Source organism: Halomonas sp. SIMBA_159 (assembly GCF_046536035.1).
GTDB classification, from domain to species: domain Bacteria; phylum Pseudomonadota; class Gammaproteobacteria; order Pseudomonadales; family Halomonadaceae; genus Vreelandella; species Vreelandella venusta_A.
Genome location: NZ_JAWJBT010000024.1, coordinates 1 through 57,671, shown reverse-complemented (window position 1 = coordinate 57,671; position 57,671 = coordinate 1). Strand labels below are relative to the sequence as shown.

Below are 57,671 nucleotides of genomic sequence, written 5' to 3'. Positions count from 1 at the left end.
GAGGCAAAGGCCCAGGCATTTGAGTAGTTTTGCTGCTCGTTGGTAATTTCGTTACCTTGGCTACCGATGATTGAGATCTCTTCAAACTGGCTCCAACGCACCCATGATGCGCCGAACATCAGCTTCAGGCGGTCGGTCATTTGTTGAGTTAGCGAGAAGTTAACCGTTTCAGGAGTGGTCAGATCCAGGTTAGCGGTATCCGCACGTACCACGTTGCCCAGCGGGTCTGTGGCTTGGAAGGTGCCTTCCAGTTCGTAATCAACCGCAGAACGATAGGTCAGGCCAAGCGTTGTTTCTGGCACCGGCTGATAAATGACGCCCAGGTTATAGCCCCAGCCATCGTCATCACCCTCTACCCGTGAATCGATGTCACCCGCCGCATTAAAGGCAGCGCTAGTGGGCAGTTGACGACGCAGCTCGCCTTCTACTTGGTTGTACGTGATACCGATACCGGCCGACCACTGATCGTTAAAGCGGTAAGAGACGGTCGGCTGCGCACTCACTACACGAAGCTCGGTGTAATCGCCAAAATAACGGCCCTGGAACGTATCCTCGTACTCGGTTTTAGAACCGAACGGTGCGTAAACGCCAAAACCAAACGCCAGCTGTTCATTGACGGGATGAGCATAGAACGCGAAGGGCACTAAAGTGCCTGGCACCATATCGCCATCGTTCGTTCCAGGAATCGCACCGATAGGCACCTGAGTACCGACGGGGGCACCGCCTTGAGCAACACCGGCATCCAACGTGCGGTTCGCCGTGACATTACTAATATCCGTATCGACGCTTAGGAAAGTACCGCCCGCCGTAATCTGCGCGCGATCGAGGAACGACATACCCGCCGGGTTACCGTACACAATGGTGGCATCGTGCACGTTGGAGCTCCGCCCTGCATGGCCATAGCCTTGCCCACTCACGCTCTGCTCGTTGATTTGATATCCGCCTGCGTTGGCTTGGCTAGCAAAAGCTACTGCTGCTACCGCGGCCACTAGGGTTAGTTTTTTAAAGTTATTATGCATTGTGGGCCTCTCTCCCGATGATCCGGCGGACTGTGCCATCCACCCGCGTTGTTCCTACACTTCAGTTTTCGCCCAATGTAGGGTTTGGTTCAAGGGTAAACGAGCGTTTTATTTTGTTTTTTACTTATACATTAGTCGCACGGCCGTTTTAAATCAGTGTTTTAGTCATTCCGACTGATACTGTCACGCACGCTTGACCTATGGGTAACCCAAGGGTTTTACACTATTTTAAACAACATAAATGGCGGCCCAGGAGAAAAACAGTGCTGAACGACTTAAAAGTGGGCGAACTTGCCAAACGTGGCAACGTGACTGCTGAGACTGTTCGCCACTACACAAGAGAAGGACTGCTCTCGCCCACACGCCACCCTGATAATGGCTACCAACTTTTTTCATCCACCGACCTGGAGCGGCTGCACTTTATTCAGCGGGCGCGAAAGCTGGGGTTTAGCGTGGCGGAAATCCGCGACATTCTCGCCCATGCCGACCAAGGCGATTCCCCCTGCCCGCTAGTGCGCGACCTGCTCGCTCATCGGCTGCCGCAAATACGCGCACGCATTGCCGAACTCGAAGCGCTTGCCCAGCGAATGGAGCAAGCACTGGAGAGTTGGCAAGACATGCCCGATGGCACCCCCGATGGCCACAGCCTGTGCCGCTTAATCGAAAGTTTTCCTGAGGAGGCCCCATGCAGCGCAACACCGAGCAAGCCCTCATGCTAAAACGCACCGTGCCGGGCATGAACTGCCAGGGCTGCGTCAAGCGCATGCGTGAGGCCATTCAAGCCCAGGACCCGGCCGCCCAAGTGGAAGGGTTTCCTGCAGAAAAGCGTCTGGAAGTGACCAGTTTCCTCGACGATCAAGCGCTGGATAGTGCGCTCAACGAAGCGGGCTACCCGCCCAGCAACGACGCGAGTGACGCAGCATACACAGACGCACCTGAACCCGCTGAATTGCAGAGCGCTCCCGTGGATGCGCCCCAACTGCGTCTGCTGATTAGCGGCATGACCTGCGCGGGCTGTGTAAAAAGCGTCGAAAAAGCGCTGTCCCATACCCCTGGTGTGAACAGTGCCTCGGTGAATTTTGGCACCCACACCGCACAAGTCACTGGCAGTGCTACTCAGGAAGCGCTAATGGCGGCCGTTGCTGAGGCGGGCTATCGCGCCGAACCGATTGTGGATATGCGCGAAGCCGAGCGCACGCGCGAGGCGCAAGAGGCCGTTACCTACCGCCAGCGCCTCAAGGGCAGCGTGCTGTCGCTCTCCCTCGCCATTCCGCTGATGCTGAGTATGTTCTTCTATCACCCACACCCTATGGGCGTCGGCCGCCTGTACTGGCTGGTGATTGGCCTGTTGACGCTCGCTATTTTGGCCTTTCCCGGGCGGCACTTTTTCACCAACGCCTGGAAACAGCTCAAACATCATCAGGCCAATATGGACACCCTGGTGGCGATGGGCACCGGCACCGCCTGGCTCTACTCGATGATGGTGGTGCTCTTCGCCCCCTGGCTGCCGGAGGTGGCTCAGGGCATCTATTTTGAAGCGTCGGCCATGGTGGTGGGGCTTATTTTGCTGGGCAACGCCATGGAGCTACGCGCCCGAGGCCGCACCAGCAGCGCCCTTAAACGCCTGCTCGACCTACAAGAAAAAACTGCCCGAGTGATACGCAACGGGGTTGAGCAAGAGATTGCGGTGGACGAGGTAGCGCTGGATGACCATATCCGCGTACGCCCCGGTGAACGGCTGCCGGTGGATGGCGTAGTGCTCGACGGCCAGAGCTATATCGATGAGTCGATGCTCACCGGCGAACCCGTGCCGGTGCACAAAACAGCGGATGAAGAGGTAAGCGCAGGCACGGTGAATGGCAGCGGCAGCTTGGTGTACCGCGCCACCCGCATCGGCCGCGATACCCGTTTGGGGCGCATTACCGAGCAGGTGGCCAGCGCACAAAACTCCCGCCCGCCAATTGGCGAGCTGGCCGATAAAATCTCCGGCGTGTTCGTGCCCGCCGTGATGATCATTGCAGTGCTGACGGCGCTGGCCTGGTACAACCTGGGGCCTGCTCCGGTGGTCATTCACATGCTGGTGACCGCGACCACCGTGCTGATTATCGCCTGCCCCTGCGCGCTGGGCTTGGCCACCCCGATCTCTACCATGATTGGTGTGGGCAAAGCCGCCGAGCATGGCGTGCTGGTGCGCAGCGGCGAAGCGCTGCAAACCGCGAGCCGTCTGACCACCCTGGTGGTGGACAAGACCGGCACGCTGACCGAAGGAAAGCCGCGTGTCACTGAGGCAACGGTGCTGCATAACGATAGCACCCAAGTACTGGCCTGGGTGGCCGCCCTAGAGAGCCGCTCGGAGCATCCGCTGGCCAAAGCGCTGACGGCCTACGCTGAGGAGCACAACGCTCAACCAAGCGCACTCAGCACCTTTGAAAGCGTGACCGGTGGCGGGGTGAAAGGCACTAGCGCCGACAATGTGCTGCTGCTAGGTAATGCACGGCTACTGGATGAGTCTGGCGTCGACCTTTCCCCAGCAAACGAGAGCATTCGCCAGCTGGAAGCCAAGGCGCGCTCGCTGGTTTATTTAGCGGTGAATGGCCAGCTGGCCGCCCTCTTCGGCGTTAGCGACCCGCTGCGCAAAGATGCCGCCGCCGCCGTGAAGCGCTTGCAGGATGACGGATTAACCGTGGTGATGTTGACGGGCGATAACGAACATACCGCCGCTGCGGTGGCCCGTGAGGTCGGCATTAGCGAGTTCAAGGCAGGTATGACGCCCGACGACAAGCACGCCGAGATTGAGCGCCGCCAAGCGGCAGGCGAAGTGGTCGGCATGGTGGGCGACGGTATTAACGACGCCCCCGCACTGGCCCGGGCCAACGTGGGTTTTGCCATCGGACAGGGCACCGATATCGCCATGGAGAGCGCCGGTATGACGCTGATGCGCGGCTCGCTGCACGGCGTGGCCACAGCGATTGAGCTTAGCCGGGCCACGCTGACCAACATTAAACAGAACCTGATCGGCGCGTTTGGTTATAACGTGCTGTGCATCCCAATTGCCGCTGGCGTGCTCTACCCCCTTACCGGCATGCTGTTGTCACCCATTATTGCGGGCGCTGCCATGTCGCTCTCTTCGATTACCGTGGTCAGCAACGCCAACCGCCTGCGGTTATGGAAGCCCAGCCAACAGGAGGCCGTATGAGCGTAGTGATTAACTTGGCGGGTATCGGTGTGATTGGCGTTATCGTTTGGTGGTTTTGGCTCAGTTAGGTGATGGTATAAGACAAGGAGCCATAAAATTAAAACTCATTAAATATACAGTTTGACGTCTTTTAACCAATACCAGTCTGTTGGAGATTGACGCACCCACGTCTCAAACAAATTATCCATCCCCTCTGCATAACATAGCGCCTGCTCTCTTGGAGTTAGTTTAGCGTCTATTGGCAAAGGCGGATGGACTGTCAAAGACATGTTCGCACCCTCAAGCCGAGTCACACACACTGGCACTACCCGTGCTCCATGATTCGCCGCTAGCTTTGCTGCAAGCCATCGATTTCCTTGGGTTAACGGGGACTTACCAAATGCAGGTATCAGGCCTTTTGAGCCTGGTGCGTCAGGCACCATCAGCACTCCTCCACCCTGCTCTAACGTCTTAGACAGTGCACGCATAGGCTGGGCTTGCGACGTTGACACAAACTTCGCCAATGGCATCAGCGTTTGCCTCGATCTCATAGCAAGTTTCATTCTGGTTTCAGTTTCTCGAGGCTCGTATAAAACACACTGAGGTTTTGCCAAACGCCTTAATAAAATAAACACGGTTTCCCAGTTAGCCAAATGAGGCATGACCGTCAAAAAAGGGCCCTCAACGGCATCTAAAATATCTTGATTAATAATGTTCAATGCCGGGTGATCAACCAACTTGGGCAATACTGATATCTCAGCATATACACGCCCCAGCTGCTCTGCATAAGCCTTTAGCAAAAGCCAGCGCTCACTTTCATCTAAACTACGCTCATAGAGAAACTCTAAATTGTGATAAAGCCTCTCTACCCAGAGTGCTCGGCGCTTTAAGGCTTTCTGGGCATAACGCCTTCCTTGGTATGCCCCTAAATCAGATACCAGAGAAACCGGCAGCCCTTGCATGATACCGGCTAACAGACGATCGCTGTCCATAATAGCTTTCATCGATCATCCCCGAGACTTTAGCAGCATTGGGAGTCCACCTTTAGGACGTAGCGTGAGCCGGCATTCGATATCCACGCGGTGCCCTGGTAGTAGCTGTGGTGTGTATTTCTGAGCTAACGCTGCTAAACATAGTACCCCTTCATATAGACCGAAACGCTTGCCTAAACAAACACGATGACCAACACTAAACGGCAGGTATGTAAACTTATCGGGTCGCGGCACTTTAGGTAAAAAGCGTTCCGGTACAAAATGTTCTGGAGCGTCCCATAACTTACGATGCCGATGTAAAAGCCATGGTGAAATCAATAAAACAGCTCCTGTTGTTACTTCCCTATTACGCACTTGACCTTGACCTCGCGCCTGACGGCTCAACATAGGCACGGGGGGATAAAGTCGCATAGCTTCCTCGAACACCGCCATTGTATAGGGGAGCTTTTCAACATCTTCATAACAGGGCTCCCTACCTCCCAGCACTTCGTCCAGCTCAGCCTGGAGCGTTTCCATCACCCGAGGATCATAATCCAAGAGATACCAACACCAAGCGAGTGCATTCGCCGTGGTTTCGTGTCCAGCCATAAACATAACAATGGCTTCATTTCTGACGGCCTTTCGGCCCATAGGACAGCCATCTGCACCGTCCAAGGTTGACATGAAACTGTTAACCAAGCTGTGACGATGCTGTTCAGGAGCGCTTATGGATCGCTCAATAATCCGATCGATCACTTCATGCACCTGATCCGCTGAGTAACGGATGCGTCTTTTTCTTAATGGATTACCCATCAAATTCAAAAAGGGAAGACCTACCATATCAGCAAGTTCTAAATGCTCTGAATGGCGCTGATACTCAGTAAACCCGGCAACCACCTGCTCAGCTTCTTCATCGGTCGTATCATCACCAAAAATAGTACGTCCAATAATTCGTGCTGTTAGATGTGCCATTTCCGTAAGCATATCGATGGGCTCATCTTGTGGATGCTCGGCCCATTGCTCGGCAGTTTCCATAGCGGCATCTGTCATAATAGAACAGAAACCAGGCAACAAATTGTTACTTAAAGAAGGCGCACACTGTTTTCTTCTCTCACGCCATAACTCTCCATCGCTGATAAACAACCCGTCATCAAGCAAAGGGTTTAATGCTTTACGCATTTGCGGGCTTTTTCGATCATAATTATCATGCTCTTCGAGAAAGACTTTGCGAACCGAATCGGGGCTGTTACATAAAACATAATCTTGATTTACAAGTTTCATGTTGGATGTATAAACAGAGTAGTCTCGCTCTCGCCATACTGAGAGCAAGTTATTCTGCGCGCGACGCATTCTTCCTAAAATACCTTGATGTGCCGGAGCCGGCGTCACGGTCACCGGTGGTGGCTGACTTTGAGTCAACTCTAACGCTTCAGCAAGGCGCTGAGAGTCGCATAATAAACTTGCCTTGCTCGGCGCTTTCACAGAGGCTTTCATCAGGGACACGTTCGATTCCTCATTGTAATGATTTGACGTGTAGGCACGCGTATTGGCACTGTTTCTATACTGCTCGAGGCCGTTCAACTCAACCATGCGTTACCCCACCCCTTAACTCACGCCAATATAGCGCCCCGGCTTATGGTTCAGGGCGATAATCAGGTTTAGCGTCAGCGCGCCGAGCACCGAGTAGCCTACGCGGTCTAGGGGTAGCTGGGTTAGGGCGATCAGCAGAATCACGCCATCGATGCCGAGCTGCACATAGCCCGCCCGCAGGCCGTGTTTGTCCTGCAGGTAGAGGGCGAGAATGTTGATACCGCCGAGGCTGGTGCGGTGGCGAAACAGCATCAGCATGCCAATCCCCATTAATGCGCCGCCCATCAGCGCCGCGTAGAGCGAAGGCACGTTGGCAAACTCGACCCACCCTTGCGTGAGTTCGGAGAACAGCGATACCAAGCCGATGGCCGCAAAGGTGCGCAGCGTAAAGCTCCACCCCATGCGTTTGATCGCCAGATAGTAAAAAGGCAGGTTGATAGCGAAAAACCAGATGCCAAACCCCCACCCCGTGACATAGTTCAGCAACAGCGCAAGCCCTGCAGTACTGCCGGTGAGCAGCACCGCGTGGGTGTAAAACGTCACCCCTAGCGCCACAAACAGCGTGCCCAACAGCATAGCCATGATGTCTTCATAGGGCTTGTGGGGGTCTTTAGGCAGGTCTTCCATGCGCATAGGTGCGTCCTTTTTTAGGATTATTAGAGCGGCCGCTTAAACGGCCAAGGACGCGAGGATAGCGGAGAGTATTAAACGGGGCTAGCGTGCTCCACCATCAGTTGTAGTGACTCGCGGCCGCGCCAGCGGTTGCGATTGAGCTTGTAAGCGCAGTGCAGCGTATCGCCCACGCTAAACGAGGGCAGTTCCCCCGGTGTGAGCGCGCGAAACCAAATCGCTTTGCTGGTCACGGCCCCCATGGAGAGCTCCATCATCAGGTGCGAACCTTCTGCACCCACCGGGCGCAGCGCTTCCACAATAAAGCGCCCTTCAAATAACGGCGGGTCGAACTCTCGCCCGTAGGGGCCTAACGTCTCGATTTCCACCAGCGTCGTCAGCGAGAGCTGAGCGGTCGAGAGCTCGCCATCGGTCCACAGACGCGGGTAGAGCGGTGTGTCGCCAAGTTGCTCGCCTACCGCTTGCAAAAACGCGGCTTTGAAAGCCGCTAGCTGCTCCCGTGGCACGCCTACACCTGCGGCACCACTATGCCCCCCAAAGCGCGGCAGCGACTCAGGAGCAAGCTCAAAGGTGCGCTGCAGGGCATCTCTTAGGTGCAGCCCCTCAATGGAGCGGCCGGAGCCGGTGAGCATATTGGGCGCGGCTGCCCGCGTGAGCACCACGGCTGGGCGTCCGTAGGCCTGCACCAGCCGCGAGGCGACGATGCCCTGCACGCCGGGGTGGCCATCTTCCAACAGCACCACGACGGCAGGCTCATTGGCCTCCAAGGCGGGAACGGCGAGCGCCCTCGCCTCCTCGGCCATATCCGCCTCAATCGCCTTGCGGGACTGGTTATCCCGGTCCAGCACTTCGAGTTGACGGTTCGCGACACCGTCGCTCTCTGCCAGCATAAAGTGCAGCGCCGCGTATGGGTCATCTAGCCGCGAACGGGCGTTGATCCTGGGGCCCATCTGAAACGCCAAGGTTTCAGCGTTGAAGGGCACGCTGTCGGCCCCTAACCGCGCTGCCATAGCCCGCCAGCAGGCGGCATCCATACGGTTGATCAGCGTCAAGCCGTAGTTCACCACCGCACGGTTGGCGGGGCTTCCACCCAGCGAGACGCAGTCCGCCACGGTGCCTAACGCCACGAAGGAGAGCCACGGTGAGAGCTTGGGCGTGGCCTCCGGCAGCGCACCCCACTCCACCAAGACGCCGCGGGCGAGCGACATCAGCAGCCACGCCACCATGCAACCTGCAATGGTTTTATCCGGGTAGTGGCAGTCGCTGCGGGTCGGGTTCACGCAGGCATACGCAGAGGGCGGTGGGCCTTCTAACGGCAGCGCGTGGTGGTCGCTGACCACCACATCAATACCCGCCGCCTTTAGGCGCGCAATGCGCGGCTCATCTGAGCTGCCGCAGTCGGCGGTAATCACCAGTGTGGGCAGCGGCTTTAAACTGAGCGTTCGCTCCACCAGCGGCAGGCTGATGCCGTAGCCGTCGTGAATGCGGTGACCAATTAAGCTGTGTAGCTTGTGCTCGGGCACGCCAAATAGCTCGACCAGCGTACGCCGAATGACCACGTGGGAGGTGATGCCGTCCACATCGTAGTCAGTCAGAATACCAATGGACTCGCCTTCAGCGACCGCCTGGGCAATCCGCTCGGCGGCACGGCGACCATCGGCGAGTTGTTCAGGATGCACAAGATAGCGAAGGCTTGGCGACACCAGCGGCGCAAGCTCTCCGGTATAGCCGGGCAGCCGCGATGCCAAGAGCCGCGCCTGTAGCTCGCTCAACCCTTCAGACTGCGCACGCAAATAAACAGCCTCGTCCAGGGGACGAGGCTCTAGGCGGGGCTGGCTACTCTGCTGAGAAAGTGCTGACACCTGGGTCATATCACCTCAGCGGCGGTTGTCAGCAACGAACTGCTGTACCGCGCTCAATTCTGCGGGCAACACCGTGTAGCGCTCTTCACGCTCCAACAGGTCGTCCATGTGGGTCGGCAGCGGCACACCCTGGAAGCCCGCTTTCACTACCGCCTCGGCGAATTTCGCCGGGTGGGCGGTGGCCAGGGTGATCATCGGCGTGGAGGTGTCTACACGCGCCCGCTCGGCCGCTCGATAGCCGGTAGCCGTATGCGGATCAAGAATCTCGCCGGTGCGGTGGTGGGCTTCACGAATCACTTCCAGAATCGTCTCGTCATCGACGCTGTAGCTGGCGAATTTTTCGCGCAGCTTGGCCAGCGGCGCATCGGCAAGTGCGGTGGGCTCTTGCTGGAAGCGCTCCAGCAGTGCTGCCACGGCGGCACCATCACGCTCGTAGGCATCGAACAGCAGGCGCTCAAAGTTGGACGACACGACGATATCCATCGAGGGCGCTAACGTGGCCGCCAGCTCTTTCTTGGAGAAGTCGTTGGCCGCTAGGGTGCGGTGCAGGATGTCGTTGGCATTAGTGGCGATGATGAACTGCTTCACCGGCAGGCCCATCTTGTAGGCCATATAGCCTGCAAACACGTTACCAAAGTTAGCCGACGGAACGCAGAAGCTCACTTCCCGCTGGGGCGCACCGAGAGCAACACCTGAAGCGATGTAGTAAACAATCTGAGCCATGATGCGTGCCCAGTTGATCGAGTTCACCGCCACAAGCCGTGTGCCGTTCAAGAAGTCTTGATTGGCAAAGCTGGCTTTCACCATCGCCTGGGCATCGTCAAAGTTACCTTCAATGGCGATGTTAAAGACGTTATTGGCCAGCACCGAAGTCATCTGGCGGCGCTGCACTTCGGACACCCGGTTATGGGGGTGTAGAATAAAGATATCCAGGTTGTCGCAGTGGCGGCAGCCTTCAATCGCCGCCGAGCCGGTATCCCCGGAGGTTGCCCCCATGATCACCGCGCGCTCGTTGCGCTTCTTCAGGAAGTGATCCAGCAGCCGTCCCAGCAGTTGCAGCGCCACGTCTTTAAACGCCAGCGTCGGGCCGTGGAACTGCTCTAGCAGGAAGTGGCTGGCATCTAACTGCTTAAGCGGCAACACCGCGTCGTGGTTGAACGTGGCGTACGCCTCGGTCACCAAACGGCGGAAGGTCTCGTCGTCGATCTCACCGTTCACGAACGGCTTCATCACCCGAAAGGCGATCTCGGCGTAGGAGAGCCCGGCCATGTCGGCCAGCTCCTCTTTGGAGAACTCAGGCAGCGTTTCCGGCACATAGAGGCCGCCGTCGCTGGCCATACCGGTGAGCACCACCTCTTCGAAAGAGAGCGCGGGCGCTTGCCCACGCGTGCTGATATAGCGCATCGGTTACTCTCCTTCGTCCAGGCTTTCCACGCGAATACGCGTGACGGGGCCTGCGATATCCGCCATGGCTTCGATCTCGCGGATGGCTTCGTTCATCTGCTTCTCTTTGGTGCGGTGCGTCAGCAGAATGATCGGCACCAGCTCGCCTTCAGTGGCTTCTTTTTGGATCAGCGCTTCAATGGAGATGCCCTGCTCGGCCAGAATGGTGGCCACACGGGCCAGCACGCCGGGGCGATCTACTGCCAGCAGGCGCAGGTAGTAGGCCGTGGTGATATCTTCCATCGGCATAATCGGCAGTTGGCTGACGTCTTCGTCAATGCCGCTAAACGCCAGGTAAGGCACACGGTAGTGGTGGTCAGTGGTGATATCGCGCGCCACGTCTAACAGGTCAGCGACCACCGCAGATGCCGTTGGCTCAGCACCCGCACCCGCGCCGTAATACAGCGTCGGGCCGACGGCGTCGCCCATCACCGCAATGGCGTTTTTCACGCCGTGTACATTGGCCAGCAGGCGCTCTTTCGGAATCAGCGTGGGGTGAACGCGCAGCTCAAGGCCTTGATCGGTACGCTTGGAAATACCCAGATGCTTGATGACGTAACCGAGGTTGTCGGCCTGCTCCACGTCTTCGGCGGTGATGCGCGAAATGCCTTCGGTGAAGGCTTTTTCAAACTGCAGCGGCACGCCGTAAGCAATGGAGGCAAGAATGGTCAGCTTGTGGGCCGCATCAATACCTTCCACGTCGAAGGTAGGGTCAGATTCGGCGTAACCCAGCGCCTGCGCTTCAGCCAATACGTCTTCAAAGGCACGGCCTTCGTCACGCATGTGGGTCAGAATATAGTTGCCGGTGCCGTTGATGATGCCAGCCACCCACTCAATGCGGTTGGCACCCAGGCCTTCGCGCAGCGACTTAATCACCGGAATACCGCCAGCGACCGCCGCTTCAAACGCCACGATGACGCCCTTTTCGTGGGCCGCACGGAAAATCTCGTTACCGTGAACGGCGATCAGCGCCTTGTTGGCGGTAACCACGTGCTTGCCGTTGGCAATCGCGGTGAGCACCAGCTCGCGAGCAATGTCGTAACCGCCAATCAGCTCAACCAGCACATCCACATCGGGGTTGTTAGCGACTTCAAACACATCGGTCGTCGCGTTAATGCCGGTAATATCGCAGTCGGGATGAATACTGCGGTGGGCAACCTGCTCAATCACAATCGGGCGGCCTGCGCGGCGGCTAATATCGTCCGCGTTGCGCGTCAATACGTTAAAGGTGCCGCCACCGACAGTGCCTAACCCACAAATGCCTACTCTTACCGGTTTCAAAATACTTCCCCTTTCGTGTTGGGCACCCGCAGGTGCCGCCTCTTAATTCAGTGTCTCAGCGTAATCGTTCGTCACTCAGGTGACGTTATTCATCTTCCAAGCCTAACATGGCAACGAGCCGGTCGGGGGGTACAAACCCAGGCACCATTTGCCCGTCAGGCAGAAGGATGGCGGGGGTACCCTGCACGCCCAGCGCTTGCCCCAGGGCGTACTGGTCAGCCACTGGGTTATCACAGCTTGCGCTCGCGGCAATCGCCTGCCCTTCTTTGGCCTGATTCATCGCCTCGCTGCGATTATCAGAGCACCATACCTGCTGCAAAGTAGTGGCAGCGCCGCTATCCATGCCCGCTCGAGGGAAGGCTAGATAGTGTACCGCAATCCCACGCTCGTTGAGCTCGGGGATGGTTTCATGCAGGCGCTCGCAGTAGGGGCAGGTGGGGTCGGTAAACACCACCACCGTGGCTTTAGGTTCATCGACACCCCGAAAGACCACACGCTCGCTCTCTGGAATCGCCGCCAGCGCCTCTGCACGCTCTTGGTTGCGGGACTGCTCGGTTAAATTCACCAGCCCATTATCCGCATTTTGGTAGAGGTCCCCTACCAAAAAGTGGCTGCCGTCCGCATTCGAATAGAACGACTCACCGCTCTCCAGACGAACGTGATACACCCCTTCCATGGGCGTGACACTTACCTGCTCAACTGGCATTGCCTGACCATTGACCTGTAAATTCTCAGCCAAGCGCTCGGCTACATCATCGGCGTAGGCAAAAGTAGGCAATAAACTGCCTGCTAGTACTAACAAAGGGGCGCAGGATTTCGCAACTGAGGGCATACGTTGACGCATTCTTTGATTAACCTCGCGGATGGTGTTCAGCGTGCAGTTGCTCCAGGCGCGCCTGGGCAACGTGTGTATAAATTTGCGTAGTGGATAGGTCGCTATGACCTAGCAGCAGCTGTACGACCCGCAAATTAGCCCCATGATTCAATAAATGAGTCGCGAAGGCGTGTCGCAGTGTATGTGGCGACAGCGGCCGCGATATGCCTGCGGTGATGGCGTGGGCTTTAATACGGTGCCAAAACGTCTGGCGTGTCATGGCGTTATCGCCTCGCCCAGGGAACAGCGCCGGGCGCGTGGGGTCTTGCATCAACGCCGGGCGCGCTGTTTTTAAGTATTGCGCCAGCCACTCGGCGGCCTCCTCCCCCATGGGCACTAGGCGGTCTTTATCCCCTTTGCCACGCACGCGCACCACCCCCTGGCGCAAGTTGACTGCATCGCCGGTCAGGCCAACAAGCTCAGACACCCGCAGCCCGCAGGCGTAGAGCAGCTCCAGCATAGTGCGGTCACGCACACCCAGCGGCGTGCCCACATCCGGAGCTAGCAGCAGGCGCTCAACCTCCTCTTCCTCCAGCGTATTGGGCAGACTGGGGCGCACTTTGGGTAGCGTCACATTCGCCAGAGGGTCGCTGTCGATATGCCCATAGAGCCGCGCCCAGCGATAAAAACTGCGCAGCGATGATAATACTCTGGCATTGCTGCGCAGCTGATAGCCTTGCTCGCGACGCTGCTCCATCCAAGTGCCAAAACGCTCTGGCGAGGCGGTGAGCAACGTTTCACTGTCGCGCTCAAGCTGCTGCTGCCAGGCGGTTAAATCGCGCCGATAGGCCGCTAGCGTATGGTCGCTGGCCCCTTGCTCTAGCCAAAGAGCATCCAGATAGGCATCAATCACGCTCATAGGCTAACGGTCTCACTAGAAGGCAACAAACAAAAACCCCGCCCCGCAAAGCGGTGACGGGGTTTTCCGTATCCGAGCGCTACGCGCCCGTGAAAAGCGGCTATTAACCCAGCTTTTCTTTGATACGCGCCGACTTACCGCTACGCTCACGCAGGTAGTAAAGTTTGGCTTGACGAACATCACCGCGACGCTTGACTTCGATAGAGTCAACCAGCGGGCTGTAGGTCTGGAAGGTACGCTCAACGCCAACACCGTGGGAGATTTTACGTACGGTGAAAGCGGAGTTCAGGCCGCGGTTACGCTTGCCGATTACCACACCTTCAAATGCCTGCAGACGCTCACGAGTACCTTCTTTTACTTTAACCTGAACGACAATGGTGTCGCCCGGTGCAAAAGCAGGAATCTCTTTGCTCATTTGCTCGGATTCGATCGCCTGGATCACCTTATTCTTGCTGCTCATCTTCATGCTCCTAAATAACGTAATGGCTTGCCACGCAGTTGTGGAAGGGGCAAACCGTGATCCCGGCGCTCGAAGCGAGCCACGCGGGAGTCGTTATGGGTGACACAGGTGCGCAAGCTGCTGCTGTCGCCCTGCACCGCCGCCCTGGTCTACTTTGTCTCTGCTAACTTTGTCTCTGTCAACAAAGCGGACGAGGCGTGTTCCTCGATAAACTCGTCTAACAGCCGCTGCTGATCAGCGGTTAATGTACGTCCTGCCAACAAATCAGGACGACGCTGCCAAGTGCGGCCCAAAGACTGCTTCAACCGCCAGCGCTTGATGGCTGCATGATTACCGCTTAGCAGCACGTCAGGCACATGACGCCCGTCGATCACTTCAGGACGGGTATAGTGCGGACAGTCTAACAAGCCGTCGTTGAACGAGTCTTCGATAGCGGAATCCTGATGGCCCAGCACGCCGGGTATCAGCCTTGCCGCTGCGTCAATCAGCACCATCGCGGGCAGCTCGCCGCCGCTCAGCACATAGTCGCCAATTGACCACTCTTCATCGATGTCACCTTCTACCACCCGCTCGTCGATCCCTTCATAGCGCCCTGCAACCACCACTAAAGGGCCGGCTGAGGCGAGCGCTTGAACCCCTTGCTGATCTAACTTACGCCCTTGGGGCGACAGGTAGATCACTGTTGGCGTTAGCCCAGTTGCCTGCTCGGCACGTTGGCGAGCATCAAAGATAGCAGCCCTCAGGGTGTCTACCTTCATTAGCATTCCGGGGCCGCCGCCATAGGGGCGATCGTCCACGCTGCGGTGGCGGTCAGTGGCGTAATCGCGCGGATTCCAAAACTCTAGCGCAATTCGCTGCTTCTCTATTGAGCGACTAATGACACCCTGCTGGGTAATCGCGTCAAACATTTCGGGAAACAGCGACACTACGCCAATCCACATCGCCGGGGCGTCTGTCGGCTGACTCGCTTGCGCGTCTGTTGCTACCGTTGCATCTGTATCCATCAGTTTATTCAAAGCAGGCTGGCTCATTAAAACTCAGGATCCCAGTCGACTACCATGCGGCGGTCTTCCAGGTTGATATCAACGATCACATCATTGGGCAAGAAAGGTAACAGTCGCTCGCGCTTGTCGATTGCGTCATTGTCACCACGCACCACCATGACATCGTTCGCGCCGGTTTCAAACAGGTAGCTGACCTGCCCTAACCGCTCGCCTGACTGAGTAAAGACACTCATGCCTTCAAGCTCATGCCAGTAGTACTCATCGTCGGAAAGCTCAGGCAGTGACTCTTTCGGCATTAGGATATCCGCTTGCGCCAGCGCTTCGGCTGCCGTTCGGTCATCCACACCTTTTAACTGCACCACCAACCCTTTACCTTGCCGACTCCCCTGAATCACGGTCATGCGCGTGAGGGTTTCCCCTTGGCGCACCCACCATTCGGGGTACTCTAGAATGCTGTCCATGGGGCTGGTATAGGAGTACACCTTTAGCCAACCTTTAATCCCGTGAGGGCTGGTTAGCTTACCAAGCACCACGTGTGTGTCGTCAGTATGGCTAGTTTCAAAACGCGTCATTGACGACCACTCCTGCTACCACAGCATCTATTCTTACGCGATCAACAGGCTTAGGCCTGCTTGCGCGCTTCTTTAACCAGCTCAGCAACACGACCAGACAGCTGGGCGCCTTGGCTCTGCCAGTGAGTTACACGCTCAAGATCAACGCGCAGACGTTCTTCTTGACCACGGGCAACCGGGTTGAAAAAGCCGATACGCTCGATGAAACGACCGTCACGGGCGTTGCGAGAATCGGTAACAGTCAGGTGATAAAAGGGACGCTTTTTGGCGCCACCACGTGCCAAACGAATGGTAACCATACGATAACTATCCTTCGGTTGAGGTTACGAGAGTGTGAAATAACAGATCGTTATCAGAACACTCGTCATACTGTTTTCTTGGCGCGCCGCCTGCTTAAATAAGCCATTGCAGCGCACTATCAGGACCTTCATTTACAGGAATCAGTGGGCGTGCTAACGCACGTTTTGCCAACACCTGAACATGAAGAGGCCGCATTCTACGCAAATGCGCTCGGCTTGGAAAGCCTGACAGCCAGAAAACTCACAGGCCGTCAACCTCACCAAGCGTCTCCAAACGCGATGAACGGTAGCGCTTAACGCCAGGGCAGACCGCCACCGCCGCCCATACCGCCCATGCCACCGGGGCCGCCAGGACCACCGCCGCCGCCCATCATGCCCGACATACCGCGCATCATTTTTTGCATGCCGCCTTTTTGGCCCGCCTTCTTCATCATCTTCTGCATCTGCTTGTGCTGCTTTAACAGACGGTTTAGATCAGGCACCTGCAGACCTGCACCCGCCGCGATACGGCGCTTGCGTGAGCCGTTGATGATATCCGGTTTGCGGCGCTCTTTCGGCGTCATGGAGTTAATCAACGCCTCCAGCTTGCCCAGCTCTTTTTCAGGGCCAGGGCCTTGAGCCATTTCAGCCATTTGGCCCATGCCAGGCAGTTTGCCCAGCAAGCCGCCCATGCCGCCCATTTTCTTGAGCTGCTGAAGCTGGTCGCGGAAGTCTTCAAGATCAAAGCCATCGCCCTTCTTCACCTTACTGGCAAGCTTGGCGGCCTTGTCTTTATCCACCGTGCGCTCGGCTTCTTCGATCAGCGACAGCATGTCGCCCATGCCAAGAATCCGCGACGCGACGCGATCCGGGTGGAACGGCTCCAGGGCGTCGACTTTCTCACCGACCCCCATGAACTTGATCGGCTTACCGGTGACATGGCGAACGGACAGCGCAGCACCGCCTCGGGCATCACCGTCGGCCTTGGTGAGGATCACACCGGTCAGGGGCAGCGCTTCATTAAACGCCTTGGCGGTATTCACCGCGTCCTGGCCGGTCATGGCGTCGACAACAAACAGCGTTTCCTGGGGCGCAATGGCTTTATGCAGCGCCTGGATTTCCGCCATCATCGCTTCATCGATGGCTAGGCGGCCTGCGGTATCCACCAGCACCACATCGTGAAACTGAATCTTGGCGTGCTTGATGGCCGCATTGGCGATATCAACCGGCTTTTGATCAGAGCGGGAGGGGAAAAAGTCGACCTGGACTTCTTTCGCCAAGGTTTCGAGCTGGTCAATCGCTGCCGGGCGATAAACGTCTGCCGAGACCACCAGCACTTTTTTCTTTTCGCGCTCGCGCAGGTAACGGGCCAGCTTGGCCACCGAGGTGGTTTTACCCGCGCCCTGCAAACCCGCCATCAGCACAACGGCAGGAGAGCCTTTTAGGCTCAGGCCTTCATTGGCCTCGCCCATAATCGCTTCCAGCTCTTGCTGGACGATTTTGACGAACTGCTGGCCTGGCGAGAGACTTTTAGAAACCTCTTGCCCCACCGCCCGCTCGCGCACCCGCTCAATAAACGCTTTGACCACTGGCAGCGCTACGTCGGCTTCCAGCAGCGCTTTGCGGACTTCGCGCAGGGTGTCTTTGATATTGTCGTCGGTTAGCCGTGCTTGGCCTTTGATCGACTTCAGCGTCTGGGAAAGACGCTCGCTCAGATTCTGAAACATGGGGCCTCTGCCTCCGTCGCTGTCGCCGGGCGTATTCACCGGACGAATGTGGACGCGATTATACGCGCTCGCGGCGCGAGTCTCCATGGGCGCAAGCGTTGGCGCTCGATGGCTGTGCGACGCCGCCCTGATTGGTTATAGTAGGCAGGCTGCTCTAGAGTGAGCGGAGAATATGCTTAGGTGTCTGACTTCGAGTATCACTACTGGAATGCAAAAGACGCTGTTTTAGCTCTGTTTTTTCTCAACAACGCGCTGCAAGGCGCATGGATAGCATCATGCAGGCGCTCCCGTTCGCCACGATCGCTTTTATTCTCTATGTCGCCGCTGCCATTTGGCAGGGCATGACGCTGTTTCGCCGGGTGCCTCCCCGCCAGGGCATGGTACGGTTGCTGGGTGCACTTGGCCTGCTGCTGCATATTCCGGTGGTCGTACAACTGGTTGGCGCCTCTCCCGGCCTGCTGCCCGGCTTTACGACCAGCGCCACGTTATTAATGGCGGTGGCGGTCAACGTTGTACTGGTGGCGAGCTTATTTAAGCCCATTCTGAACGCAGGCATCGCGCTTTTCCCGCTAGCGGGCATCGCTCTGATTGTCGCTACTTGGCTACCGAGCCAAGGCAGCCACAGCGGCCTAACACCGGGAATTTTGCTACATGCGGTCAGCTCTGCCCTGGCGTTTGCTGTGCTCGCCATTGCTGCCGTGCAAGCGGTGCTGGTGGGATTGCAAAACCAGGCGCTACGCCACCACCATATTCGCGGTATTGTCCAGTCGCTGCCACCGCTGACCACCATGGAGCGAGTGCTGTTTGAGCTGGTATGGGCAGGCATTGTGCTGCTGACACTATCAATTATCAGCGGCTTAATCTTCCTCGATAACCTGTTTGCTCAGCACTTGGTGCACAAGACCGTGCTCTCGCTAGGCGCTTGGATTATTTTCACCACGCTATTGGTCGGGCGCTACCGCTTTGGCTGGCGCGGCATGCGGGCGGTGCGCTGGACGCTAGGTGGCTGCGCGCTTCTGCTGCTGGCCTACTTTGGTAGTAAATTCGTGCTGGAAATTTTGCTTAACCGCTAAGCCTGCGCGCTTGGCAGTTAATGCGTTAGTACGCGCACGCTTGACACACCACTGCCATACTTCTACAAAACGAGCTTAATACGCCATAAAGGAACTTTCGACTTGAGCGACGACTTCCCCCTGGGGTTACTGTTCGGCCTGCTAGCCTTACTCATTTTGCTGTCTGCCTTCTTCTCTAGTTCTGAAACGGGCATGATGTCGATCAACCGCTATCGGTTAAGCCACCAAGCCAACAGCGGCGACCGCCGCGCCAAACGCGTGATGCGACTGCTCACCCGCCCAGACCGCCTGATTGGCGTCATCCTCATCGGCAACAACTTCGTCAATAACCTAGCGGCCTCTATTGCCACGATTATTGCTATTCACTTTTTTGGCGATGTCTCAGGCCCTGCGATCTCCACTGCGCTGCTAACCATTACCATTCTGATTTTTGCGGAAGTGACGCCCAAAACGTACGCCGCGATCAAACCTGAGCGCATCGCCTACCCGACCTCCGTGGCGCTGGAGCCGCTGCTCAAGCTGCTCTACCCCTTGGTGTGGCTGGTTAATGTGATGTCGAACGGACTGCTGCGGCTGGTGGGCGTTAAAAGCGTGGATAACGGCGGCGATAGCCTGACCCGTGACGAGCTGCGCACCGTAGTGCATGAAGCGGGCACGCTGATCCCTTACCGCCACCGGGCCATGCTGCTGTCGATTCTGGATCTTGAGAACGTGACGGTGAACGACATCATGGTGCCCCGCCATGAAGTATTAGGTATCGACCTAGACGACTCGCTGGAAGATATTCTGACCCAGATCCGGACCAGCCAGCACACGCGCTTGCCGGTCTATAAAGGCGATATCAACAATATTATCGGCATGCTGCACCTGCGCAACGCAGCGCGCTTTTTATCACGCAGCGAAGTCACTAAAGCGGCGATTGTTCAAGAGGCACGCGAGCCCTACTTCATCCCAGAATCCACACCGCTGCATACCCAGCTGTTGAATTTTCAAAAGCAGAAGCGCCGCATCGGCATCGTGGTGGATGAGTATGGTGATGTAGAGGGGTTGGTGACGCTGGAAGATATTCTGGAAGAGATTGTGGGTGAGTTCACCACCGACGTTTCCGAAGATGACGAGATTCACCAGCAGGATGACGGCAGCCATGTCATTGAAGGCACGGCGAACATCCGCGAGATCAACAAGATGCTGGGATGGCAGCTGCCCACCGACGGCCCTAAGACGCTGAACGGGTTAATCCTGGAGCACTTGGAAGCCTTCCCAGAAGGCCCTGCCTGCCTGCAAATCGGCAATACGCGAATGGAAATTCTGGAGATTCGCGACAACCTGATTACCTCTGCACGCTGCTGGCAAAAGCTACGCCTGACCCGCCGCTAACGTTTACGGCGCTCTTGGCGGCGGGCGACCTCACTATCGCCCGCTGCTTTTAGCGTCCGCACGCGGCTTTCCAAATAACGCCGCAGCGCCACACCTTCCACTTCATGCACCGCTACCGGCGGGCCAAAGTGCAGGCTGACCGGCGCTCTAAAACGCGAAGGCCACTTCTTGAGCGCTTTGCCGCCGTAGTGGGAAGTCCATGAGCCCCAAAGCCCCGCTAAACCTGCCGGTATGACCGGTACGTTATCCCGGGCAAGAATGGTTTCTAAACCGCGGCGAAAGGTATGGATATCGCCATCGGGCGTTAAACGCCCTTCTGGGAACACCATCACGATATCCCCCTGACGCAGCGCTTTGCTGACTTCATCCAGCGTGCGCCGAAGCGCCCCGGGGCTATGGCGCTCCGACTCAATGGGGATCGCGCCGACTAACTGGAACCACCACTTCAGCCAGCGGGACTCAAAGATGGGTTGATCCATCACAAAGCGCAGCGGCCGTGGGCTTCCACCGCCCAGCACTAGTGCATCCATAAAGCTAACGTGGTTACAGACGACCAGCGCAGCGCCGTGTGCAGGCACATGCTCCTGGCCATGTACCGACAGCCGATAGCAGCCACGCATGGCGACGTAAATAACACGGCGCAGCAAACAGCGCGTTGTGTTGAGACCCCATGTCACGTCACCGCCCCCCGGTGCCGCAACCCGGCCAGTACTGTGCTCATTAGTTGGTCAAGCAGCTCATCCACTTTTAGCTGCTGCCCTTGCCAATAGCCTAGGCGCTCGTTCAACCCCAACTGCACCAAGCCATGCACGCTGCCCCACAGGGTACGGCCAAGACGGCGTGCCTCTAGGTCATCCAGTGCGGGCTGATACTGCTTTAACGAGGTTTCCACCTGCGTGAACAGGGCTTCAATCAGGTCGCTCTGGCGCTGATCTAGCTCCCCTTCCTGGGCGAGGGGATAATCAAATAGCAGCTGCCAGCGGTAGCAATCCTGTTCAGCAAAGTGCCAATAGGCGTTCGCCAAAGAACGCAGCCACGGCTCGGGGTCGTCTGCAGCCAAGCTAGTGATGGTATGCTGCAAACGTGCGAGGGTGTCTACGTTGACGTGCTGCAATAAATTGTTAAAGCTGCCGTAAAGTTTTAGCAGCGTACTGGGCGCGCAGCCCACCTCTCTGGCCAGGGCACGTAGTGATAAACCATGGACTGGCTGCTTAGCCAACCACTCATCACAAGCGTTCATGACCTGCGCGTGGAGGGCATCGGGCGCATGCTGTCTAGGACGGGCCATGGCGATCTCTTCAGGTCAACGGCAAACAGGGAAGAATGCCTCATCGCGCTTTAGCGTGAGCAAGGTATACGATAGGATACCTTACATCGAACACTGTTTTCGACACTAAAACGCGACATTTAACGTATTACTCTTCCCCTCTGCCATTTTGTACCCGTGCCATAGGCATCGCGCATTTAAGGAGACCGGCATGACGGGACGCCTACACGTACAGCGCCTATCGCTCGCCCGCCTTGCGCCCAACCTTGCGAGCACCGAGCCGCTCATCGAATCACCTAATTTAGCACCGCGCCAGCCCGTCTCCGCCTTGCGCCTTGAGCAGGGGCGCATCACGCATAGGCCTCTTTTTTGGGGCCTCACGCCGCCGTGGCTAAAAGTGCTCGATCACGCCCCTCACTGCGCCCGCGCAGAAACGCTCAGTAAAAGGGCAATGTTCAACGAGGCTTTCAGCGCACGGCGCTGCGTGATCCCGGTTACCGGTTTCTATGTATGGAAGCCTCAGGCCCGCAGCAAGCAGCCGTTTCTTGTCACCCAGGTGGAGCGCGCGCCGCTGCTGTTGGGAGCGCTGTGGTGCCGTTACCACACCACGCTCACGACGTTCACTGACTCGACGGCGCTGATCAGCGTGCCCGCCAATGCCTGTTTATCGTCACTGACCGACCGCTTGCCGGTGATCATTCCGCCCGATGCGCTGCCGCACTGGCTAGATCCCCATACCGAGATAGAGACACTCTCACCGCTATTGATGCCTGCCCCATTGGAACTGTTAGGCGCTTTTCCGGTATCAAAGCATGTGAATAACCCTGCCTTTCAGTCCCCTTCTTGCGCGCACCCCGTTGGGCCAATGCTGCGCTGGACCGTGCCACAGGAGTTTTAATGTTGCGAACTACTGACGCCATTCCACCTCGCCTCACGGCGCGGCGTGCCGTTCTTGCCCTCACCATTAGCCTGCTTTGGGTGACCGCCCCCCAAAGCTGGGCAGAGGAGAACCCGATCGCAGACGTGACCACTCCGAAAGTGAGCCCGTTTGATGATCGTGATTACCGCGTTTTAACGCTGGAGAACGGGCTTCAAGCACTGCTGGTCAGCGACCCGGAAGCTGACAAAGCCGCCGCCTCTATGAACGTTCGCGTCGGCAGCGCCCAAGACCCAGACGACCTGCAGGGGCTAGCGCACTTCCTGGAACACATGCTGTTTTTAGGTACCGAGCCCTACCCGCAATCGGATGCCTATCAGCAATATATTTCCGACAACGCAGGCTCTCATAACGCCTTTACGGCCCAGCAGGACACCAACTACTTTTTTGATATTGAGCCTTCAGCGCTGCCCGGCGCACTGGACCGTTTCAGCGAGTTTTTTCTCTCGCCGCTGTTTAACGCCGATCACTTAGAGAGCGAGCGCAACATCGTCCACTCCGAGTACATGGCGCGTATTCGCGATGAATCTCGCCGCGAGAACGATGTGCTAAACCAGTTGCTCAACCCTGACAATCCCACCACAGGGTTTGCGGTGGGCAGCCGAGACACGCTGGCCAACCCGCCTGAAGGCGAGGCAACGCTACGCGAGCGCGTGATCGAGTTTTATCAGCAGCACTACGACGCTAATGTGATGAACCTCGCCATGGTCGCGCCTCAGCCGCTGGACGAACTGGAAGCAATGGTAGTGGAGCGCTTTGCTGCGATTCCCGACCATGATCTGAGCGTACCCACCGTTGACGCACCGCTCATCGACCCAGACACGTTGCCGCGCTACGTTGAGCGCCAATCGCTGCAGGACCGTCGCCAGCTGCGCTTCTATTTCCCGATTCCCGACCCTACCGACGAGTATCGCACCAAGCCCACCCAGCTGATTGCCCACCTATTGGGCGATGAAGGTGACGGCAGCCTGTTGGCGGCACTGCGCAAAGCGGGCTTGGCAGATGGCCTCTCTGCGGGTGCCGGACGCGGCGATGGCAACGAGGCGCTGTTTACGGTCTCTATCAGCCTGACCCCAGCGGGTGCCGAGCGCCTGGACGATATCGAAGCCACGCTGTTTGCCGCTATCGAACAGATTCGCGACGCAGGACTGGCGCAATGGCGCTATGACGAGCAAAAAAGCCTCAGCGAACAGGCCTTTCGTTTCCAGCAGCACGGTGCGCCCCAGCAAGAAGCTACTCGGCTAGCCATGAGCCTCTCCCGTTACCCGGTTGAAGATGTGCAGTACGCCGCGTACCGGATGGACGACATGGATAGCGAGCGCCAGCAGCGCTATTTAGACGCGCTAACGCCCGACAATATGCTTCGCTTTTACTCGGCACCGGATGTCGAGAGTGACACCGTATCGCCATGGTTTCACACCCAGTGGAAAGAGCAGCCGCCCACGGCCGTTGGTCAAGTGCTAAGTGGCTTGGCGCTCCCAGAGCCCAACCCCTTTATTGCCAGCGACTTGACCCTTCAGGCAGGCCAGGATGAGCAGCCTTCCGCACTCATTGAGGCCCCTACCTTCACAGCGTGGCACATGCAGGACAGCCGCTTTAACACCCCAAGCGTTGAGTGGCGGGTGAGCCTGCAGCACCCCAGCTCCAGCTACTCTGCCGAGGAAGCCGTCCTGACTCGCCTGCTGGCCGGCTGGCTCAATGACAGCTTAAACGAGTCGCTCTATCCCGCCTGGATCGCCGGGCAGTCGTTTAGTGCTTATGCTCACGCACGCGGTATGACGTTCTCGTTCTCCGGCTGGCGCGATGGTCAAACGCCACTGATTGAGCAAGCCCTGGAGCAGCTTCAGCAAGCGGATATTTCTTCTGGGGCGTTTGAGCGCGTGCGCTATCAGCTCCAGCGGGAGTGGCGTAATGCGCCTCAGGCTTCACTGACCGGACAAGCCAGCCGCACCCTGGGCGAAGCCCTGCTGACGCCACAGTGGTCGACCACGGAGCTACTGGAAGCCAGTCAGCGGCTTGAGAAAGAACACTTGGAGAACTTCCGTCAGCGTTTCTTAAGCGGGCTCTATGTCGATGCGATGGCTGTGGGCAACCTGACGGCTGAACAGGCACGCGACCAGGCAAACCTCATCCGTGGCACGCTCACGCCGCGTTTGACCCGTGACGATATCCCGGCTCTTGAGCCGCTGGAAGTGAGCGAAGAGCCTACCGTACTGCATCCGCATAGCACCCGCGAAGAGTCGCTGGTGCTGCGCTACTTGCAGGGCCGCGACACCAGCGCTGAAGAGCAAGCGCGCTTAAGCGTGCTGGCTCAGTGGTTGGACACGCCGTTCTACCAGCAGCTACGCACTGAAGAGCAGCTTGGCTATATCGTCAACGCGGGTTACTCACCGCTACTAGAAGCCCCAGGCATCGGTTTAATTGTGCAGTCGCCGGACGTGGACAGTAGCACCATTGCCGAGCGGATGGATGCCTTTATGGATGCTGCTCAAGAGCGCCTGAGTGCGCTGACGGATGACGAGCTCGCAGCACACCGTCAGGCAGTGTATGAGCGTTTACGCCAGCGAGACACCAGCCTGCAGGGCATGGCAAACCGCTACTGGCAAGCCACCGCCCTGGATGAAGTACGCTTTGACCGTCGTGAACAGATCGCAAACCTTGCGCTTGAGGTAAGCGCTGAAGAGCTACAGGCGCTGTGGCCTACGCTCCTGTCACACCAGCTAGATATTCGCTTTAACCCCGGTGACTCGCCCAGCGATATCGCTACCTACCGGGAAGCGCGCACGCCCTTTGACGCGCGCTAGTCCCACCGCCCGCTCAGGCGTCAAACGCCTGGGCGGGCATCATCGCTTCAACAAACATCACCAGCTCTTCAAGAATTTGTCGCTCACGATCTGAAAGCGACGCCTGATTATAGCGCTCGATTTCCCGTGCAAATGCCTTGAGCGTAAAACCCGATAGCGCCGGGTCATTAATGCGCATCCAGCGAAACGCCTCCCACTGCTCTCGCTCTTCGCCCTCTAACGTGTCGGGATAGCTGCGGGCACGGAAACGAAACAGCATCTCCTCCAAACGCGGGTCTTGGAAGGCGAAGCGCTGGCCCACTAAGTCCCAAGGCTCCATCGCCAATACGCGCTCCATCTGCTGGCGATCAGCAGCGGAGAAAAAGCTGCCGGAATAGAGCATTAAATCCGGGTCTTGAGGCGACTCTTCGTAGCCGCCGTTAAATACTTCAGCCACCTTCTGCGCCACACCGCTGGCCTCGCGCAGCGTTTTCCAGTGCCCACGGCACGCCGCAATATCGATATCTAGCCGCGCTACCAAGGCGCCGTACTCGCCCTTATGTTCGCCCTCCACGTCCTTCAACACCGTCGCGGGAAACACCACCGGACAGCGGTTGATATGAATCACTTTGAGCGGAATCCGCGTTTCGCCTTCCGCCAAATCCTGATGGCTCACAAATACCCGCTCACGGATCTGCTCGGCGCTGAGCGAGAGCAAGTCGCTTGGGTCGACGCTTAAATCATAAACAATCACCCCATTGGGGTTGGTGGGGTGTTCTGCCAGCGGCATGACTAAGGCACTGCAGCCACGGCTTGCAGGGTAGCGGCGAGAAATATGCAGTAACGGCTTGGCACTGGGCAGATCTAACTGGTTAGACACCGCTCGTTTACCGCGAAGGCCCAGCAGGTAATCGAACAGTTTGGGGTTACGCGCTTTGAGCAGCCGCGCCAGCGCAATCGTTGCGCGTACATCCGCTACGGCGTCGTGTGCGCCTTCATGGGCAATGCCGTTGGCGGCGGTCAGGTGCTCCAGTTTAAAGCTGGGGGCTCCGTCCTCCCGCAGTGGCCACTCGATGCCCTCAGGGCGCAGCGCATAAAACGCCCGTACCACGTCAATTAAATCCCAGCGGGAGTTGCCGTTTTGCCATTCGCGGGCATAGGGGTCGAGCAGGTTGCGGTAAAACAGATGGCGGGAGACTTCATCATCAAAACGCAGGCTGTTGTAGCCTGCCACGCAGGTACCGGGCTCACTCATGGCACGCTGCACTTGGCGGGCGAACTCCGCTTCCGGCAACCCTTTACGCTGTGCTTTTTGCGGCGTAATACCGGTAATCAAACACGCCGCTGGGTGCGGCAAGTAGTCGTCAGCAGGTTTGCAATAAAGCTCAATGGGGTCGCCGATTTCGTTCAGGTCGGCATCGGTGCGTAATGCAGCAAACTGAGCGGGCCGATCGCGACGCGGATCGGCACCAAAGGTCTCATAATCGTGCCAGAGAAAACTGGCAGGGGCGGCATTCGGTGGCGCCATGGATGCAAACTCCCTTGAGCGTGGCCCACCCATGTGCCGAGGCATCATCCGCTGGATGGGAACAAAAGCTCAAGACTAGCACACCCGTAGCGCTTCCCGCCGCCCCTCTAAGCGCTCGTGAACGTTTAGCTTTTGGGCAGCGTGACGTTCAGTTCTAACACCGAGCAGTTATCTTCGCTATCCAGCGAAATTTGAATGGCGTCGTCATCCACGTGCACATAACGACGGATCACTTCGAGCAGTTCGCGCTCAAGCAGCGGCATGTAGTCAGGCTGACCACGCTGGCTTCGCTGATGCGCCACGATGATTTGTAACCGTTCTTTGGCCACCGAGGCGGATTTCTTGCGCTCACGCTTCAAGAACTCCAGCAGTTTCATCGACGACTACCCCCAAACATCCTGCTCAGCAACCCTTTACGCTGCATTTCATGGAAGCGCAGCGGCATCTCTTCGCCCAGCAGGCGAGATACTGTATCGGTATAGGCTTGGCCTGCATCGCTGGAGCCATCATGCGTGACCGGCACCCCTTGGTTCGACGCACGCAACACCGCTTCGGACTCAGGGATCAAGCCCAGCAGGTCGATCGCCAAGATCTCACGGATATCGTCCAAGGTCAGCATATCGCCTGACGTAACGCGGGCTGGGTTATAGCGGGTAATCAGCAGGTGCTCTTTCACCGGCTCTAAGCCCTGCTCGGCACGCTGCGTTTTCGAGCCTAAGAGCCCCAAAATACGGTCAGAGTCACGTACGGAAGAGACTTCCGGGTTGGTGACCACAATCGCTTCATCGGCGTAATACATGGCCAACTGCGCGCCACGCTCAATCCCGGCTGGGGAATCACATAAGATGTAGTCAAAGTCGCCTTTCAGCTGTTCCAGGATCTTTTCTACGCCCTCTTGGGTGAGTGCGTCTTTGTCCCGGGTCTGCGAAGCAGGCAAAATGAACAGGTTTTCAACGCGCTTGTCGCGGATGAGCGCTTGGTTCAGGCCAGCCTCACCCTGAATAACGTTAACAAGGTCGTACACCACTCGACGCTCGCAGCCCATAATCAAATCTAGGTTGCGCAGCCCCACGTCGAAATCAATGACAACCGTTTTTTTGCCACGCAACGCAAGTCCTGTCGAAATCGCTGCGGCGCTAGTGGTTTTACCGACCCCCCCTTTACCTGAGGTCACAACTATAATTTTGGCCAAGAGTCACTTCCTTCTTGAAGTCGTTCATTACGGGCGCGATCGCGTTGCGCTGCCCGCATAACGGGAACATCAATGTCATAAAAACAGCATACTGTAACGGATCGCAGCCTTGGCGTCGCTAGGCATGAAGCACTAACTGTTACTCAGTCGTGTGGCTTATCCAAGCGGCTTAATGTCTAACTGCTCTTTGATAAAATGAACCTCTGCAGCTCGCCCCAAAAGCTGCGAGTCGATATCTTCCAGACGCTTGTAATTACCCGCAACAGAAAGAAGCTCGGCTTCTAATTCGCGGCAATAAATCCCAGCGTTGGTATTGCCGTGAATACCCGCGAGCGCGCGCCCGCGCAGCGCGCCGTAAACATGAATGCTGCCTGCCGCAAGCACTTCAGCCCCTGCGTTCACCGCGCCAATCACAATTAAGTCACCTTCTGCCGCGCTCACCTGCTGGCCTGAACGCACGGTCCCCCGATAAAGCCGTGTTGCAGCAACTTCTGAGACAGCCGACGCATCAACGTCCTCGTCTGGCTCAACGAACGGAGCCACGCTTTCCAGCGCGCGTGCACGGCCTTCTTCTACCGGTGCAAACCAGCCAAGCCCTAACGCCCACGCCGACTGACGGATAGGCTCGGCACCTCCGCGCACGGCCACAGGCAACAGCTTATGGTCACGACAAACCGCGCAGATTCGCTCTAAGGCGAGGTGTGGCTCATCGAGTTTTTCCACGCTAAGCACAACGGGTGTATGCTGAAAGAACGCGGGAGATTGCGACAGTTTGCCAGCAAGCTGCCGCCGGATACGCTCCGGATCAGCGCTCGTCAACTCCATGACGGTCATCGGCAGCATGCCGCCCTTGAAGGTAAAGGCTACGTCGGCACTGTTGGCGTTGAGGCTCATGGCCGAACTCCATGTCATGTTCAGGTAAGATAAGCGTAGCGCAATCTCGCGCCTTGCGTTGTGACTCGCTGGAAAACTCACAGCGCTACGGCAAAGCTAAGCGACAGCGACGAGGACTGCAACCGCCTGCTCATCGATGTCTAATTTTTTTCACGTTACGCACCTCTAAGCAGGATGATCCATGCACGGACTGTTACGACGCCTGTTCGCTCCTCGGTGGCAACACCCCGATCCCGAGGTGCGCCGCAAGGCACTTCAGCAGCTTGACCCGCAGCAAACGGAGCAGCGTGAAGCCTTAAAGGCTCTCGCTAACGATAGCGACAGCGGCATTCAATTAGCCGCGCTCCTTGCTCTTGACGACCTCAACGGTCTGCTCACCGCTTATGAGCAGCACCCCCAGGACGAAGCGTGGTTCAATGCGCTTTGCCAGCGCATGACGGGGTCAGCAGGCCATGTGGATCTGCAGCAGCGCCAGGCGTGTGCGTCGACGCTCACCGATCAGCGCCTGCTCAACGCCATTGCTATGCAGGGCGACAACCTAGGACTGCGATTAGTCGCCCTAGAGCGGCTGACGGATGAAGAAGACCTCGTTCAACAGGCATGCCATAACAGCGTCGCGGCGGTGCGTCATCAAGCGGCAGAGCGGGTTAACGATGAAGAGCAGCTAAAGCGACTGCTGCGAGAAGCACGTCGTGACCGCCAAGTGGTTCGCTTCGCTAAAGAGAAGCTTACGCAGCTGCGTAACGATGCCCAGTGGCTAACAGATCAACAGGCCCAACGGGAGCACTTGCTGGCCCAATTAGAGCAGCACGCCAGAGCCCCCTGGGAACCCCTTTACGGTGGCCGCTTCCGCCACTTAGAGCGCGAGTGGCAACAGCTTAGCCACCCGCCTAGCGTTAGCCAGGAGCAGCGTTTCCACCAAGCCGTACTGAGCTGCCGCAAAACGCTCCACGACCACGAAACTCAGGAGCAGGCGCGCCAGCAGAGTCTCGCCCGTCGCGCAGAGGCGGAAAGCACCCGTGACCAACTGCTGGAAGGATTAGAAGAAACCTTAGAAGGCCTGACCCACGCCAATGAGCTGACCGCTCAAGATATTGACAGCCTGCGCGCTCAGCGCCAGCTCTTGGGCCAGCGTTGGCAGTCCCTGTCAGACCTCCATCCGCCTAATGAAGCCACCCAACAGCGTTACAGCCAAGCACTCCAGCAGTATGAAAAGAGCATGGAAGCCTGGCAGCGCTGGCAAGCCGTTAGCCTGGCCGTAGAACAGGCACTGGCAGAGAGCGAGCACAATACGCTCATATCGCTGTTGGCCGAATGCCGCTGGCCAGAGACGCTGACGCCACCAGCGCTACTCGCACAAGCACAGCAGCAGCTCGCCACCCATAGCGCGGCGCCGCCACAGCAACCGGGGCTTTCCTCCACAGCGCTGAACGCCGAGCTGGACAACTTCGAACACCTGTTAGAGCGAGGTGCCTTTAAAAGCGCCAGCCGCTTACACCAGCGTTTGAAGCCGTCTATCGAGGCATTGACCGGTAGCGATAGCAAACCACTCAAAAGCCGCCTTAAGCACCTAGGCGCACGGCTTGCCGAGCTGCGCGACTGGCGTGGCTTCGTAGCAGGCCCTAAACGTGAACAGCTCTGCGCCAGCATCGAAGCATTGGCCGACGATCAGCATATGGCGGAGTCAGCACTGGACCGCCACCATCGCCAGTTGGTGAAAGAGTGGAAAGCGCTAGGCGATGCGGCGGCCAACCGAGAGCAGTCCGCCCGTTTCCGCGCGGCGTCTGACCGGATTCATGAACGCCTTGCCCCCTGGCGCGCGCAGCTAGACCAAGAGCGGGAAGCCAACCTGCATGGCCGCGAAGCGCTCTGCGAGCAGTTGGAAACGCTGCTTTCTCAGCCCGCAGAAGACGCCGACCCAGATGTACTGCGAGAAATTCGCGACAAGGCCCGCCACCAGTGGCGCCATTACTCTCCGGTGCCTCGGGAGCACTCTGAAGCGATTGGCCGCCGTTTTGGTGCTATTCGTCATCGGCTGCAGGCGCTTATCGACCAGCGCGCAGAGCAAATCGCCGCGCACAAACGCGCGCTGATTGAGCAGGTGCAGGCACTGCAAAGTGATACGGAACAGCCGCTGGCAGCGCGCATCACAAGAACGAAACAGCTACAGCAAGAGTGGCGCTCGCTAGGCCGCGCACCCAAAGGGGAAGAGCAGGCGCTGTGGAAAACCTTCCGCAGCGCCTGCGATCAGCTGTTTGCCCAACGCGACGCTCATAAACATGAGCAAGCCGCCCGCCAACAGCAAACGCTGGATCAATTGCAGGCCATCATTGACGAAATGGAGGGCTGGCAACCTGCCAACGCCCATGAAGCTGAGCAGTTAGAGGCCTTCCTTGCGAGTATTAGCCAGCTCGAACCGCTGCCCCGCAACCGCCGTAGCGACGGCATGCAGCGTCGCCTTAGCGGCATTGTGCGTGCCAAGCGTGAGCGCTTAAGCCGTTTAGAAATTGCTGGCAAAGTGCAGCAGTGGCACGCCCTGCTTCCGCTCGTTAACGCGCATTTACGCGCTGACCATCAAGCCCTGAGCGGTGAAGGCGCGCAGGCCCTGGATGCCTCCAGCGAATTAGCCTTTGAACTGCCGGCCTCGTTTAACGACGCACATCAGCAGCGCAATCATTCTCGCCTGTCAGCCACCCTGCCCCTCCCCAGCGAGCAGCAGAGCGCGCTTGAAGAGCAGTTAGCTCGCCTGCGGGTGCATCTTTCACTGCTGGCCTTAGGCAGTGTTAAACAGCGTGATGAGCCGCTAAGGCTTGCCATTCAGGTGGAGCGTTTAAACAGCGGCCTGCATACCGAGCGCAGCAAAGCCGATGAACTGAATGATGTGCTGGTCGCTCTGCTGTCGCTGGGGCCAATGCCTCAGCATCTGTGGCAAAGAGAAGTGGATGAGCTGGATAACCTGCTGGGCCGCCTAGCCCGGCCGCCCCAGCCATAACACGCGATCGCTACGCGGCAAAACGCGCGGCGTGAAATAGCAAACGGGAGGCATATCGCCTCCCGTTTTCGCGCTCTTTCTTATGAAAAGATTGCGTGTATTGCTCTCTAGGGCTTGTTAGCCCATAAACTGGCCGCCGTTAATATCAATATTGGCACCCGTAATAAAGCCGGACTCTTTGTCCGCTAAGAAGGTGACCAAACGACCAATCTCTTCTGGCGTACCGTAGCGTTTGACCGGAATCGTTTCACGAATCGCTTCGCGCACCTGCTCCGGAATTTTCATAATCATATCGGTGGCAATGTAGCCGGGCGAGACGGTGTTCACAGTGATGCCTTTCGTGGCCGTTTCCTGCGCCAGCGACATGGTTAAACCGTGCATCCCCGCTTTGGCCGCCGCGTAGTTCACTTGGCCAAACTGGCCTTTGCGGCCGTTGATGGAGGAAATATTGATGATGCGTCCGTAGCCACCCTCCAGCATCATCTCAATCACGCTGCGGCACGTATTGAAGACGCTGTTCAGGTTGGTATCAATAACTTGATACCACTGCTCATACGACATCTTTTTCATGGTGCCGTCGCGGGTGATGCCTGCACAGTTAACCAGCACGCTGATCGGCCCATGTTTTTCATGGATCTCGCGGGCACCTTCAATACAGGCGTTATGGTCGGACAGATCAACACCCGATAGTGCGATGTTGTCGTAGCCGTCGGCTTGCTGGGTTTCCAGCCAGGTTTTGGCTTTGTCAGGGTTGTGATACCCCGCCACTACCAAATAACCCGCATCCGCCAACGAACGGCAAATTGCCGTTCCGATTCCACCAGTTCCACCAGTTACCCAGGCGACGGGGGCTTGATTGGCCATTGACTACCTCCCTGATATGACAAATGGCTTGGACTTTAAGCACTGTTATGGCGTCGCAAGCCATTCTGAATAAGCGCTTTCACGCTTCTTTCACTCACAGCACGCCGCTTGTTTTATTGGGCGACACACCGACAGTACGCTTTTTGTTATGCCTATTGGAAGCATAGCTTTACTCTCTCAATGTTGCAGCACGATGAAGATGACTACCAGCAAGGAAGCGTTTTATATTATGGGTTGACTTAGCGTCAAAAATACGTAGAATACTCATCACGTTGATGCGGGGTGGAGCAGTCTGGTAGCTCGTCGGGCTCATAACCCGAAGGTCATCGGTTCAAATCCGGTCCCCGCTACCAAACATAGAAAAAGCCGATTCTTTAGGGAATTGGCTTTTTTGTGCGTATACGGTAGGCAGTGTTGGGGGGAAGCAGCTCGTCGGGTTCAGCTCTTCATCCCCCCCGGAAGGTCATCGGCTCAAATCCGATCCCCGCTACCCAATATTTCGAAAGGCAGATCAGTTATTTACTGGTCTGCCTTTTTTGTTGCCTGTCTTACAAACCCTAGGCGGGTCTACTGCTCATGCGGTGGTTCTCTTTTGACGGGTTTTCTTCGCTGGCTTCATCGCCGCCCGCTCCGCCTTGATGCGCTCCAGCAACGCCTGCGCACTGTTCTCCCCACTGATCAGTGCCGGGTTGTCCCTGCGCCATTGTTCGGTGAGTTCGCCCCGGAAGGCTTTGGCCAGGATGGACTGGGTGAGGTTGTTGACGCGGGCCAGGGCGTTGTTGACCTGTTGTTCGATGCGATCGGCATGGGCGAAGAGTTGGTCTACTCGGCGGACGATTTCGGTTTGTTCTTCCAAAGAAGGGAATGGCAAGCGAAGTTCGTTTAGAACCTTTAGGTTGATGTTTTTCTGGGCAGTGGCAGGAGCAAAAGATTCAAGATCTTGTTTATTCACGTCGATCAGGTACTTAACGAAATAGGCTAGTGCCTCGGAATCTTTTGGTGTGAACCCGACAACACTATCAGGGAAGCACGCATCGATTCCAAGAATGGCAGTATCGGCGATATTGGCAGCGATAGTTATGCACAGAGTTCCAGCCGGGAACAGACGACTCTGCTCAAGGCCGAATACACTATAAAACCGTGTAGCGGACGTGATTTCGCCAGTGGCGTTTGCCACCTCGCCGGTCTGAATAAATGGATACTCTTCTCCGAATAATCTGGGATCATTCCGTGGACGATGTTTTGATTTGCCTCTAGCGAGTTGGCCTACCTCGGAAAGGTGCTTAAATGTCCAGGAATCCGGATACCCCTCGTCATTGTAGGTCGAGTCTTCTCGCCACTCCTCCGTCAACCGCCCACTCACCGCCGCAGCCAGCACGGACTGGCGGAAGCGTTTGAGGACTTGAGGGATGCGTTCGAGGCGGGCTTTGGTGTTTTCCACCTGGGCCAGCAGAGTATCGAGTTTATCGGCGATGACTTTTTGTTCGGCGAGGGGGGGGAGCGGCAGCCGGACCTCTGATAAGCCCTTGCCTGTAATCTGAGGTTGAGCAGAACCAGATATGGTGTCTTCCAAGCCTCGGGCTTTCAATGCGAAGTATAAAAATTTCAGGCCAACAAGTGTGGTTGGCTGACCATCGAGCGCCATAGCATTACCGTTTATGTAAGAGAACGGTTCTGATATGTGCAGGTTTCCGCAGGTTGCTCCCCGACAGGTGATCATGATTGTGGGGTGTTCATGGGTATACTGATCAAAGTATCCGATTTTCCCGTTCGCACCGTAAACGGTATAACCTTCGCTCAATAGAGCTTTGGTCGATATCGTCTTCCACTGCTTCGGAGTGGTTAATTCGGACAGAAGCGGAGTACTCCACTCCTTTGGTAACGGTTCGCCAATATGTCCAAGGCTCATTTTGTGACCTCACCCATCACTTCTCGCAAAAGCACCCCGGCCCCATCAGCCTCCTCCTCAGCCCCCAACTCCCGCATCAACGCATCCAGCTCGCCCAGCGCCTGCACCAGTTCTCCCATCGCCTCACCCGCCAGCACACTCGGCTCCGGCAGTTTGGCGGCATCCACACTGTCGCTGTCTTTCAGCCAGGAAATATCCAGCGAGTCGCCCTTGTGCTCGGCAATCCACTGGCGGCTAAAGCAGCGCCAGCGGCTATGAATCATGCGCTCATCAACGCCTTGGTTTTCGTCGGTGGCTTTAGTGGCTTCCGGCAGTTCGATCTTATCCGAGTGAAAACTGTACTCACCCTCCTGACGTTGGCTGTCGCCGTTAGGGTTATCCCCAAAGACGCTCTCAAAAGGTTTCAGGTGCTGCTCGCCAAACGGCGTGCGTTTACCGAAGCTGGGCATGTTGGTGCGCAGGTCATAAACCCAGACATTCTCGGTGCAGTTCTCTTCCTGGTATTTGTCCGCCGCGCTGCCTTTGGTAAAGAACAGGACGTTGGTTTTCACGCCCTGGGCGTAGAAGATGCCCGTGGGCAGGCGCAGGATGGTGTGCAGGTTGCACTTGTTCATCAGGTCCCGGCGCACCTCGGTGCCTACACCCGCTTCAAACAGCACGTTATCTGGCAGTACCACAGCGGCGCGGCCACCGGGTTTGAGGTTGCGGTAGATATGCTGCAAAAAGGCCAGCTGTTTGTTGCTGGTCTTAAACGTGAGGTCGTCCCGAGTAATGCTGGCGTCGCCGCCTTTGCTGGTGCCGAAGGGCGGGTTGGCGAGGATGATGTCGGCCTTTTCAAGCCCGGCGCCGGTTTGGCCCAGGGCGTTGCCCAGGTGCACAACGCCTTCGGCATCCCCTTCCATGCCGTGCAGCAGGCAGTTCATCAGCGCTAGGCGGCGGGTACCGGGCACCAGTTCGATGCCCACGTAAGCCTGGGTGGTCTGGAAGGCTTTCTGCTCGGCGGTTAGGTCGTACAGGTCGTCGGTTTGGCTTTTGATGTATTCATGGGCGGCTATCAGAAAGCCCGCCGTGCCCGCTGAGGGGTCCTGGATGCGTTCGCCGGGCTGCGGCTTCAGGCAGTTCACCATGGTGTTGATCAGGGCGCGGGGCGTGAAGTACTGGCCAGCGCCGGATTTGGTTTCGTTGGCGTTCTTTTCCAGCAGGCCTTCGTACAGGTCGCCCAGGCCATCCTGCTGGGCGCTGAACCAGTCGATCTGGTCCAGGGTCTTGATCATCTGTTCCAGGTGGCGCGGCTCCCGCAGGCGGGTCTGGGCATCGGCGTAGATGGCGCTGATCAGCGGGTCGCTGTGAATCAGGCGCCCCGTGCCGTCGCGGCCACTGGAAAGGCTGAGCAGGATGCGTTTGTAGTCATTCAGCAGGTTGATGCCGGATTTGCTGTTTAGATCGGTCCAGCGGCAACCTTCCGGCAGCGGGTGCTTTTTCAGGGTGCCCGCTTCGGTGTTCTCATGCACCATTTTGATAAACAGCAGCAGCACCAGCTCGGTCACGTAGTCCGAGTAGTTGATGCCGTCGTCTCGCAGCACGTCGCAGAGGTTCCAGAGTTTCTGGACGATGTCGTTATTGCTCATGGTACTCACTATTTTAAGTTGGTCCGGCGCATGTTGTTGAGCACCGGTTATTTTTTAGGCGTAGGCCAGGCGTCAGGAGGGTTTCTGCACAAGCGCTCTTTTCACAGCGATGACTGCATCATTGGTCGCCTGTTCGAGGTGGTTTTGCTAGCCAAACGGCGCTGGCGTTGTTGGGGGCGTTTTCTTGCCATAGAGGTTACAGCTCCGGCGTAGCGCCGAGCGCCCCGGCCATGTATTTAGCGTACAGGTTATCATCCGCGCGAAGGCCCGCCATATCATCCAAGCGCCAAGCTTCACTGCGCTGATTACGCTTTTCAACCAAATACACTTGATGCTTTTGCAACAGATTCAGCACCTCGGGCGTATGGCAGGTGAAGATCAGCTGCGCTTGATGGGGGTTAGTATGCTCAAACTCAAACCACTCCAACAAGTGGGGGATCAAGTGTGGATGCAGGTCGTTGTCAATCTCATCAATGACGGCCACCCCTCCATGCTGCAAGGTATGCAAGATAGGCTCAAGCAGGACAAAGGCTGACTGAGTGCCGCTGGATTCTTCAAAAAAGGGCAGCTCAAATGCCTTCCCATCGTCCGTGGTATGCAAGCCAAACGGGACAAACACAGGCTCTTCCCGACCGGTTTTATCCCGCGCGGTCAGTTTCTTTATCTCCACACTGCCCAGCCCAAGATCAAATTCACACATGGCGTCTGACATTCGCTTGAGCAAATCAGGTGCCTTCTGAAACTTTTCTGCTGCGCCCAAGATATCGCCGTGCTGAAAATGCTGGCGTCCTCTACCCACTACATTGGTTTTTATGTGCTCAAAAAAATCGATAAAGGGCTTTGCTTCAGCAATATCGTAGCTGTGCGCAGCGCTAATGAGTGACGCATTACCACGAAGCTTTTCAGCCTGCGCCTTGGGAAATGGAAAGCCTTTCTGCTTAAAGCTGTACCCTTGCTCACTCTTTTCGCGCTTAAAGAGGTAGCTGTACTGGGTACTGGTTTTCTCAAAGAGCGCCTCGAACAATACCTGCTTGGGGGTTAGTTCTAACTGATAGCGGTAGTCAACACCTGCCACCCTGAACTCAAGCTCAAAGCGGCTTGGGGTCTCCATGTGAAGTAAATGAGCACCACAGGGAATATCCTTCTCGGGGTTGCCTCCTAAAAACGAGCTAGCGCCAAACCAGTTCAGAAACGCCAGCGGTTTCAATAGTTGCGTTTTGCCTGAACCGTTCGCCCCTACCACGGCAAGCGCTTTGTTAAAACGCTCGTTATCCACAGTGATGTCATAGCCAGAAGGTGTGGGCTTTTTTCCCAAGCTAAAATCAATAACCGTTTCATCGGCAAAGCTGTAAAAATTGCTGAAGCTTAGATTCTTTATCATATACCCGCCAATTCAACGTATTTTTGTTGATATTGCGCTTTTATACCAATCTCAAGCGTGAATTAGCTCGCACTGGGCCACATCGCCTCATTCAGCTCTTCCAACACGGTATCCAACTGCTCCCCCAGCACCTTGTTCATCTGCTTCGCTCCGCCGTCGTCGGCAAAGCGATGGTTCACAAACTCCCGGTCGATGATGACTTCGTGCACCAGTTGCTTTGCGAGGCGTTCTAGCCATTTGCGCTGGTTCGGTGTCCAGTTGTGCTGGATGTAGATGCGATCCATGGCTTCCGCCACACGCTGTTCAAACGGAATCAATGGCTCGCCCAGAGCCGCACGGCGGATGTAGCCGATGATGCTGGCAGCGATGTCTTTATTGGTCTGGTTGCGCACAGCGCTTTGCAGGCGGGCTTCGGAGTAGCCGTGGTTGTCCAGCAGCAGCTTTACTTCCCGTAGCTGCTCACGGGTGAGGTCGCGGGGTTTGTTGACCACCACCGCTAGGGCGGCAGACTGGTTGAGCTGCTGTTTGATGAACTCGTTGAAGCTTTCCAGGTAGTCTTCTGGTCTGTCATGCGCTCCATAGCTCTGAAAACGCTCGCGGATTTCATCTTCGTGGTCGGAAATCAGCGGCATGGTGTCACTACCCACCAGGGATTTTACCTCGGCTAGCTGGTTCAGCAGTCCGCTGTGCTGTTTGATAAATGCCGAGGCCTGCCGGGGACCAAGCTCGCGCAGGTGGGCGTGCAGAGATTTAGGCTCCACGCCCCAGCTCTGCTGCAGTTCGTCCAGCTTCTGCTTCAATTCCGGGCGGTTTTCGGCTTTGTTGTCGGCCTTACGCAGCACCCGCATGAGTTTCTGGCTGAGTTGGCTGAGCACCACATCGGCCTGGCTTTCATCCGGTTGCTCGCCGGGGCTAGCGAGGGCTTTTTCCAGCTGCTCGTCGTCGGTGAGTTCGTCTACCAGCTGCTCCAGGGTGATGTTGGGATCTTTCACCAGTGGCTTCATGGTGTTCACATCCTGCAGGGCGGCGTAGATATCCACCGGGTCGTAGATGCGAAACACGGTCTTGCCGATCTCGTCACAGCGGCGGGTGGCGCGACCAATCATCTGCTCATACAGGATGCGTGAGCGTATGCGGCGCATGAATACCAAGTTGCAGATGCGTGGAACGTCGATACCGGTGGTCAGCAGGTCTACCGTAATAGCAATGCTAGGGTAGCGCTCGTTCTTGTAGCGACGGATGAGCTGGTTCACCTTGTCGCTTTGGCCGGTGATCTTGGCCACCGCGGCTTCGTTGTAACGGCCGTTATACAAATCTTTGAAGGCTTTATCGAGCTGGGTTTTCACCATATCCGCATGCAGGTCGGTGGCACAGAAAATCAATGTTTTCTCGTCGCCGAACGGGTCCAGCTCTTGCACCAGCTGTTCGCAGATGACCCGGTTGAAGTTGTCATTGATCACGCGGCGGTTGAAGGCATCCACCTCGAAACTAAGTTCGTCTTCCAGTTCGGTGGTGTCCACTTCGCCGGTCTGGGTGTTGATGACGTCGACCGGTTTGCCCTTCTCGAAGGTAATGCCGTTTTGGGTGAGCAGGGTCTCAAAGCGGATGGGCGGTTCGTGGTCGATCAGCCAATCGTCGGCCACGGCTTCCCGATAGGAATAGGTGTAAACCGGTTTGCCGAAAATCTCGCTGGTGTGTTTGGCCGGAGTAGCAGTCAGGCCGATTTTCACCGCATCGAAGTAGTCCAACACCCTGCGGTAGCTGGACAAGTACTGGCTGGTGTCCCGCAGGGCCAATTCGCCTTCGGTCATTTCCTGGTCCAGGGTGTAACCCCGGTGGGCTTCATCGATGATGATGCAATCGAACTGGTCGATGGGTGGTGGGTTGTCGCTCATAAAGATGCGTTTCACCATGGCCTGCACCGTGGCCACCTGAATGCGGGTTTCCGCTTCGGTCGCCATGTCGCCCAGTTCAGCGACGTTGTAGATCTTGCTGAGGGTGTGGTTCTGTTCTAACGGCGCTTCGTTGAAGGCATCGGTGGCTTGCTGGCCTAGCGCGGTGCGGTCCACCAGGAATAGGATGCGGTGGAAGCGTTCGACTTTCAGAAAGCGGTACATCAACCCGATGATGGTACGGGTTTTACCGGTGCCGGTGGCCATGGCCAGCAGCGCGGTGCGCACGCCACGCGCCAGGGCGTTTTCGGTGGCGATGATGGCGTTCTGTTGGTATTCCCGCAGTTTCAGGTAGCCGAAGGGCTCTTCCTTTAACCGTTTCTCGGCGCTTTCCTTGTCCCGTTCCAGCAAATCCAGCAGGCCGCCGGGGGTGTGGAACTGCGGCAGTGCCCGGCGCAGGTTGCTGGGCTCGCGCACATCCCGAAACCAGGTGCCAGATTGTTCCGCCAGCTGCGGTACATAGGGGCGACCGTTGCAGGAATACACAAAAGGTACGTGGTAGTGGCCGCTCTCGTCAGCGGGCCAAGCGATGGTGCGGCCTATCTGCTCCCAGGCGCCGACTAACGGTGCCTCTACCTTAAAGCCCTGGCTGTACCGTTCGGCCTGGCTGATTTTACCAGCGACGTTAGTGTTCTCTTTCTTGGCTTCCACCACCGCAACCGGGGTTAACCCTACGAACAGTACGTAATCTGCCCAGCCCTTCTCTCCGTTATGGTGGGTGGGCCATTCGGCGATGGCACGATAGATGCATTTCTCAGGGCGTGCGCCTTTCTGGAAGGTAATCTCCTGGCTATCTGCTTCCCAGCCGGCTTCCTGCAATTGCTGGTCGATCAGGATACGGGTGAGCTCTTCGCTCAGCACCAGCGTATCGGTGGCCGCCTTGGTCTTTTTGGCAACTTGCTGGCGCTGCTGGTTGACGGTTTGTTCGCCCTGCTGAGTAAGCTGTTGTTGCAGCGCTTTGATCTTTTGCTCGTAGGCCTGTTGCTGTCGGCTTAAGGCCTGTTCGTGCTGGCGGGCTTGTTCCGCCAAAGCACGGGACTCCTCATCCATGGCCACGGCCAGCGCTTCATATTCGGCTTTTTCCTGCTCGATCAGCTGGCTGAGCTGTTGGCTGCTATCCAGCGCCATGTTGGCGTGCTGTAGGTCGTGGCGGAGTTTTTCGATGTCACTCTGAAGCTGTCGCAACTGCGCGCTGGGGTCGGCGGGCGGCACAAAGGGGCCGGGGCTGAAACGGGCACCGGCATTACCAAAGGAACGGTGAAACCAGATGGCCAAAGCCCGCGCCACTTTCAGGCCGTCCATCGCTTCTTTGTGTTGGGTGCGGAACTGGTGAGTGGCTTTGTTGCCCTCGATACGCAGAATATGGAACAGCTCTTTTATCTGCGGTTCCAGACGCAATTCCCGGTTCAGGCGGTAAAGAAGCTCCGACTGGCTGGTTTGTTCGTCACATTCGAGACCGGATAGCGCGGCCAGATGCTGAGCAAGCGCTTCGCCTAGCTGGCGGAGTTTGATAAGGGTAGTGTTAGGGTCGCTGGAGAAAGCCCCCTCAGCAGCGGATGCCAACTGAACAAAAAGCGCGTCATGCTCGGCTAGGAAACTAAAATTTGTTGAGATTTGGTCGCTGACTCGCACAAACGGCTCCATGTCATCTGCATTTAGCACTTGCTAAGAAAGATTCAGCTTTCAGCATTATGTTACTAATCAATGGACTTTATCAGGGTGGTGCGAAATGACCAGTCCTGATGCAGCTGAAGACACAGAACACTTAACCTATCAGCAGTACTTTAAAGAGAACTAGGCTGACAGAGTGGACTAGCCTAGCGATACTCACACACATCTAGCTGAAAGTCGGTGGCCATAACCATTTACGTATCACGCGAATGATTCGGTCGTTAGCCTTGTGCCACCAGCACGACCTAGCCTGCATCTTTCAGTAAGCCGACAGAGAGGTCCACACTACGCTTGCTGATATTCAGGCGCACGCCGGGCGCAAGCGAAATACGACGTTGAAAACGAAAAGCCATCGACACGCCTTGAAGCTGGAACCTTACGTCACTGGTTCACGCGCCGTTGATCGCGCTTACCCACGACACAGTACCAGCGCGCCTCTTCCTCTTGCCGCCGTTTAATCGCCGCCTGCATGGCTTCTTCTGAGGTCGCATAGCGGGTGCGTGACGTACCGTAACTGAACTGCGCGCTGCGTTTTTTGCGTGAACCGTTGGGCATCAACTCATACCAAGCCGCCACCCAGAGTGTTGTTCCCGTGGGGCGTTCATAGTGGTAAACGCCCGTTATCGGGCCAGCGGGCTGTTCACGATGACGCGCGACGGAACGTGCCTCTACTCGCAACAGCTCCTTCCAACGACGCTCGCCCCAAATCTCTCTGCCACGTTGGTCTCGATACGCAAGGCAGCGCTCAAAAGTATCGTATTCACTGGCTAAGCGCGGGATCGACTTAGTTTCAGGTTTCCCCGACGGGCGTGGCACGCGCACCATGGGGTTACTGTGGCTTTTGGGCCACGACACGTATTTGGTGCTTTCCCATAGCTGGGGTAAGGACAGCGCGTTTCTCATTTTTAAATCAATAGCTTTTTAGTGAGCAGGGACTTATAAAAAGTAACAGCTTCACGACTCGGTAACCTCTGCTTTTCTGTGCGGTATGCGCTCGCGACCATGCTTCAGAATAATTAGCCATCTTGATAATAGAAGCAATGAATTTAAGCCAATCGCCACTTTCTTGTCGGCAAGCATCAGTACAACAATTGAACAGAGAGCAATAGCGCCATGAAACGCCTCAATATCAAACGTCTCCTACTCGTCGCTACCCTTCTGACTAGCGCTTCCGCTTACGGTAACGAATATTCAAAATCCTATGAGGCATGTATGCAGCAAGCGGTTAGCACTCTCGATATAGTCACCTGCATATCAAACGAATATGAACGCCAGGACCAGCGGCTCAATGACAACTACCAGCAGCTTCGTGGCCACCTCAGCGATGAACGTCGCGACCAGCTGCTTAGCGTCCAACGGATATGGATTACATACAAGGAAGCCAATTGCAGTTTCTATGCTGACCCAGAAGGAGGAACAATGGCGCGCATCAACGCCAATTCATGTTTGCTCCGAGAAACCACTCGGCGAGCGGATGAATTAGAAAATCTAATGCAGCCGTGAATACCAGAAAAGTGGGCATGATGATGCTCACTTTGTTAAAGCCCTGACGGTAAATTAGCGTTCATAAGCCTCTACTGAAACACGCAATCATCAAATAAAGTAACTGCACTAAGCACGAGGTAGGTATCCGAGCAGATCAAGAGCTTGCTGCTATTGAGTTAAGGCTATCAGAGCTTGAGAGGGAAAAGGCTGACCTTCTTTCCCAGAAGCGCGAGCTGCAGCATGTTGCGCACCGGCTAACTGTACCGCCGCTAACCCCCGATCAAAAAGTCGAGCTGTTCGGGAAGCTTTTTCATGGCAGGCAGGACGTCTATGCGATTCGCTGGCAGAACTCCAGTGGCCGTTCCGGCTATGCCGTCGCTTGTGAGAATGAATGGGTCCCAGGGCTCTGTCAGAAACCCCAGGTCAAGTGCGGGGAATGTCCCCACCGACAATTCAAACCCCTAAACGTCAGCGCGGTGTACGACCATCTTTCTGGCAAGCAGGTGGCTGGCCTTTACCCTTTACTGCCGGATAGTTCCTGCTATTTGCTGGCAGTCGATTTTGATAAAGAGAATTGGAAAGCTGACGTTCTTGCGCTTGCTCAAGCCTGTCGTGATGAAGGTATTCCTTATCTTGTTGAAATCTCTCGGTCAGGAGCGGGTGCCCATCTGTGGATATTCTTTTCGGAAGCCGTTCCGGCCTGGTCAGCGAGGACGTTGGGATTCAAGCTGCTGGATAAAGCCATGAATCTCCATCCGGGCTTGTCCTTCAGTTCTTATGACCGGTTGTTCCCGAATCAAGACACGATACCTGCGGGTGGGTTTGGCAATTTGATTGCCCTGCCACTTCAACACCAGGCGCGACATCGCGGCTGTACAGTGTTCGTTGACGATAACTTGACACCTTATCCGGATCAATGGGCCCTACTCAGTCGGCAAAAATCTCTCTCACCGGATCAGCTCGGAGAAAAGATCGGCAGGAAACCTGATGCCGATGCTACCGCAGACGTTGCATTGCCTTGGGAGCAAGCGCTACCCGTTGAGACAGGGAAAATAACCGGATGCCCTGACACCGTCACGCTCATACTGGCTAATCATATTTATATGAAGTTGTCAGATATACCAGGGATGCTGGCTGCTCGCATTAAGCGCATGGCGAGCTTTGCCAATCCCGTCTTTTTCAAAACACAAGCACTGCGTTTCTCAACGCATGGTATTCCTCGCTATATCTCTTGTGTCCGAATCGAGCAAGGTTATCTCTCGGTACCAAGAGGCTGTTTTGACGAACTCCAAGCATTGCTGCTGGGCCAAGGAATTACGGTAAACCTCGATGATCGCAGACTACCCGGCCAGGTTCTAAATGGCATCAGTCTGAAAGCAACGCTGCGTGATGAGCAGAATAGGGCTGTGGAGGCACTTGCCGAGCATGATACCGGGGTGCTGCATGCGCCGACCGCGTTCGGCAAAACCGTAACGGCCATTGGCCTTATCGCCAAGCGACAGGTCAACACATTGATACTCACTCATAGTCGCCAGTTACTAGGACAATGGAAGGAGCGCCTAGAAACCTTTATTGAGGGTGCCTCTGTGGGTGTCATCGGTGGTGGAAAAAAGAAACCTACCGGCCAGATCGACGTTGCCACCTACCAGAGCCTGATCAATAAAAAAGACAATACGGTCTCCGACCTGGCTAAAGAGTATGGCCAGATCATTATCGATGAATGTCACCATATCTCAGCTCCGCGCTACGAGATGCTTCTTAACGAAGTCAGCGCCCGCTATGTCGTCGGGCTAACCGCAACGCCTGACCGCCAGGATGGGCACCAAAAGATCATGTTGATGATTGCGGGGCCCGTTCGTCACAAAGTTAGGGCGGAACACAGCTCCCAGTTTGTTCAGCACGTCATCATTCGGGAGCGTCATGAAATTCCACCCGCCGATATCTGTCAGTCTCATGAGCGCCCCCATATAGCCTCAGTTTACCGTTGGCTTGCACAGAACAACGCCCGCAATAAAGACATTGTTCAGGATGTAGCAAGCTGCGTGAACAACCAGGCAAACTGCCTTCTCCTGACGGAACGACGAGAGCACGCTGAGGCACTAGCAGCACTGTTGGCCGCTGAGTCGATATCGTCGGTTGTGTTACGTGGAGGGATGCGCGTCAAAGAGCGTCAGGCAGCGGAAGCCCAGTTACATAAAGCTCAGGTTATTGTTGCAACTGGCAAATACATCGGTGAAGGTTTTGACTTGCCTCGGTTAGACACGCTGTTTTTAGCACTGCCCATCGCCTGGAAGGGAACGCTGTCACAATACGCTGGCAGGATTCATAGAGCGGTTGAAGGCAAGCAGGAAGTCGCTATCTATGACTACCTTGATACTGGACTGCCAATGCTTGAACGCATGTATCGAAAACGCGAGAAAGGCTACAAAGCCATGGGGTATCAGTTTACCGCTACAGTGCAAAACAAGCTGCTTTAGATGTTGCGAGCACAGTTAGATACAGGACAACGACTCAAGCGATGCCATTGTGACATTATTATTGAGATCCGCTCTCAAGATTTTATGCCAGCATATCTTTATCTCACCAAGCTGCATGATTTCGAATACACCTCACCCTCAGCCTAAATCTTTGCAGCACCGGGGCCGTAAAATGTTTAAAAGCTCCTTTCTGCGCTAAATACAGAAAAGACAGCAGTGATTGCCGAGTAGTGTGCATGCTTTTATAGTGACGTTTCTGCTAGCTACTCTGTAGTCAGTAGGTCATTGATAATAAAAGAACGATACACTTATACTGGACACACTCCAAGGAGAAACCATGCTCCATCGCCAGCCTCGACTTTCCCGCGGCCTGCTCTGTTCTGCCGTGGCTGTGTTAATGGGTATGACTGCGCTGACGGCTCACGCAGAAACGCGTGTGACCTATAAATCCGCCTCGGCGGGCACCGCGTATTATCAAATGGGCGTTGAACTGTCTGAAGCGATAAAAGCAGGCACCGACGGCGACATCGTCATCACACTAGAAGAGAGCCAAGGCTCGGTTCAAAACGTGATGGAAGTGATGGCGCGCTCTGGAAACTATGTGTTTACCACGCCTCCTGCACTTGTCACACAAGCGGCTGCTGGGGAAGGGGCATTTGCTGAGCGTCCGAATCCTCGTTTTGAGAACATTCGTGGCTTGTTCCCGATTCCTGCCATAACCATGCATTTTGTGGTGAATAGCGATGACGGTGTCGTTGGGCTCGACGCCCTTGAAGATAAACATGTGCTGATTGGTCGCGGTACGTTTGGTGCTCGTGAGGCAGAGCGCTATCTAGAGCTGTTTGATTTGATGGATAGTGTGCGTATTGCCAATGCGGAGATCGGTAGTGGCCCAGATGCGCTGAAAAATGGTCAGATCGACGCTTTCGTTACCGCAAGCTCTTTTCCTACGCCCAACGTGATTGAAACCGCTGCGAGTATGCCGATCAGCCTGGTGAGCCTGACCGACGAGCAGATCGAGCAAACAGGAGCTGCACGCCAAACCATCCCAGGTGGCAGTTATCCCGGTATTGATGAAGATGTCGAAACAACGTCTTTACCCGTCATTGCTTACACGACGACCGATATGGATGAGGAAACCGCCTATACGCTTACGCGCACCTTCTGGGAACGACGCGAAGCCATGGCCGAAGACACTGCGTGGTGGGGAGGTATCTCCCACGAGATGATAGCGAATATTGCGGGCACCCTACACCCTGGTGCCATTCGCTATTACGATGAAGAAGGTATCGAGTTTCCTGATCACCTCCGCTAACGTTTACCCTCCTTTGGCCGGCCTTGCGCCGGCCGTGTCATTAAGGCACTGGCTATGCTGAATACGAACTCTCCGCGCCACCCGATTTGGGTGGCGTTGGGCGCTGTGACGGTGATCTTTCATATCGGATTGATCTTTTATGGGCTTACTCCTGCGTTAGTCAGTCGCCCAATTCATATGGCGTTGATCCTCCCTTGGATTCTTATTTTTGCGGCCTCCACTCCCTTTCAGCGTGCGAGTGGCGGGGTACTGACGCTGCTGGGGATTGCTGCATGTGGCTATATCGCGCTGAACGAGACGGCGCTGGCGAACCAATACGGCTTCATTTACGGCAATACCCAAATGATCACTGGCGTGTTTCTGATCTTCTTGGCGCTTGAAACGGCACGACGCGCTATTGGTTGGCCTCTTCCTTGCGTGGCGCTGTTAGCGTTGGCTTACGCGGTATTGGGTGAGCATATTCCTGGGCAGTTCGGCCATCCTGGCCTGCCCATGCAGAGTTTTGTAGGCACGCTCACCATCGCTGAAGGGGGGCTTTGGGGGAAACTGACCGGCGTCAGTGTTGGCGTAGTGGCGATTTTTGTAATTTTTGGCGCAGTACTGAACGCAGGCGAAGCTGGCCGCGGCTTTATGAATATGGCGAGTGCGTTTGCGGGCCGATTAACCGGCGGTGCTGCGAAGGTATCGGTGATCTCTTCTGCATTGATGGGCTCTATTTCGGGGTCTGCTTCTGCCAATGTTGCGTCAACGGGGGCTATTACGATTCCGACCATGCGTCGGCTTGGATATCCCAAGTCGCTAGCGGGCGCGGTCGAGGCAGTAGCTTCTTCAGGCGGGCAAATCATGCCGCCACTGATGGGGGCCGGTGCGTTTGTAATGGTGGAACTCACTGGGACGCCGTACACGCAAATCATGGCGGCGGCGACGCTCCCTGCCCTACTGTATTTTTTTACGGTCTGGGTAGGCATCAATGCCTATGCCACGCGTCACGATCTTCGCCCTATCTCCGCCAGTGAGCAGCCTGCCCGCAAAGAAGTGCTGATTACGTCGCTGTTCTTCGCGGTCCCTTTTGCCATTTTGCTGGAGCGTATCTTTGTAGGGGGTTATACCCCGCAGTATGCAGCGAGTATTGCGGTATTGGCGGGAGTGCTGCTGCTGTTTTTTGATGTTTCACTTACGTTTTCGCTGAGTCAGTTTTGGGGGCGCTTAGGCGAGGCAGTGGTTACCGCCGGCAAGCAAATTGCCATGATTGGGGCCATTATTATTTGTGCTTCATTGGTGATCGGCGTGCTTTCACTCACGGGGCTGGGCGTAAAAATCACCTCGGGCATTCTTTCGTTATCGAGTGGGATGCTTTGGCCTGCGCTTTTATTAACGGCATTGGCTTGCCTAGTGTTAGGCATGGAAGTACCTACTACGGCAGCTTATGTGATTTGTGTGTCAGTCGCGGGGCCGGCGCTAACTGCTTTGGGATTGGAGCCTTTATTGGCACACCTGTTTGTTTTTTGGTTTGCGTTGCTCTCTACCATTACGCCCCCCGTCTGCGGTGGTGTGTTTATTGCCGCCGGCATGGTGGAAGAGAACTGGCTCAAAGTGGCGCTGAAAGCCATGGCGCTAGGTATTGGGCTGTATGTTATTCCGCTGGCGATGGTGGCTAATCCTGACATTATTCGGTTAGCCACCGCGCCTCTGAGTGCAGTAATCGATATGTTGAAGGTGGCGTTGGGGTTAACGGCGATCTCTTACGGCGTCATTGCTCGACGCGCTGTGTGGCTTAGGGGGCTGCTGATTATCGTAGGGTTGCTTGCCATCTTTGCGCTATAAGCTACAGGGTCAATGGCTATTGATTCGCTGAATATACCCTGCTGTCGGTGTGCGGCAGCGGGGCTCTGCCGAACACAACCCATGTGTCTAGTGCGGGTCCTAGTTCCTTGACGACACGTAGCTGCTGGGGGTTCTGGGCCTGTACCTCTAAAGCACAAATACCGGCGTCGTACTCTCCGTTCAACAGGCCTTGCGAGACGTTGACGATCGATGGTTTTTCGATGAGTGCTTCATACTGCGATAGGTCTGTGTAAAAGCGCGTAGCAGGCTGTAGTGCAAGCGTTTTGGGGGTATCGACACCTGCACGCGCAATAATGGCCAGAGGTTTGCTGCCAGCAATGAATGCGTCTACCGGGAAAGCGCGATGCATATAGCGGCCTACACAGTTCCCATGCTCCGGGTGGGCAGAACACTGCAACACATAGTCGACACTGTTGGCTAAAAGCGCTTCAAACGCATCTTCAAACGCGGTGTAAAGCATAATGTCGCCTTGTTGCTGCGCATGCCTAACGAGATAGCGGTTTGCTACCAGTTCGTGATTGCTACCTATGGGTCCTAGCGTTGCTATACGCACGTTATTTTCCTTATTTTTGTTACTTCTCTGTAATTTAGGTAGTGAGTATTCCCACTCCTTCCAGGCCTTCTTACAGTGTATCTCCGCCCCCCAATGGCCCTACTCCTTAAGTGCTCTGGCCATAATAAGATCTCCTGACTGTAAGCGGAATAGGCATGACAACAGCTAGTCACTTACGCTTTTTTGGATCCTGGATTCATAGAATAAGCGCAGCACTTTGGATCACAAGGTAGCGGCAGGAGGACCAGCTCCGGCACCCTCTCTGCCTTACCTACCAAAGTGAAGCAGAACATGGGATACCGACAACTAACCCAGGGCCAACGATACCCAGTTTTTGCCTATCTTGAGACCGGTATTAGCCAGCGCCAGATCGCTAAAAACGTTGGTGTTCACAGCAGAACCATTAGCCGCGAGATAAAGCGCAACGGGCGAGCCCGTGGCTATACTCACACAGGACAAACGGCAAGTGGTCAGCGACGACGTGCCGCCTAGAAAGTGACAAAGCGACTGCCCAGCCTGATTCGCTGGGTAACAGGCCAACTGATGGACGAATGGAGTCCTCAGCAAATCAGTGGTTTTATGGCCAATGCCAACGGGGCTTACTTGAGCCATCAGTGGATAATCTCCCGAAAAACCAAGGTCCTCAAAAGTAGGATTTTACGTAAGCTAAACGCAGGGGAGAATCGGGTGAAACTGCCTGACTCATATAAGCAAGCCTTCAAGATAGCCGGGGCGGTTCATTATGCTTGAAAAGCTTTCTGAACTAAGCCTCAATGATACCTATGAGATTGAGCTACGTTACTTCTTAAGAGATGTGATTTAGTGGTCGGAAGATGTCAAACTGGATATGCTCATCACTCGATCTATCAGCTATTTTTCAATCGTCTGAATAATAAATCAGGTGAGTCACGACGCAGCATGTCGATCTCGCTGAGATTGATCCAGCCCTTCGCACGCTGCAGTACCAGGGTACGTAGCTGGCTGGCCAGCGAATGGCGGAGGCGCAGCGGGTTACGTTGGTCGATTAGTTTGGCATCCACTGCGTCATGACCGATGAAATCCTCCAAGACCTGCCTCGTTCAGGTGTTCAACGGTCACTGATTCTGCTTGCCCATCCGCGCCCATGGTGAACTCAACCAGCGAAACCGAGCCCTCTGGTTGGTTCTCTGTCACCGGGAAGGCGACAAAGCGGTCTCCGTCCCAGTGGTTCAACCGCAGGCGCTGTGGTGCGGGGCCAACCTCGAGCACCAAGCCATCAGCGGTCTCACGTACCTTAGCTGCACCGAAATAGGCATTGTTATAGTCCCCAGTATAAGCGCCGGCAGACCGGGGCTCGGAGGGCTCAGCCTGAGGTGCTACGCCCACCATATCCCCGACCGGAGCAGAAAGCGGTGCGATGCGCGGCCCGTAGGCCGCTAGCCAATCACGCTGTTCCACACCAAACTCTGCGCGATCAAGAAAGCTGGCAGTCAATGCCTCGGGGAGGCCGGTGGGGCTGGCATTGGTCAGCACAATGACCCCAAGCCCTAGGTCCGGCAGCATCGAATAGGAGGTCGCCGCACCAAAAGCGAAGGCGCCAGAATGGCTCAGCACAACGCGCCCAGAGGGGCGCACGCCGACACCAAAGCCGTAGCCATAGGTGCCAGCCCTATCAGCCGCGTCACTGGGATGGCCGCTGATAGAATGCGGCGAAAGCGCGGGAACGAGAGCTTCCGGAGCAATCAGTTGCTGCCCTTCAAAACGTCCGCTGGAGAGCACCAGCTTCATCCATTTGGCCATATCTCGAGCGCTAGAGCTCACCCCGCCCGCTGGACTTTGCTCATCGGGCTGGCGCAGATCTGCCACTCTGAAGCCGTTGGCATCCGGTACATGGCTCGCCGCGCGATTATCGCGCGCCATAAAATCCGCGTGGCGCGAACTGGTTACTTCCATGCCGAGCGGACCATAGAGCGACTCTTCCGAGAGCGTGGCCCAGTCCTTTCCGGTCGCGGCGGCTACCGCTTCGGCCGCAGCGGTCAAGCCGAAGTTCGTATAGGCGTAATCAGCCCTGAACCGCCCCATGGGTAGCAGTGACAGTCGCTCTAGCACCGCGCGGCGGTCATAGCCCACATCTTCGAGATCATCACCGGCGTGATCCGGCAAGCCCGAGCGGTGCGCATAGAGATCGCCGATGGTGATATGATTGCTGACCCACGGATCGCCCAGGTCGAACCATGGTAAGTGGTTGCGAATCGGATCGTCCCAACTGACGATCCCATCAGTGACCTGCGCGGCCACCACTGTGGCTCCGACAGATTTGGACAACGAAGCGAGCAGAAAGACTGTATCCGCATCAACCTGCTCCTCCGTGCCCTCCGCCCGCAGCCCCCATCCGCGCATAAGCAGAGTCTCTTCCCCATGCACTACGGCAACAGCGAGGCCCGGTACGCCAGTTCGCTCCAGCATATCCTGCACTAGCTCATCAAGGGAGGAGACTGCTTCGTCGATCCGTGCCTGAGGCACCGGCAAAATGCTCGCTCGCGCAGGAGAGACCGACGAATCTGGCAAAGCGGTGGTCGGCATAGTCTCCGCATGGAGCGGGGTATTGAGTGCAATCAACGTTGTGGCAGCGCTTAAAACGCTCCAGGCCGACCTCAGAAGGGGGCGTGCGGCTTTCGGTCTGGTCATATTAGGGTCTCCTGTGGGATGGATGGCGCGACGGGTGAGGCGAACGCCCCCTACCGATTCAGAACGGCATTGCCAATTGGAAAATAAGCTTGCCCCCCTGGTCGTCCACTATGCTAGAACGGGTCCAAGGAAGCGCGCCGATAACCTGAAAATTTAGCCGCTCCAAGAACGCCCCACCAAGGCCCACCCCATAGGAGCCAAGATACATCTGCCCGGGCATATCGTTGGACCAGACCGAGCCATAATCTACAAAGGCTGAGGTTGAGAATATAGGTAAGAATGCTAGTCCAACATCAATATCGTGGCTCACCTGCGCCGAGACCGCCGCACCTTTATCGCCAGAGATAGTGCTGCTATCAAAGGCCCAGCCATAAGTCTCTCCGCCGACGCCGAACTGAACAGCGCCTGGCAGCAGCTGGTCAGCATATTGGCCGCGAGCCTGCAACGTCATTCTCGTTGTATCGCTAAAAGCCTGTGTATAGCCCAGCTCTGTAGTAAGAAAGCGAAAGTTGCCGGTCACCGTGCCTATATCGATATCCGAGGCCGTCCCGAAGTTCATTGCCCCTTCGAAGTTAATCTCTGATGTCTCAAAGCTATGGCTATATTGCAGTGAATTCGTCGCCCAACGGAATTGACTACGGGCGGCGGCCGAGCCAAAAACGTCTACGTCATCATTGCGTATCGTTAGCTCCGCCTGCCCCCAGAGCGATCGGTCCAACGTCCGCAGAAACGGATAGGACAGAAACGCCGAGCCCATGGCGGATGTCACATCGATGTCCGGTGCACCAGCTCCACCGTCGGGATGTTGGCGCAGGTAAACTAAGCTGTAGCCCGCGCTAAGTCCGTTTGACCCGATCGGATAGCTTTGCATCATTTGAACCAGTGACATCCGGCCTGGGTGTTGCGGTGTGATGACTCCGGTCAAATTGGTGGTCTCGAACTGGTTCAGGACATCGTTAAAGGTCACCACACCGGCCATTTGTAATGGGCCAACAGTGTCGGATCCCAGATTGTCGAGTCCGATCATTCCTGAGCTGCGATCTTGTCCGATCTCCAGGCGCAGCACCCCGCCGCCTGTCGCGCTTTCAGGGCGCACAAATGTGCCTTCAATTAACAGCCCGGCAAGATCGCTCATCAACAATAGCTCGCGCTCTGCCGCCTTTACTCGGATCGGGTGCATGTCCAGGATACGTTGCAGGTAGGGAGCTAGCCTGTCCTCGATGCCGGGGATATTACTGTTGATCTCGATGCGGTCGACATAGCCTTCAAATACCTGCAACCGGATCTGTCCATCCGAAAAATCCTGCACCGGCACTACTGTCTTGGAAAAGTAGCCCGCGGCAAGATAGGCCGCATCTACGGCGTCTGCCATGCGATAAAGATCAGCCAGCGTGATCTCGGCGCCGACGCGGCCCTGCCAGATCGGCGTCAACGCCGATAACGGCAACGTCCGCGCTCCATCAACGCTCACCGAGGTCAAACGAAAACGAATGTTTTTGGCGCTATCAAAGTCGGTCTTGTCGCGCTCGTCCTGCACGTCGATGGCGACACTCCCCACCTGTGCCGGCGGCTCATAGCGTTCCAGGATGACGGTCTGCCCCGATAGAATGCGGTTAACATCCGGCAAGCTCTGCGACATGGACGGCTCTGCGAAACAGACGCAAAGCAGTGCGAGAGCTACCAAGCGATAGGCTGAGGAACGGCTGGGAAGAAACTGCACTGTCAACGCGCTCACTCTGCCTGAACCATTGGTGTCATCGAAAACGGATGCCCGAGCGCAACGGATAACGCTTCAAAAACGCGACTCGCCGGAGAGCTGCACGCAAGATCGATAGGGTTGTCCGGTAGCACATCCTCATCTCCACAATCGCCCGAGGGGATGTCACTGTTGGCCTGAACGACTACCGTTGTGTCCGTCGTCGTATCGTAGAACACCGTCGTGTTGTAACCCGGCAGCTCGCCCGTATGGCCGATCCAACCGTCGACGCAGCCCATGGCGATGCCGTAGCCTGCCGGCTCGGGGAAGGACCGCAGACGCTCCTGCTGCGCCTCAGCGCCCAGAAGGCCCTTGCCTGTGCCGAGGGAGCGCCCATAAACCAGCAGGTCATCGAGGGTCGAAATCATTCCGCCTGCTGTCCATCCCCAGGACGGGTCCCAATGCGTCGCGTTCGAGGGCGCAGCCGGCGTTGCAGCATCGCCTTGCAGGGTAAAGCCCTGCGGATAAGGTTCCGGTATGAGATCCGCACTGTCAGGGCCGATGGTCTCTGTTAGGCCAAGCGGGTCTAGGATCATCGCAGTAAAAACAGTGTCTATATCCTGCCCGGTCACTTGTTCAATCACGAGGCCCAGCAGCACGGTATTGGTGTTCGAATAATCAAACTTCTCCCCCGGCGCAAAGATAGGCGAGCCAGGGAAGGCAAAATCAAGCAGGTCCTGTGGAGCGTAGTGCAAGCTAGGATCTGAGAAGAATAGCTCAAGGAAAGGATCCGCCTGAGTATAGCTCAGCAGGCCGCTGGTCATACTGGACAGGCGGCGCAGGGTGATAATGTCGCCGTTGGGAACACCGGACACATACTGGTCGATCGTATCGTCGAGCGATAGCTTGCCAGCCTCGGCCAGCTGCATCAGGACGGTGCCGGTGAAGGTCTTAGTGATCGATCCGATCCGTGTGTGCATGCCGACTTCCATCCTAGCACCAGTCTCGGGGTTTGCGACGCCCCAAGCACCACTCCATTGCCCCTCAGGGGTTACAACGCCCGCAATAACCCCGGGCGCAGCGGTCCCCTCTAACGCCTCGCGTGCGGCAGCGTCGAGGGCACTGGCCAGCGCCTCAGGCAGCGGCGTGTCGGGCAGCGTGATGGTCGCGCGAGCCGTCACTGCCGCTGGGTCGGCCACGCAAAGGTGCTGCGACTGATCCTGAGCCTGCGCAGTAAAGGGGGTCGCGAAGGCAAAAGCTACGGTGCAAAACGAGAGGTTGGGCCAGTGCCAGCGGGCCGTTCTATGATGGATCCGTATGGCTGTCATGTGCCTGCCCCTCATCTGTTGTGCGCTTTTTTGCTTGTATTTACTTAAAAGCGACGATAGCTCGTTTCTGATTGCGAACAAAGAAGTGTAAAGTTCAATTAAGGTGCAATATGGGTATAATTCGCGCTTTACTAAGCCATTTACTTAACTGCTGCCGCCATTCATGCGCAATGGTTTCCGGCACTAAGTCTTGAGGCCTCCTACGGCATGAGTTCGGAAGATATCGAGGTAAATCTCTGCGAAGGCATACTATTATGCGGTGAAGTGCAGGTGCGCCTACGTCCCAAGACTCTCTCCGTCCTGGTGGCACTGATAGAGCAGCAAGGCGAAGTGGTTAGTACGGCTGATTTGCGGCGCATGATATGGGGCAACAGCCCTGGTAATGAGGCCGGGCCTAAACAGTGCATCCGCGAATTGCGCCGAATGTTGGTCGACAACGCCAAAGACACCGGGCTAATTGAGACAGTGGGCCGCCGGGGCTACCGACTGACGCGTCCGATCCCGCTGATCGGCGATGCATATGAAGATCACGTGGCGGCGTCGACAGTGTGCTGCCTCGGAAGGGACAAGGAGCTGGAAGCCCTAAGTGAAAGGGCCGCCGCCGCTAGGCGTGGCCGACGAGCGATAGCTTTGATTTCTGGCGAAGCGGGTGCCGGCAAAACACGACTTCTGGAAGCATTTGAAGCTAGTTTACTCCAGCGCACGCCACTGTGGGTCGCCAGGGGTCAGGCCATCGCTCATCCTGGCGCACGCGAACCCTATGGGCTGCTGATAGATGTATTGACGCAACTCGCGGCTGGACCAGAGGGGGCCACGCTGGCGCGACTTTTGCCACTCATCGCTCCCTCTTGGTGTAAGCACCAGCGCCAGCGGCGCTTTGAGACAGAAGCGTTGGACCGCACTCGCCACAGCTCGATGCTGCGGGAATTCTCAGAGCTGATGGAACAGTTGACCCGTGGCCGCTCCGGAGTTCTCGTGTTAGAAGATCTGCACTGGGCAGACCCTAGTACGCTAGCCTGGCTAGCCGCTTGGGGGGTACAGCGCACATCGGCGCGATTACTGGTTCTGGGCAGCTATCGTGACGACGAACTAGACCGTGCAGGAACGCTTGCGACAACGCTGGGTCAGTTAAGTCGGCAGCCAGACTACAGGTTGATCACCCTTGACGGTCTAGATGAGTCGGCAGTGTCTGGGTATCTTGCAGAACGGTTCCAGGGAAACGCCTTCCCTCCCCATTTAGCACAGGCCCTTGCCCAACGAACCGAGGGCCATGCCATGCTCGTTGATGCAGCGGCAGACTTTTGGCAGGCGCAAGGTCTTGTGCGGCAGAGTGAAGTCGGCTGGAAGCTATCCTCCTCACCCAAGGCACTGGTCGCAGCCATCGCCCCAAGTGTCCGCATCCTGATCGAGACCGAACGCACTAGCCGCCTGCTGGCCGAGGAACGCAGCTTGCTTGAAGCCGCCAGCGTGGCGGGACCAACCTTTTCCGCTATTGACCTAGCTGACGACCGCGACGGGGTGGAAGCGGCGGAGCGGCAGCTGGAACATCTCGCGCGGAACCGACGATTCATCACCCATGCAGGCCTCAGCCAACGACCCGATGGAACGGTGGCCACACGTTATGCCTTCAGGCATGCGCTACATCAAGAAGCACTCTACGATGGGTTGCCGGCGGCGAACAGGCAAGGCATGCACCGAAGGGTCGGTCTCCGACTGGAGATTAGTCACGGTCACGCAGCGGGCGAGATCGCCTCCGTACTGGCCGATCACTTTGAACGCGGCGCCGACTGGCCGCGCGCCGCACACTATCGCGTGCAGTCAGGGCGGCGTGCACAGGCTCGCGGCGCCTCCATAGATGCCGTAGAGCAGTTCCGCCGTGCACGGGATCTTCTGACTCGAGGCAGCGGGATCGGTACGACGAAGCCTGAGGTCGATCGCGCGACCGAACTCGATGCCCTGCTCGGACTCGGGGCGGCACTCATCGTCTCGGATGGGTTTACTGCAGATGAGCTCCGGGAGGTCTACCGCCGCGCGGGGCAGCTAGCTGCCGAGGTCGGCGATCCCGCCACAACGATCCCGATTCTTGCAGGTCTTTGGAACGATCACCTGACGCGAGCTGAACTAACCCGTGCCGAAGATCTCGCGCTAGGGCTGCAAACACTGGCGGTTCAGGCACCGGCTCATATGGCGATGGTAGCCCATAATGCCGTCGGACAGACCCGGTTTTTTACCGGTGCCCTACAGGCTTGTATCCCGGAAATCGCCGCCGTGCTGGAGATCGCGCCGCGACATGCTGGGCAGGACGGTAATGGACTTTTCGGTGAGGACCCCGAGGTTGTGTGTCGCCAGTACGCGGCCTGTGTGGCCGAATTAAACGGCACCTCGGCAGAGGCAGAGCGGCACCTCGCCGCTGGCAGTGAACGTGCCGACCGATTGGGAGCTGCCTTCGGGCGCGCCCAGATGCTGTGGTGTGGCGCGGTCTGCGCACGTTTACGTAGCGATATTGAGCTAACCCGGGACCGGGCTGAAGCGTTAGTCGCTCTGTGCAGAACTGAAGCGGTGCCCGTTTGGGGCGACGCAGGCGAGATGCTAGCCGGCTGGGCGCAGGCCATGTCTGGCGACACAACCGGGGCATCGCGGATTGAGCAGGGTCTCTCGGCCTTCAATGCAATGGGCGTCAAGATCACGCTCCCCTTCTGCCACGGACTCGTCGCAGAGGTTGCGGGGAGCATGGGCCATCCAGTCGCAGGAATGAACGCATTACGTCAGGCTTTCGCGATAGTCCGGGCGAGCGGCGAGCGCTGGTACCTACCCGAGCTTCATCGACTGCGAGCCAGTCTGGCTCAAAAGACAGGCCGCTCCGACATCGCCCTCCGCGCACACGCTCATGCAGAACTCTTGGCGCGGGCACAGGGAAGAGTTGAGTTGGCCACGTGAGAACGAGAGAAGCCGTGCCGACGACATATCTCCTTGTTAAGCAATTGCGCTTCGGTTTCAATCAAGAAGCCAGTGATCTGTTATTTATCACTTGATAGCCTGGATTCATAGAATAACCGCAGCACTTTGGATCACACAGTAGAGGAAGGAGGGCCAGCGCCGGTACCCTCTCGAC

At 56.6% G+C, this 57,671-nt stretch carries 44 protein-coding genes, 1 tRNA gene and 1 pseudogene (1 of these 46 running past the window's edge); 14 read left to right on the top strand and 32 right to left on the bottom strand.

Annotated features, from left to right (window positions below; translation table 11 throughout):
• Window positions 1–1,019, bottom strand: the 5' portion of a protein-coding gene (locus tag R0J87_RS15435; RefSeq protein ID WP_498887232.1) for an OmpP1/FadL family transporter. It extends 334 nt beyond the left edge of the window; only the first 1,019 of its 1,353 coding nucleotides appear in the window; the start codon lies at window positions 1,017–1,019; its stop codon lies off the left edge, out of view.
• A 266-nt stretch (window positions 1,020–1,285) separates the two neighbouring features.
• On the opposite strand from R0J87_RS15435, the gene R0J87_RS15430 reads away from it, so the two are divergent.
• Together R0J87_RS15430 and R0J87_RS15425 are read left to right on the top strand one after the other, a co-directional pair.
• A complete protein-coding gene (locus R0J87_RS15430) occupies window positions 1,286–1,738 on the top strand; it encodes a MerR family transcriptional regulator (protein WP_404345969.1) in 453 nt (150 codons plus the stop codon).
• Window positions 1,705–4,215, top strand: coding sequence for a heavy metal translocating P-type ATPase (locus tag R0J87_RS15425; RefSeq protein WP_498887230.1), 2,511 nt, complete (start codon window positions 1,705–1,707; stop codon window positions 4,213–4,215). Before R0J87_RS15430 ends, R0J87_RS15425 begins: the two co-directional genes overlap by 34 nt.
• A gap of 107 nt (window positions 4,216–4,322) precedes the next feature.
• On the opposite strand, the gene R0J87_RS15420 is transcribed toward R0J87_RS15425, so the two are convergent.
• The 13 genes from R0J87_RS15420 to ffh all read right to left on the bottom strand — a co-directional run bounded on the left by R0J87_RS15420 (window position 4,323) and on the right by ffh (window position 17,745).
• Window positions 4,323–5,198, bottom strand: coding sequence for a lysophospholipid acyltransferase family protein (locus R0J87_RS15420; RefSeq protein WP_498887228.1), 876 nt, complete (start codon window positions 5,196–5,198; stop codon window positions 4,323–4,325).
• 3 nt (window positions 5,199–5,201) lie between these two features.
• A complete protein-coding gene (locus R0J87_RS15415; RefSeq protein WP_498887253.1) occupies window positions 5,202–6,659 on the bottom strand; it encodes a cytochrome P450 in 1,458 nt (485 codons plus the stop codon).
• Window positions 6,660–6,770: 111 nt separating this feature from the next.
• Window positions 6,771–7,388, bottom strand: coding sequence for a YitT family protein (locus tag R0J87_RS15410; protein ID WP_188637518.1), 618 nt, complete (start codon window positions 7,386–7,388; stop codon window positions 6,771–6,773).
• A 71-nt stretch (window positions 7,389–7,459) separates the two neighbouring features.
• Window positions 7,460–9,256: a single-stranded-DNA-specific exonuclease RecJ gene (locus tag R0J87_RS15405; RefSeq protein WP_498887226.1), complete on the bottom strand. Its 1,797-nt coding sequence runs from the start codon at window positions 9,254–9,256 to the stop codon at window positions 7,460–7,462.
• Window positions 9,257–9,262: 6 nt separating this feature from the next.
• Window positions 9,263–10,651 carry a threonine synthase gene (gene thrC, locus R0J87_RS15400; RefSeq protein WP_498887224.1) on the bottom strand — a complete coding sequence of 463 codons (1,389 nt, stop codon included), beginning with the start codon at window positions 10,649–10,651 and terminating at the stop codon, window positions 9,263–9,265.
• A gap of 3 nt (window positions 10,652–10,654) precedes the next feature.
• Window positions 10,655–11,971: a homoserine dehydrogenase gene (locus R0J87_RS15395; protein WP_188637515.1), complete on the bottom strand. Its 1,317-nt coding sequence runs from the start codon at window positions 11,969–11,971 to the stop codon at window positions 10,655–10,657.
• An 85-nt stretch (window positions 11,972–12,056) separates the two neighbouring features.
• Entirely contained in the window at window positions 12,057–12,803 is a 747-nt protein-coding gene (locus R0J87_RS15390; RefSeq protein ID WP_498887221.1) for a DsbC family protein, read from the bottom strand.
• 19 nt (window positions 12,804–12,822) lie between these two features.
• Window positions 12,823–13,704 carry a site-specific tyrosine recombinase XerD gene (gene xerD / locus R0J87_RS15385; protein ID WP_498887220.1) on the bottom strand — a complete coding sequence of 294 codons (882 nt, stop codon included), beginning with the start codon at window positions 13,702–13,704 and terminating at the stop codon, window positions 12,823–12,825.
• 103 nt (window positions 13,705–13,807) lie between these two features.
• Complete coding sequence (gene rplS, locus R0J87_RS15380; protein ID WP_404344674.1) at window positions 13,808–14,164, bottom strand: 50S ribosomal protein L19; 357 nt, start codon at window positions 14,162–14,164, stop codon at window positions 13,808–13,810.
• Window positions 14,165–14,313: 149 nt separating this feature from the next.
• Window positions 14,314–15,105 (bottom strand): tRNA (guanosine(37)-N1)-methyltransferase TrmD, encoded by a 792-nt coding sequence (gene trmD / locus R0J87_RS15375; RefSeq protein WP_498887251.1) that lies wholly within the window; start codon window positions 15,103–15,105, stop codon window positions 14,314–14,316.
• An 89-nt stretch (window positions 15,106–15,194) separates the two neighbouring features.
• The gene (gene rimM, locus R0J87_RS15370; RefSeq protein WP_311063556.1) at window positions 15,195–15,740 is read right to left on the bottom strand and encodes a ribosome maturation factor RimM; all 546 of its coding nucleotides are present in this window, start codon (window positions 15,738–15,740) and stop codon (window positions 15,195–15,197) included.
• A 50-nt stretch (window positions 15,741–15,790) separates the two neighbouring features.
• Window positions 15,791–16,039 carry a 30S ribosomal protein S16 gene (rpsP, locus tag R0J87_RS15365; protein WP_009724081.1) on the bottom strand — a complete coding sequence of 83 codons (249 nt, stop codon included), beginning with the start codon at window positions 16,037–16,039 and terminating at the stop codon, window positions 15,791–15,793.
• A 293-nt stretch (window positions 16,040–16,332) separates the two neighbouring features.
• Window positions 16,333–17,745: a signal recognition particle protein gene (gene ffh / locus R0J87_RS15360; RefSeq protein ID WP_188637510.1), complete on the bottom strand. Its 1,413-nt coding sequence runs from the start codon at window positions 17,743–17,745 to the stop codon at window positions 16,333–16,335.
• A gap of 275 nt (window positions 17,746–18,020) precedes the next feature.
• On the opposite strand from ffh, the gene R0J87_RS15355 reads away from it, so the two are divergent.
• A complete protein-coding gene (locus R0J87_RS15355; RefSeq protein ID WP_404344672.1) occupies window positions 18,021–18,818 on the top strand; it encodes a cytochrome C assembly family protein in 798 nt (265 codons plus the stop codon).
• 102 nt (window positions 18,819–18,920) lie between these two features.
• Window positions 18,921–20,195 carry an HlyC/CorC family transporter gene (locus R0J87_RS15350; protein WP_404464964.1) on the top strand — a complete coding sequence of 425 codons (1,275 nt, stop codon included), beginning with the start codon at window positions 18,921–18,923 and terminating at the stop codon, window positions 20,193–20,195.
• Here the strand turns inward: R0J87_RS15350 and R0J87_RS15345 are convergent.
• Window positions 20,192–20,815, bottom strand: a complete 624-nt coding sequence (locus R0J87_RS15345; RefSeq protein ID WP_404345966.1) for a 1-acyl-sn-glycerol-3-phosphate acyltransferase — start codon at window positions 20,813–20,815, stop codon at window positions 20,192–20,194. The two genes, R0J87_RS15350 and R0J87_RS15345, sit on opposite strands and share 4 nt — an antisense overlap.
• 53 nt (window positions 20,816–20,868) lie before the next feature.
• Window positions 20,869–21,483 carry a TetR/AcrR family transcriptional regulator gene (locus R0J87_RS15340; RefSeq protein WP_498887216.1) on the bottom strand — a complete coding sequence of 205 codons (615 nt, stop codon included), beginning with the start codon at window positions 21,481–21,483 and terminating at the stop codon, window positions 20,869–20,871.
• A 190-nt stretch (window positions 21,484–21,673) separates the two neighbouring features.
• On the opposite strand from R0J87_RS15340, the gene R0J87_RS15335 reads away from it, so the two are divergent.
• Both R0J87_RS15335 and R0J87_RS15330 read left to right on the top strand, forming a co-directional pair.
• Complete coding sequence (locus R0J87_RS15335) at window positions 21,674–22,360, top strand: SOS response-associated peptidase (protein WP_498887214.1); 687 nt, start codon at window positions 21,674–21,676, stop codon at window positions 22,358–22,360.
• A complete protein-coding gene (locus tag R0J87_RS15330; RefSeq protein ID WP_498887212.1) occupies window positions 22,360–25,203 on the top strand; it encodes an insulinase family protein in 2,844 nt (947 codons plus the stop codon). Before R0J87_RS15335 ends, R0J87_RS15330 begins: the two co-directional genes overlap by 1 nt.
• Before the next feature lie 13 nt (window positions 25,204–25,216).
• Here R0J87_RS15330 and sbcB read toward each other — a convergent pair whose 3' ends face one another.
• From sbcB to minC, 4 genes are all read right to left on the bottom strand, one after another.
• Window positions 25,217–26,710: an exodeoxyribonuclease I gene (gene sbcB, locus R0J87_RS15325; RefSeq protein WP_498887210.1), complete on the bottom strand. Its 1,494-nt coding sequence runs from the start codon at window positions 26,708–26,710 to the stop codon at window positions 25,217–25,219.
• A gap of 125 nt (window positions 26,711–26,835) precedes the next feature.
• Window positions 26,836–27,087 (bottom strand): cell division topological specificity factor MinE, encoded by a 252-nt coding sequence (gene minE / locus R0J87_RS15320; protein ID WP_016915987.1) that lies wholly within the window; start codon window positions 27,085–27,087, stop codon window positions 26,836–26,838.
• Window positions 27,084–27,902 (bottom strand): septum site-determining protein MinD, encoded by an 819-nt coding sequence (minD, locus tag R0J87_RS15315; protein ID WP_404344667.1) that lies wholly within the window; start codon window positions 27,900–27,902, stop codon window positions 27,084–27,086. Before minD ends, minE begins: the two co-directional genes overlap by 4 nt.
• A 156-nt stretch (window positions 27,903–28,058) precedes the next feature.
• Window positions 28,059–28,796 (bottom strand): septum site-determining protein MinC, encoded by a 738-nt coding sequence (gene minC, locus R0J87_RS15310; protein ID WP_498887207.1) that lies wholly within the window; start codon window positions 28,794–28,796, stop codon window positions 28,059–28,061.
• A 181-nt stretch (window positions 28,797–28,977) separates the two neighbouring features.
• Between minC and R0J87_RS15305 the strand changes: the two genes are divergently transcribed.
• A complete protein-coding gene (locus tag R0J87_RS15305) occupies window positions 28,978–31,788 on the top strand; it encodes a DUF349 domain-containing protein (protein WP_498887205.1) in 2,811 nt (936 codons plus the stop codon).
• Between the two features lie 117 nt (window positions 31,789–31,905).
• On the opposite strand, the gene phbB is transcribed toward R0J87_RS15305, so the two are convergent.
• Window positions 31,906–32,652: an acetoacetyl-CoA reductase gene (gene phbB, locus R0J87_RS15300; protein WP_188637499.1), complete on the bottom strand. Its 747-nt coding sequence runs from the start codon at window positions 32,650–32,652 to the stop codon at window positions 31,906–31,908.
• Window positions 32,653–32,928: 276 nt separating this feature from the next.
• On the opposite strand from phbB, the gene R0J87_RS15295 reads away from it, so the two are divergent.
• Window positions 32,929–33,005, top strand: a tRNA-Met gene (locus R0J87_RS15295).
• A gap of 221 nt (window positions 33,006–33,226) precedes the next feature.
• Here the strand turns inward: R0J87_RS15295 and R0J87_RS15290 are convergent.
• The 6 genes from R0J87_RS15290 to R0J87_RS15265 all read right to left on the bottom strand — a co-directional run bounded on the left by R0J87_RS15290 (window position 33,227) and on the right by R0J87_RS15265 (window position 42,048).
• The gene (locus R0J87_RS15290; protein ID WP_498887203.1) at window positions 33,227–34,561 is read right to left on the bottom strand and encodes a restriction endonuclease subunit S; all 1,335 of its coding nucleotides are present in this window, start codon (window positions 34,559–34,561) and stop codon (window positions 33,227–33,229) included.
• The gene (locus R0J87_RS15285; RefSeq protein WP_498887201.1) at window positions 34,558–36,189 is read right to left on the bottom strand and encodes a class I SAM-dependent DNA methyltransferase; all 1,632 of its coding nucleotides are present in this window, start codon (window positions 36,187–36,189) and stop codon (window positions 34,558–34,560) included. Before R0J87_RS15285 ends, R0J87_RS15290 begins: the two co-directional genes overlap by 4 nt.
• A gap of 196 nt (window positions 36,190–36,385) precedes the next feature.
• A complete protein-coding gene (locus R0J87_RS15280) occupies window positions 36,386–37,570 on the bottom strand; it encodes an AAA family ATPase (protein WP_498887199.1) in 1,185 nt (394 codons plus the stop codon).
• Window positions 37,571–37,632: 62 nt separating this feature from the next.
• Window positions 37,633–41,166 carry a type I restriction-modification system endonuclease gene (gene hsdR, locus R0J87_RS15275; RefSeq protein ID WP_498887197.1) on the bottom strand — a complete coding sequence of 1,178 codons (3,534 nt, stop codon included), beginning with the start codon at window positions 41,164–41,166 and terminating at the stop codon, window positions 37,633–37,635.
• Between the two features lie 272 nt (window positions 41,167–41,438).
• On the bottom strand, window positions 41,439–41,546 hold the full coding sequence (locus R0J87_RS15270) for a DUF4236 domain-containing protein (RefSeq protein ID WP_498887195.1): 108 nt from the start codon (window positions 41,544–41,546) through the stop codon (window positions 41,439–41,441).
• A 28-nt stretch (window positions 41,547–41,574) separates the two neighbouring features.
• Window positions 41,575–42,048, bottom strand: coding sequence for a hypothetical protein (locus tag R0J87_RS15265; protein ID WP_498887193.1), 474 nt, complete (start codon window positions 42,046–42,048; stop codon window positions 41,575–41,577).
• Window positions 42,049–42,306: 258 nt separating this feature from the next.
• Here R0J87_RS15265 and R0J87_RS15260 point away from each other — a divergent pair, with 258 nt between their 5' ends.
• The 4 genes from R0J87_RS15260 (at window position 42,307) to R0J87_RS15245 (ending at window position 48,294) form a co-directional block, all read left to right on the top strand.
• Entirely contained in the window at window positions 42,307–42,696 is a 390-nt protein-coding gene (locus R0J87_RS15260; RefSeq protein ID WP_498887191.1) for a lysozyme inhibitor LprI family protein, read from the top strand.
• Between the two features lie 125 nt (window positions 42,697–42,821).
• The gene (locus tag R0J87_RS15255; RefSeq protein ID WP_498887249.1) at window positions 42,822–45,155 is read left to right on the top strand and encodes a TOTE conflict system archaeo-eukaryotic primase domain-containing protein; all 2,334 of its coding nucleotides are present in this window, start codon (window positions 42,822–42,824) and stop codon (window positions 45,153–45,155) included.
• Between the two features lie 337 nt (window positions 45,156–45,492).
• The gene (locus R0J87_RS15250) at window positions 45,493–46,470 is read left to right on the top strand and encodes a TAXI family TRAP transporter solute-binding subunit (protein WP_498887189.1); all 978 of its coding nucleotides are present in this window, start codon (window positions 45,493–45,495) and stop codon (window positions 46,468–46,470) included.
• Window positions 46,471–46,524: 54 nt separating this feature from the next.
• Window positions 46,525–48,294, top strand: a complete 1,770-nt coding sequence (locus R0J87_RS15245; protein ID WP_498887187.1) for a TRAP transporter permease — start codon at window positions 46,525–46,527, stop codon at window positions 48,292–48,294.
• A gap of 16 nt (window positions 48,295–48,310) precedes the next feature.
• Here the strand turns inward: R0J87_RS15245 and R0J87_RS15240 are convergent, their stop codons facing one another.
• On the bottom strand, window positions 48,311–48,868 hold the full coding sequence (locus R0J87_RS15240; RefSeq protein WP_498887185.1) for a hypothetical protein: 558 nt from the start codon (window positions 48,866–48,868) through the stop codon (window positions 48,311–48,313).
• A gap of 291 nt (window positions 48,869–49,159) precedes the next feature.
• Between R0J87_RS15240 and R0J87_RS15235 the strand changes: the two are divergent.
• Window positions 49,160–49,489, top strand: a pseudogene (locus R0J87_RS15235) (transposase); the annotation flags it as partial.
• 245 nt (window positions 49,490–49,734) lie between these two features.
• Here the strand turns inward: R0J87_RS15235 and R0J87_RS15230 are convergent.
• The 4 genes from R0J87_RS15230 to R0J87_RS15215 all read right to left on the bottom strand — a co-directional run bounded on the left by R0J87_RS15230 (window position 49,735) and on the right by R0J87_RS15215 (window position 54,559).
• Complete coding sequence (locus R0J87_RS15230) at window positions 49,735–49,935, bottom strand: hypothetical protein (protein WP_498887255.1); 201 nt, start codon at window positions 49,933–49,935, stop codon at window positions 49,735–49,737.
• Window positions 49,913–51,535, bottom strand: a complete 1,623-nt coding sequence (locus R0J87_RS15225) for a serine hydrolase (RefSeq protein ID WP_498887183.1) — start codon at window positions 51,533–51,535, stop codon at window positions 49,913–49,915. Before R0J87_RS15225 ends, R0J87_RS15230 begins: the two co-directional genes overlap by 23 nt.
• A 58-nt stretch (window positions 51,536–51,593) precedes the next feature.
• Window positions 51,594–53,174: a ShlB/FhaC/HecB family hemolysin secretion/activation protein gene (locus tag R0J87_RS15220; RefSeq protein WP_498887181.1), complete on the bottom strand. Its 1,581-nt coding sequence runs from the start codon at window positions 53,172–53,174 to the stop codon at window positions 51,594–51,596.
• Between the two features lie 92 nt (window positions 53,175–53,266).
• On the bottom strand, window positions 53,267–54,559 hold the full coding sequence (locus tag R0J87_RS15215; protein ID WP_498887179.1) for a serine hydrolase domain-containing protein: 1,293 nt from the start codon (window positions 54,557–54,559) through the stop codon (window positions 53,267–53,269).
• Between the two features lie 207 nt (window positions 54,560–54,766).
• Between R0J87_RS15215 and R0J87_RS15210 the strand changes: the two genes are divergently transcribed.
• The gene (locus tag R0J87_RS15210; protein ID WP_498887177.1) at window positions 54,767–57,496 is read left to right on the top strand and encodes an AAA family ATPase; all 2,730 of its coding nucleotides are present in this window, start codon (window positions 54,767–54,769) and stop codon (window positions 57,494–57,496) included.
• The last annotated feature ends 175 nt before the right edge of the window (window positions 57,497–57,671 follow it).

Coding starts and splice junctions, on each gene's coding strand:
- R0J87_RS15220 (WP_498887181.1), bottom strand. CDS start 53,174: ATGTCGCAGAGCTTGCCGGATGTTAACCGCATTCTATCGGGGCAGACC.
- thrC (WP_498887224.1), bottom strand. CDS start 10,651: ATGCGCTATATCAGCACGCGTGGGCAAGCGCCCGCGCTCTCTTTCGAA.
- R0J87_RS15410 (WP_188637518.1), bottom strand. CDS start 7,388: ATGCGCATGGAAGACCTGCCTAAAGACCCCCACAAGCCCTATGAAGAC.
- sbcB (WP_498887210.1), bottom strand. CDS start 26,710: ATGGCGCCACCGAATGCCGCCCCTGCCAGTTTTCTCTGGCACGATTAT.
- R0J87_RS15215 (WP_498887179.1), bottom strand. CDS start 54,559: ATGACAGCCATACGGATCCATCATAGAACGGCCCGCTGGCACTGGCCC.
- trmD (WP_498887251.1), bottom strand. CDS start 15,105: ATGTGGATTGGCGTAGTGTCGCTGTTTCCCGAAATGTTTGACGCGATT.
- rplS (WP_404344674.1), bottom strand. CDS start 14,164: ATGAGCAGCAAGAATAAGGTGATCCAGGCGATCGAATCCGAGCAAATG.
- R0J87_RS15250 (WP_498887189.1), top strand. CDS start 45,493: ATGCTCCATCGCCAGCCTCGACTTTCCCGCGGCCTGCTCTGTTCTGCC.
- R0J87_RS15390 (WP_498887221.1), bottom strand. CDS start 12,803: ATGCCCTCAGTTGCGAAATCCTGCGCCCCTTTGTTAGTACTAGCAGGC.
- phbB (WP_188637499.1), bottom strand. CDS start 32,652: ATGGCCAATCAAGCCCCCGTCGCCTGGGTAACTGGTGGAACTGGTGGA.
- R0J87_RS15290 (WP_498887203.1), bottom strand. CDS start 34,561: ATGAGCCTTGGACATATTGGCGAACCGTTACCAAAGGAGTGGAGTACT.
- hsdR (WP_498887197.1), bottom strand. CDS start 41,166: ATGGAGCCGTTTGTGCGAGTCAGCGACCAAATCTCAACAAATTTTAGT.
- R0J87_RS15345 (WP_404345966.1), bottom strand. CDS start 20,815: ATGCGTGGCTGCTATCGGCTGTCGGTACATGGCCAGGAGCATGTGCCT.
- R0J87_RS15210 (WP_498887177.1), top strand. CDS start 54,767: ATGAGTTCGGAAGATATCGAGGTAAATCTCTGCGAAGGCATACTATTA.
- R0J87_RS15280 (WP_498887199.1), bottom strand. CDS start 37,570: ATGATAAAGAATCTAAGCTTCAGCAATTTTTACAGCTTTGCCGATGAA.
- rimM (WP_311063556.1), bottom strand. CDS start 15,740: ATGACGCGTTTTGAAACTAGCCATACTGACGACACACACGTGGTGCTT.
- R0J87_RS15425 (WP_498887230.1), top strand. CDS start 1,705: ATGCAGCGCAACACCGAGCAAGCCCTCATGCTAAAACGCACCGTGCCG.
- R0J87_RS15285 (WP_498887201.1), bottom strand. CDS start 36,189: ATGAGCAATAACGACATCGTCCAGAAACTCTGGAACCTCTGCGACGTG.
- ffh (WP_188637510.1), bottom strand. CDS start 17,745: ATGTTTCAGAATCTGAGCGAGCGTCTTTCCCAGACGCTGAAGTCGATC.
- R0J87_RS15335 (WP_498887214.1), top strand. CDS start 21,674: ATGACGGGACGCCTACACGTACAGCGCCTATCGCTCGCCCGCCTTGCG.
- R0J87_RS15270 (WP_498887195.1), bottom strand. CDS start 41,546: ATGGCTTTTCGTTTTCAACGTCGTATTTCGCTTGCGCCCGGCGTGCGC.
- R0J87_RS15340 (WP_498887216.1), bottom strand. CDS start 21,483: ATGGCCCGTCCTAGACAGCATGCGCCCGATGCCCTCCACGCGCAGGTC.
- R0J87_RS15260 (WP_498887191.1), top strand. CDS start 42,307: ATGAAACGCCTCAATATCAAACGTCTCCTACTCGTCGCTACCCTTCTG.
- R0J87_RS15415 (WP_498887253.1), bottom strand. CDS start 6,659: ATGAAAGCCTCTGTGAAAGCGCCGAGCAAGGCAAGTTTATTATGCGAC.
- R0J87_RS15330 (WP_498887212.1), top strand. CDS start 22,360: ATGTTGCGAACTACTGACGCCATTCCACCTCGCCTCACGGCGCGGCGT.
- R0J87_RS15245 (WP_498887187.1), top strand. CDS start 46,525: ATGCTGAATACGAACTCTCCGCGCCACCCGATTTGGGTGGCGTTGGGC.
- R0J87_RS15405 (WP_498887226.1), bottom strand. CDS start 9,256: ATGACCCAGGTGTCAGCACTTTCTCAGCAGAGTAGCCAGCCCCGCCTA.
- rpsP (WP_009724081.1), bottom strand. CDS start 16,039: ATGGTTACCATTCGTTTGGCACGTGGTGGCGCCAAAAAGCGTCCCTTT.
- R0J87_RS15225 (WP_498887183.1), bottom strand. CDS start 51,535: ATGACCAGACCGAAAGCCGCACGCCCCCTTCTGAGGTCGGCCTGGAGC.
- R0J87_RS15420 (WP_498887228.1), bottom strand. CDS start 5,198: ATGAAAGCTATTATGGACAGCGATCGTCTGTTAGCCGGTATCATGCAA.
- R0J87_RS15305 (WP_498887205.1), top strand. CDS start 28,978: ATGCACGGACTGTTACGACGCCTGTTCGCTCCTCGGTGGCAACACCCC.
- xerD (WP_498887220.1), bottom strand. CDS start 13,704: ATGAGCGTGATTGATGCCTATCTGGATGCTCTTTGGCTAGAGCAAGGG.
- R0J87_RS15355 (WP_404344672.1), top strand. CDS start 18,021: ATGCAGGCGCTCCCGTTCGCCACGATCGCTTTTATTCTCTATGTCGCC.
- minC (WP_498887207.1), bottom strand. CDS start 28,796: ATGAGCCTCAACGCCAACAGTGCCGACGTAGCCTTTACCTTCAAGGGC.
- minE (WP_016915987.1), bottom strand. CDS start 27,087: ATGAAACTGCTGGAGTTCTTGAAGCGTGAGCGCAAGAAATCCGCCTCG.